A 57,671-nucleotide genomic window follows, 5' to 3' on the forward strand; every position below is an offset into this window, starting at 1 on the left:
CGGCATCCAGCAAGGCAAGGGCGGAGATCAGGTCGTTTTTCTGGATGGCAACGATCGCGAGCGTGTAATTGATGCGTGCGTTTGCCGGATCCAGATTGCGGAGCTGCACCAGAATCGCTTCCGCCTGATTGAAATCTTTTTGTTCAATAAATGAAATGGCTTCTTCGAGGGTCGGAGCGCTCATCTGTGACCTTTTCCTTCAAAAGACGAGCGCCTCTCCTAACAGCTTTCTAGCTTTCATGGAAATGATTGTAGACAATTTTGGCCACTGCTTCGGAAATTCCGGGAACAGCTGTCAAATCCTCCAGACCCGCCTTGGAAACCGCCTTCGCGGTCCCGAAGTGCCGCAGCAGAGCGCGTTTTCGGGTCGGGCCAATTCCGGCGATTTCATCCAGCGGATTCTTCGTGATGTCCTTCTTCCGCCTCGCCCGGTGGGAGCCGATGGCGAAGCGGTGAGCTTCGTCCCGCAAGCGCTGAACGAAATAGAGCACGGGATCGCGCTCGGGCAGCATGAAGGACGGGCGTCCGGCGATGAAGAACTTTTCTCGGCCTGCATCACGGTCCGGTCCCTTGGCAATGCCGACCAGCGGTACATCGGTCAATCCGAGGCCTTCCAGTGTTTCGCGAGCTGCGGTCAACTGCCCCTGACCGCCATCGATGAGAACAAGGTCCGGCCATGCTGGCACGTCGGTCTGGGTCGTTTCTGTGGTGTCGGCGTCATCAGTTACGCTTGCGTCTTCATCTGTGCGCGCATGCTCCTTCATCAAGCGTGCAAAGCGACGCGTCAGAACTTCACGCATCATGCCGTAATCGTCGCCGGGTGTCAGATCTTCCGACTTGATGTTGAACTTGCGGTAATGCGCCTTGGCGAGCCCTTCCGGGCCGGCAACGATCATGCCGCCAACGGCGTTCGTTCCCATGATGTGGGAGTTGTCATAGACCTCGATCCGGCGTGGCGGAGCGGGCAGATCAAAGGCTTCGGCAACACCGGCCAGAAGACGGGCCTGACTTGATGTTTCTGCAAGTCTACGACCCAGCGCTTCCTTTGCATTGCGGATGGCGTGATCTACCAGATCCTTCTTCTCGCCGCGCTTTGGCACGGAGATTTCAACCTTGCGCCCCATGCGTTCGCTCAGGGCTTGCGCAAGCAGGTCCTGTTCCTCTGCCGGGTGAGACAACAGGATCAGGCGCGGCGCTGGCTTGTCGTCATAGAACTGCGCGAGAAAACTCTCCAGAATATCGGGCTCTTCAAAGCTCTTGTCGGCCTTTGGGAAATAGGCACGATTGCCCCAGTTCTGTCCGGTGCGGAAGAAAAACACCTGAACGCAGCTTTGCCCGCCCTCCTGATGAATGGCGAAAACGTCGGCTTCCTCGACTGTCTGCGGATTGATGCCCTGATGGGCCTGCACATGGGAGAGGGCAGCCAGACGATCGCGGCAGATCGCGGCGCGTTCGAAATCCAGAACTTCCGAGGCCGCTTCCATCTGGCTGGCAAGCTCCTTCTTCACTGCCGGACTGCGGCCAGAGAGGAACGCTTTTGCTTCGTCCACGAGCTCGGCATAGCCTTCGGTGCTGATTTGTCCGGTGCAAGGGCCGGCGCAGCGCTTGATCTGGTACTGAAGGCAGGGGCGGGATCGGTTCTCGTAATAGCTGTCGGAACAGTTGCGGATCAGGAACGCCTTTTGCAGCGCGTTGATGGTTCGGTCGACCGCACCGGCAGACGCAAAGGGACCGAAATAATCCCCCTTGCGCTTGCGGGCGCCGCGATGCTTGACGATGGCGGCGGACTCGTGGTCGCCGGTGATCAGGATGTAGGGAAACGACTTGTCGTCGCGCAGCAGAACATTGAAGCGAGGGCGCAGCCGTTTGATCAGGTTGGCTTCCAGCAGCAGCGCTTCGGGTTCGGTTTGGGTGACCACGAATTCCATGGCAGCAGTCGACATGATCATCCGCATGATCCGGTTCGACTGCCCTTGAAGGCGGGTATAGCTGGTGACCCGCTTTTTCAGGTTCCGGGCCTTGCCCACGTAAAGGACGTCGCCCTTTTCGTCGAACATCCGATAGACGCCGGGGCTGTTCGGCAGGCGCTTCACCTGATCGATGATGACATCGACCCCCTTGCGGACCGGCTCCCCCTGTTCGGCATCCGACAGGTCAAGCGTCCTGGATGGATCTGCTTCGGTCTCGTTCATGTCATCGGAAATTGTCATGCCATCAATTTAGGGAGCGACCGGCGAGAGGGGAAGCCGTCATTCCGGCAGGCATGGTTCCGTCGACAGATATTATTCGCCTACATTGAGAACGTCCGGGGTTTCCCAGCCAAGATGCTGCCCGCCGTCGAGTGCTATCATCTGACCGGTTACGGACCGGGCTTCCCACAGATACTGTACCGTCCGGGGGAACTCCTCTGGAACAGGACCATGCTGCAAGAGAACGGCGCCCGCCTGCCTGTCGAACTCTTCCTGAGACTGGCGCGGGCTCTTGAAGCTTGGCCCCGGACCTATGCCATTGACGCGGATGCGCGGTGCAAGTGCCTGAGCAAGAGTTTGCGTTGCTGTCCAAAGGGCCGATTTGGAAAGCGTGTAGGACAGGGAGTGCGGTGTCAGCTTCCAGACCCGCTGATCGATCAGGTTCACGATCAATCCGTCCTGACCGGCAGGCAAACTTGTCGCCATGGCATCGGCAAGGAAAACCGGGGCGCGGGTGTGGATCTGGAAATGGGTCTCGTAGCGATCCAGGGACAGATTGCCGATGCCGTCGTCTTCGAAGATCGAGGCGTTATTGATCAGAACTTGTGGAGCGCCGAATGGTTCGCTGGCTCTGGCATAGAGTGACTGCAGCGCGTGCGGATCTGTGAGGTCCGCCTGCAGGATGGCAATCTTACCGCCATCTTTCTCGATGTCGGCCTCAAGCTGCGTCGCACGTTCGCCGCCACTGACCGTATGTCCGACGATCCGCCAGCCTGCCCTGGCGAGCCCTGTCGACAAGGCTCGTCCAATGCGACTTGTTGCACCGGTGATCAGAACAGTGGGCTGCGAGACGGTCATCAATAGTCCTGCCAGATTTGGATCTTGGGGTCAGTACGCCCCAAAACCCTCTTCGGATCAAGGCGATCGGGCAGAAGTCAGGCAGAAGTGATGCTGAGTGAATAAACCGCGTAGATATAGGCGCAATAGGCGACGGTGAGGGCAAAGCCGGTGGCTTTTCCAAGGGTGATGCGGAACCCGGCAAGGCCGAGCAACAGAACCGCACAACCCAGCATGACCCAGATATCGAGTTTCAGGATTTCAGCCGGAACTTCCAGTGGAACAATGGCGGTCGTGATGCCGATGATGGCAAGCAGGTTGAAGATGTTGGACCCGATCACGTTGCCGATCGCTACGGCGCCTTGCTGGCGAATGGCCGCCATAACGGTGGTGGCAAGTTCCGGAAGGGAGGTGCCAAGCGCGATGACGGTCAGGGCGATAACAGCGTCGCTGACGCCCCAACTTTCGGCAACGGCGGTTGCCCCTTCGATGGTGAAATGCGCGCCGAGCGGCAGGCCAACAAGGCCCAGCGCAATATAGACAAGCGCGATCCCCATTGCGTCCGGAACGCCTTCCACTTCCTCAAGCGGGTCGTCTTCGCACTCGGTGGTTCCAGCTTCCCGATCAGCGGCTTTCTGCTTCAATTCCTTGCGGTGCTTCATTGCTTCAAAAGCCTGAGCGCCGAGGAAGGCGGCGAGCAGCGCCAGAAGAACAACGGCGGCTGCCATGCCCAACGGGGTCATGTAGAAGCAAAGGGCGATGAATACGGCAGAAACGGCCACCATGAAAACGGCCGTGCGGGTTGCGCCATCTTCCCCGCAAGGCGTGGCGGCAATAAGGGCAGGAAGGCCCAGAACCAGCAGGACATTGGCGATGTTGGATCCTACCACGTTGCCAATCGCGATGCCGCCAGATCCTTCAAGACCTGCTTGCAGCGAAATGACAAGCTCGGGTGCAGATGTTCCAAAGGCGACAATTGTCAGGCCAATGACCAGACTTGGTATTCCAAGTTTCTGGGCGACACCCACAGACCCTCTAACGAGAATATCACCAGCAACAATAAGGACAACGAGACCTCCTAGGAGGCTGAGATATTCAAAAAGCATTCTTGTGTCCGGTTGGGGTCGGTATGATTGGCCGTGCAGAGTGTTATGCAGTGTCAGGCTGTGTGGACGAATTGGAGATGCATTTCGCCGGGAAATGCATCTTTCAAGACAGGATAAAGTTGGCGCAGGCGATGCGGTGCATCGTCGAGCCGGATTTGCCTTGTCTTGGGCGAAGCAGGCCCGGCCCTATCGGGTGGGTCAAACGGCTGCAATCTGAAGGAAATGTCCCTTTGAACGTATGCCCAATACGTTCTGCAGGTCCTTTTCCATCATCTATTGCCGTTTGATCCACGAAATACGTCTCCAATTCGTCCACACAGCCTAAATGGGATCGCGGGCCTTATACGCAATAGTCTGGCGCGGGAAAAGGTTCGCCAATCGCTTCTGCAAGGTTCTTAAGCCATACAGCGTTAACGGTCCATTTATCATGTCACCAAAACGCCCAGATGTGCCTTGGAAATTCCCAATTGTCCCGATCAATCCGCCACAAACTGATCCCATATCAGTCAGCGGGGGAGGGTGGGAATGCGCCAAGACGGCTGTTCCCATCAGTTTCAGACGCTGTTTTGGAGTACTATTCATGAAACGTCTTGTCTGTGCAGGTCTTGCCCTTGCTACAGTAGCTGGGGTCGTGACGCCGACCTTTGCGGCAGACTTGCCGCAATCCCAGCCGGTCTATGATACGCCGCAGGATTATGCCCCGGCTGGTCGCTTTGACTGGAACGGTGCCTATGTCGGTGGCAACATTGGCTGGGCCTGGGGTGGATTTGATACATCCTCGCCGTTGACCGGTTCATTCGACAATGATGCGAATGGGGTGTCTGGCGGTATCCACGGTGGCTACAATTTTGCCATCACGCCAAATATCATTGCCGGTGTCGAGCTCGATTACCAGCTGACTGATCTTTACGAAAACTCCGTACGCAACGGCGTGAACGTAAAGACCAGCTCCGCCTGGAACTCGTCCGCGCGTGCGCGCCTTGGTTACGCGATGGACCGTTTCCTGGTCTATGGTACAGGCGGTCTTGCAATTGCCGATCTGAAGATCAACGCAAATGGTGCGTCGGATGACAGCACGGTCTTCGGTTGGACCGCCGGTGCTGGTGTCGAGGGTGCAATCACCCAGAACATTACGGCTCGCGTCGAATACATCTATCAGGATTTCGGCAGCGAGACCTTCTCGCTCGGTGGGTCCCAGTACAAGACCGACCTCGACACTTCGACGGTCCGGCTGGGTCTCAGCTACAAGTTCTGATCCTGTCGTAGAGCGATAACACAGAAGAACCCGGCCTCACCGCCGGGTTTTTTGTTTTGAGCGGAACAAAATGACCACAATTTGCGTGGTAAACTTCGGGAAGTGTTCTATTTCTTCCGATGTTATTCGACGTGGCAGCGGGAATTGCCGATCGGGCGGAAAATGGCCTTTGGAGGACGCACTACATGAAGTTCCTGATGCGCGGCATTCTGGGACTGGTCATCATCGCAGCAACGGTAGCTGCGGTGGGGTTCGGTCTCTACCGCCTGCAAGGGGCAATGACCCAGGAAGAAGCCTCCGCGCGCCCTCAGGGCCGTGAGCGGAGCTACTCGGTCAATGTGTCCGTCTTTCAGCCGCAAACCGTATGGCCCACCACGACAGCTTATGGCGAGATCGAAAGCTGGCGCACCTTGCAGCTGAGAGCCAGTTCGGACGGTCGGATCGTCGACATTGCGAAGAAGTTCCGTGATGGCGCGGCTGTTGTTCAAGGGGAGCTTCTGGTTCGCATCGACCCCGCAGATGCGGAATTCGCATTGCTCGACGCCGAGGCCGGTCTTGCCGATGCGCAGGCCCAGAAGGCCGAGGCGGAAGAGGCGGTCGTTGTTGCCGAACAGGAACTCGGGGCGGCCCGTCGGCAAATGGATCTGCGCAGGCAGGCCCTGGAGCGTCAGCGCCAGCTGAAGGAGAGGGGCTATTCAACGGCAGTTCAGGTGGAGGCCGAGGAGCTGTCCTTCGCCGCGCTCGAGCAGTCCTTGAACAACCGGCTACAGTCAGTGATCACCGCCCGCAAGCGGATCGAGCGGATGAACCTGACGGTGGAGCGGGCCGAGATCGTGGTCAAGAATGCAGAACGGGTGCTGGCCGAAACCTCCATTGTTGCTCCGTTCAACGGATATCTGGATCAGGTGGATGCGTCTCTTGGGCGCAGGGTCAGCCCGAGTGAGGCGCTGGGCCTGTTGATCGATCCTGACGCACTCGAAGCCCGGTTTTCTCTCTCCACCAGTCAGTTTTCCCGATTTCTGGACGCCAGGGGTGACCTGATCCCGGCATCCGTCACGGCTGAGTTGAAACTCGGGGACCGAACTGTTGCGGTCAATGGTGTTCTGGACCGCGTGGCTGCGGTTGTCGGGGAAGGTGAGGCGGGACGATCCGTCTTTGCAGCGCTTGTTGTCGACAATGACACGATCCTTCGTCCCGGCGATTTTGTAACGGTGCGTTTGCAGGAGCCGGAGCTGCAAAACGTTGCCGAGGTGCCGGCGACGGCGGCCACGGAAGACGGCAGGATGCTTGTTGTCGGCGAGGACAACCGACTGAGCGAAGTCAGAACCACTATCCTCCGGCGCATGGAAAACACCCTGATTGTTTCCAATGTTCCTTTTGGAACAAGTTATGTGCGTGAACGCCTGCCACATCTGGGGCCTGGGCTGAAGGTTTCTCCGCGCGGTGGGGAGACAGGAACCAGCCCGGCTCAACCAGACGCAGACCCGAGCGAGGAAATGGTATCGCTTGCCCCTGAAAAAAGGGCGGAGCTGCAGAAATTCGTCGAAAACAGCCGCATGCCGGAGGACCGCAAGGCCCGTCTTCTTGCCGTGCTGAAGAAGCCGCTCGTGCCGCAGACCGTAATTGACCGGATCGAGCAACGGCGTGGCAGGAGCGGATGATGAGGTCGCCTGGCGGTCCGAAATTTGCGTCATTTCTCGACTATATGGTTCGCCATCGCACGGCGGCGAACCTTTTGCTCGCCGTCATGCTGCTCAGTGGCATTGCGGCGGGCCTGAAAATCAGGACGCAGTTCTTTCCAGACTTCGTCATCGAGCGGGTCAGTGTCGATGTGTCCTGGCCCGGTGCTGGCCCGGAGGACATGGACCGGGCTGTTGTCGAGGTACTTGGGGCGCGTCTTCTGGCCATCAACGGAGTTGATGAAGCCAGTGCTGTTGCGAGAGAAGGCCGGGCATCGATTGATCTGGAATTCGAAGATGGCTGGGACATGGGTCAGGCCACTGATGAGGTAAAGGCGGCGGTGGATCAGGTCCGATCCGCACTGCCTGACGGCATCGATGAACCTTCGGTCAGCCGATCCGTCTATCGGGACAGGGTCACCAATATTGTGCTTTTTGGACCGGTTTCGATAGACCAGCTCTCCCAGTTTGCCGAGGATCTGCAAAGCAAGCTGTTCCAAAGCGGTATCACCCGGGTGACCATTCAAGGCACCGCTGATCCTGTTATCCGCGTGAATGTGGGCGAGGCGGAGCTGATCCGCCATGACCTGACGCTTGAGGAAATCGCCAAGGCGCTTGAGGCGAGTATCGAGTCTGTTCCCGCTGGTGAAGTGACCGGCGGCGGTGCGCGCCTGCGAACCGGGATCACCAGACGCAGTGAAGCTGATCTTGGCGAGGTGGTTGTCAAGGCTCCGGGACAGGGCGAAAAACTGTATCTGCGGGATGTCAGCACCATAGACACGGAAGGTGTCGAAAGCGGACGGGCCTATTATCACAAGGGGCAACCCGCCATTCTGGTGCGTGTTGACCGGGGATCGGACGGAGACACGATCCGTATTCAGCGGTCTGTAGAGCGGCTTGTGGCGGAGTTTCAGGAAACGATGCCCCAAGGGGTCGTCGTCCAGCTGACGCAGACACGCTCGCAAAGCATCATTGATCGCCTTGATATCCTGATCGAGAACGGCCTTTGGGGCCTGGTTCTGGTGCTCGGGTTCCTGTTTCTGTTTCTTTCGGCCCGGACTGCGTTTTGGGTGGCTGCCGGCATTCCCGTTGCCATGGCTGCTACCATTGCGATGATGTACGCCTTCGGCGTGACCTTGAACATGATCTCGCTGTTTGCGCTGATCATCTGCCTTGGCATTGTCGTCGACGATGCCATCGTGGTTGGCGAACATGCAGACTCTCTGTCGCGCAAGGGCTATTCGCCAGCGGAAGCTGCAAGCCTTGCGGCCAGACGCATGACAGCGCCGGTTTTCAGTGCCTCAATTACGACGCTCATTGCCTTTGCCGGTCTGGTGTTCATCGGCGGAAGATTTGGCACACTGGTAGGTGACATTCCTTTCACTGTCGGCGTTGTGCTGGTTGCCAGTTTGATCGAGTCCTTTCTCATCCTGCCAGCCCATATGCGCCATGCGCTTGCAGCGAGCCAGAAGGAGCGCTGGTTCGATTGGCCGAACCGGCAGTTCAATCGTGGGTTCAGATGGTTCCGCGAGACCCTGTTTCGGCCCTTCGTGGAGTTCGTGATAGCAGCGCGCCTCGCGGTGCTTGGCGGCGCTGTCATGTGCCTGCTTCTGTCTCTCAGTCTGTTTTTTGACGGATCTGTTCGCTGGCGGTTCTTCAATGCTCCGGAACAGAGCGTCATATCAGCCAATATCGCCATGATGCCCGGTGCAACGCGCACTGACACGAAAGCGATGATCGCCGAGATGGAGCGGGCCTTGGATGTGGTCGATGCCCGCTATGCCGAGACATATGGGCGCGCGCCGGTGGACTTTGCTCTGGCAACGGTTGGAGATACCGCCGGGCGCGGACTGCGCAGCGCGGACAGCAAGGATCCCGACCAGCTCGGGGGCTTGTCGATCGAGCTGATTGACCCGGATCTGAGACCCTATTCGGCCTTTCAGTTCATCGGCGAATGGCGGGACGAGATCCGCAAGTCGCCTCTTCTGGAAACACTGGCCCTTCGGGGCGAGCGGTCCGGTCCGGGCGGTGATGCGATTGATGTCGCTCTGTATGGCCCGACCACAGAGCAGTTGAAGGCGGCCGCGGAAAGCCTGAAGCAGTCACTTGCCGCCCTTCCGGGTGTCAGCGCGCTTGAAGACACGATGGCTTTCGACAAGCCGGAGCTGACCTTGTCCCTGACACCGAAGGGCGAAGCGCTGGGCTTTTCGACCGATACGGTTGCCCGTGCGCTTCGAAACCGGCTTGAGGGCATTGAGGTTGCCGAATTCCCGGTCGGGCGCCGGACGGCAAGCGTAAAGGTCAGCCTGCCGGAGGAGGAGACCCACGCCTCCTTCATTCATGAAACCCGGCTGCGCAGCCCGTCCGGAACCTATGTGTCCTTGAGCGAGATTGTCTCGATCAACAGCAGCAACGGCTTTGCCTCCATCGTGCGAGACAACGGCCTGCGAACCTTGCGGGTGACCGGCGACATTTCGGAAGATGATCCGGTTGCTGCCGACCGGGTGATGACGCTCTTGCAGGATGAACTCCTGCCTCAGCTGGCAGCGGAATTCGACGTGAAGAGCGAACTCGGGGGACTGGCCGAGCAGGAACAGTCCTTCCTTTCGGAAGCCTCTATCGGGTTTGCCCTCTGCCTTGCCGGCATCTATCTCACGCTGTGCTGGATCTTTGCGTCATGGACGAGACCGCTGGTCATCATGATCATCATTCCCTTCGGGGCGATCGGGATGATCTGGGGGCACCATCTGCACAATATTCCGCTCTCGATGTTCTCGGTCGTCGGCTTTATCGGCATGGCCGGGATCATCATCAACGATTCCATCGTTCTGGTGACGTCCATCGACGAGTATTCGGAGACGAAGCCGGTGCGACAGGCGATTGTGGATGGGGTGTGTGACCGTTTGAGAGCGGTTGTTCTGACCAGTGCGACCACTGTCTGCGGACTTACGCCGCTCTTGTTCGAGACCAGCCGACAGGCTCAGTTCCTGTTGCCGACAGTCGTGACACTTGCCTATGGGCTGGGTGTCGGCCTTTTCATCGTGTTGCTGGTAACTCCGGCGCTGTTGGCCGTGCAACAGGATTTCGGGCGGTTTATCAGTTCAGGTCTGCGGCTTGGCCGTCACGGACTTCGCCGGAGAAAGCCGCTTGGCGGCGGGGAACGTCCCGCCGCCTGATGGGTTCTGGTCTTATGAAGTTGGTATGACTTATCGCAGCGGGGCAGGATCGTTGGGGATCGGCGCCGGTGGCTGCTTGGTCTTGGCGAAGGCGGGAACGGCTGCTTCATACGCATCCACCCAGCTTGCCAGTTTGGGATAACTGGTACGCCATTCGCCGCCAAACCGCAGATCGAGATACCCGAGCGCGCAGGCCAGTGCGATGTTGCCCGCATCCACATCTGCGTCGCCGGAGACGGTCTTGGGCGGGTTGGCCTCAAGATGGCTCAATGCGCGGTCTACCTTGGCAGCCTGATAGGACAGCCAGTCATCAAACCGCTTTTCCTCCGGCCGGAACCGCTTTTCGTAAACCTGAAGAATGCCGGCATCCATGATGCCATTGGCCAAAGCCTGAAGGCGAAGCACCGGGAAGCGGTCTTCTCCGGTCGGAATGATCTTTCCGCCGCCAGCCAGAAAATCGAGATATTCGACGATAACGCGGCTGTCATAGAGGACGTCGCCGTTTTCCAGAATCAATGCGGGGATCTTGCCGAGCGGGTTCTGGCTGCGCAGGCTGTCGGCAGGATCTGCCGTTTGCGCGTCCTGAACCTCAATACGGTCCTTCAGCCCAAGGACGGCTGCGGCGATCTTGACTTTCCGTCCAAACGGGGACGGCGGAGACGAACGGAGGACAAGCATTGCTGGCTCCCAATCATGTGTGGTGAGACGATGCGGCAGGACGCCGGGGTCAGGAAATGCCCATCTTGATCAAAAGAAGATTGCGCGCAAGGTCATTTGAAGAAGCGCCGTCTTGTTTGCTGCATCAGCGCGGACGGGTCGTGCTGCAGGCATTGCCGTAGACGTGCCACTTGTCGGCAGAGGGAATACAGGCTCGAACAGCCCAGCCGATACCGACGAAGCCGTTGTCTTCCTCAAGCACGTAATAGACGGTTCGCACAGAGCCGTTTGAAAGGTCTGCCCTTGCCCTGCAATACCGCCGCGCAATCACGCTGGTCCCCCCGGCATCAAGGCGGGATTGGCTGATCCGGTTAAGGCCCGTGATCCGCAAACCGTCGTTATAGTCCTTGCGGGCACGGGACATGGTGCGGGCGACCGCTGATTGAACGCTGCCCGCATCACATGAAGGCAGTCGTGCACCTCCAGAGGGATGAGCAAGGGACGGGCCTGCAGTCGGCATACACACCATGGCGGCCAACAGGCCAACCTTAAAACCGCGCATCATGTTTCGCCCGCCTCATCCCTGTCAGAAGTATCGAGTGAAACCTTGCGCCATGGTCAGGGAGAGGTCAAGCAATCGGTCCCTGCGGAACTTACTCGGCGATGATCCGCTCGACTTTCCACCCGGCGCCCGGCCCTTGCCGAAGACAATCGGACAGCCAGGGAAGGAGGGTTTTCATCTCGTCTTCAAGCACGAAGGGGGAATTGATGATGGTCATGCCGGAGCCTAGCATGACGGTGTCCGGGCCGGATTGCCCGACATTGAGTTCAAGGGCAAGCATATCGCGGATGCCTGCCTCCTCGAAAGAACGGTGCATTCTGGCCGCAGCTCTCCTGTCCTTCAACGGATACCAGAGCGCATAGATCCCGGTCGACCATTTGCGATATCCGGTGATCACGGCCTTGCCCATGCGCTCGAATTCGTCAGTGACTTCGAAGGCCGGATCGATGATGGCAAGGCCCCGTTTTTCCTTCGGGGGCAGGAAACTGCCCAGCGCCAGCCAGCCGTCGAGATGAATGGTCTTGACCTGATGGTCGCCTTCAAACCGGTCAGACAGCGTCTTGAAGTCCGCAGGATGAAGCTCGGTCAATGTCAGACGGTCGATCTTGCGCAGGAGTTTGCGCGCAAGCATCGGTGAGCCGGGGTAGTATCTCAGGTCCGCATCAGGGTTCATGTCCGAAAGCACATTGAGCCAAGGGGCCAAAAGCGCCGCCACCGGCTCGGGGGCCTTGTTGGCAAGAACCTTTGCAATGCCTTGCTGCCATTCGCCCGTCTTTTGGGTTTCTTCGGAGGTCAGGTCGTAAAGGCCGATCCCGGCATGTGTGTCGAATATGCGGAAGGGCTTGTCCTTGCGCTGCAGGTAGACGATCAGCCTGGCCAGAACAGCATGTTTGAGAACATCGCCAATATTTCCGGCGTGGTAGGCATGGCGATAGTTCATCGTGCGTCCTCTAAAGCCCTTTCCATGAAGATGACGGCTTTTTCACCGTGATCTTCTTCACCGATTTGGGCAAAGCCAAGTCTTTCATGAAACCGGAGCGAGCCCGGATTTGGCGGACGCTTGTTCACTTCGCAGACAAACGGGCGTTTTGTTCCGGCGAGAGACTGGAACAAGCCGAAATAGAGCTTTTCGCCGATACGGTTCCCGCGGGCGGCCTCGTCCACACAGATCCGGTCGATGTAGGCGAACCGGTTGCGCTGCCGGCTTAGCCAACGATAGTTCGCGCTCTCGTATGCCAGTCCTTCGCCAAGACAGAGGAGGAAACCCATTGGTTCTCCGTTCCTCTCCGCAACAAGACAGACAAGGGCAGAGGCGACCAGCTCTTCAAGTTCCGCTCGGGTGATCAGGTTCGTCGCGGGGACTGCCGCAGCATTGATTGCCACAAGGCGATCAGCGTCGGTTGAAGTGTAGGGTCGAATAGTGATGGTGTCGGTCAAGGTCATACTCGTTGGGAAGGAAGAGTTGCTTCCTCTATCGTCGGGCGGTCTCAAACGCAATGGAAACCGCAGCCGCCGCGGTGAAGGGGACGTGCTGTAAGCGGGACCAAAAGCATGAAGGCACACGGTTTCCCGTGTGCCTTCCTAAACTGTCCCAAGTCAAAAGACTCTAGGGCTTATTCCGCGTCGGCGTCTGCCTGCATGTCTGCATCAACGTCCGCAGCGTCATCGCCCGCAATTTCCTGCAGGTTGACTGCTTTCGGGCCCTTGCCGCGACGATCCGGTTCGGTTTCAAAGGAAACCCGCTGGCCGCTGTCTAGAGCGGTCATGCCGGAACGCTCAACTGCAGAAATGTGCACGAAAACATCGGCATCGCCTGCATCCGGCGTGATGAACCCAAAGCCCTTGTCGGACTTGAAGAACTTCACGGTACCGTTCTGGCGCGGGCCGCGTTCGATCGGGGGACGGCTGTCCTGGCCGAACCGACGAGGAGGACGCTGCGCGCCGTCACCTTGTCCGCCACCATAGCCACCCTCACGGTTGCCGCCGCCACCATAGCCGCCTTCACGACCACCGCCGCCACCGTAACCGCCGCCTTCGCGTCCGCCACCGCCGTAGCCACCACGTCCGCCGCCTTCACGACCGCCGCCGTAACCACCGCCTTCACGGCCGCCACCGTAGCCGCCGCCTTCGCGTCCGCCGCCATAGCCACCGTCACGGCCTCCACCGTAACCGCCGCCCTCGCGACCACCGCCGTAGCCGCCTTCGCGGCCTCCGCCGTAGCCGCCTTCACGACCGCCGCCATAGCCACCACGGCCACCACCTTGATCGCCGTAATTGTTGTCTCGTCCGCCGCCGTATCGCTTCCCGCCGCGATCGCCGTAGCCACCGCTGTAGTCACCGCCGCCAAAGTCGTTGCCGAAGTCTTGCGGACCGTCGAAGTCGCGCTTGCCTCCGCGCCGACCACGCGAACGCCGGTCCGAATCACCATCGTGCATTAGTAAATCACCTTAAGTTTGTGCCGCCCTGAAGGCACTCTACCCATTGATAATGCTCATAGTTTAATACGAGCCACTCCCGCAGAACGAGCATAATTGCCGTTCGTCAACACCACAGGATTGGGTTGTAACAAGGATGCCGCATCCCTATCCAGTCCGCTGCGTAACCATCATATGTCTGAGAACGGCCAATTCGCAAGAAAATCCTTCGAAAAACAACTATTCGTCGTATTTACGAGGCGGCCAGGTCGTTTCCCATTCATCCGGCGAAGAAGGTTTGCCGTTACACGTAGAGCGTGTAGCTTCCTCTGTCAGGGCAAATGTCAACCCGGTCCATTTCCAGCGATTCCAAATGCCGCACTCGGCCAGACCGGAGGCAGCAAAAAGGCCGTCCAGCTGAAGTTCCTTGGGATTCCACTTCGCGTTGTAGACAAGGTCCGTGGCTGTCGGGCCAGCATCTGACATGCGCGCAAAGCTCAGCTGACGCACTTTTCCGTCGGGACTGGCGAGAATCGCCACATAGGCGATGTTGAACGCGGCAGGTGCCCCGCAAGGCAGCAGGTAAAGTGTCGAGTTGTCCGGAAAGGCTGCTGCCACGGACCCAAGACCTGCAAACATGGCTGGTTCGATATCAGAGCAAAAACGCCCGAAGTTCCAGTTCTCCGCGACGAGTGGCGGCAGCAGGTCTGGGTCGGTAATGGCGATTGCGTGGGGCGCGTCTTTCGTTTCGCCATCGCCGGTCAGGAGCAGTGCTGTGCGCGTGCCATCGCGCGCCTGTTTGCGATCGAGCCATGCCATCGCCGGGTCAAGCCCGGATAGGGGTACCTTCACCGTAAGGGCGTTTGGCTCGACCGGAAGTTCGACCACAAGCTCCTTTCCGGCATGCATTGCAGTCAGAAGGGCCTTTGTCGCTGCGCCAGTCGGATACCAGAAGCCCTCGCCGCCAATGGGGACGAAGCCGCGAGGTGTCGTGATCGAAGGCTGGATCTCCCGAAGTTGCGCCACCGGGAGTTCTTCCAGAAGTTGGCCGTCGACAGAAAAGCGGATGCTGCCATCGGCTTTCAGGCCCTGGTTTGTCGTCAGGCGGATCAATGCACCGGACTGGGCAGGCCAGTCGCGCACCAGTCGGAAATCCAGCCAGGCTGCCTGCTCGCGGACATAGGTAGATGTCAGGCACAAGCCGGTGTTTGAGCAATCAACTGACCATGTCTCGAAAACGGGATTGGATCGGGCGCCTTCCGCAGAAGCCAGATGGGCGGAAACCAGCCAGAGGGAGAAAGCCAGAAAAATGCGCGATAGGCCGTAAATCATCCGGTCCGGTGTCCGTGTTCGTTCAATGGGTGTTCAATCTGGTCAACTTCTTGTACGAAATGCCCAGTCGAAGGTGAAGCGCTCAGGCTGCAATAAGCAGTTCATATTTGTTCATTTGTTTCAACTTCCAACCTCAAAGGATGCGATCTTGACGAATTCCGGTGACCAAACGAACTCAAACACCAATCCTGCCCAGGAGCCTCCGGTCAAGATCGTGGTAATACCGGTCACTCCCTTCCAGCAGAATTGTTCGCTGATCTGGTCGCCCGAGACCATGGCGGGTGCGGTCGTTGATCCAGGTGGTGATGTTGAAATCATCCTGAAGGTCGTCGAAGAGCACGGGGTCAAGGTTGAAAAGATTGTCCTCACTCATGGTCACATCGACCACATTGGCGGAGCAGCAGATCTGGCCGCTGCTCTGGGGGTAAAGGTCATCGGGCCGCATGAGGCGGATTTGCCGCTGATCGAACGCGTGGCCGATCAGGCGCGTCAGTTCGGGCTTCCGGATGTAAAGCCGGTCAGCCCCGACCAGTGGCTGAGTGAAGGCGACACGGTCGAGTTTGCCGGGCGCAGCTTCGAGGTGCTCCATTGCCCGGGTCATGCACCTGGACATGTTGTCTTTTTCGATCGCGAGCTTCGCTTTGCCCTGTCAGGTGATGTGCTTTTTGCCGGGTCGATCGGCAGAACCGATCTGCCGCTCGGGGATCACGACACCCTGATCAGGTCCATCAAGGACAAGCTCCTGCCGCTGGGTGACGATGTGTCATTTCTCCCCGGACATGGAGAGGCATCGACGATTGGCCATGAGCGGCAGACAAATCCGTTTTTGAGGTAATCGGCAACTGACGCTGGCGATCTGGAAGGGCGTGGAGGGCAGGAGCCTAAGGCGTTTCCAGGCGAAGCGGATACCGGTTCGCCGTCCGGAGGCGCAAAAAGTCAACTATTTAGGGTGCGTCGAGCGGTTTCGTGAATGCGGGGCGTGCCCTAGAGAATGCCTTCCAGATCCTTGATCCGATCATTGACCAGCCAGCCATAATAGTTCTCGCGCGGCCATGCCGTCCCGCTTCTGCGGAACTTGGCTGCGCGTGACCAAGGATCTCCAAGATTGTAGAGCGTGGCTGTCAGCCCGGGATTGGTCGAGATATCGACCTTCGCCACTTTCTTGTAGGCTTCTATGGAATCCTGAATGACGGCGGCCATGTAATGCAGGGAAATGTTCGGGTCCATGGTTGCCCGGTACACATCGGCTGCATCAGACGCATCAAGCTTCCGGTTCCGGCTTTGACGCGCAACACGGTCCGTCATTTTTAGGACCGTCAGCGGGCTCAGCTGCCCGAGCCCAAAGCTCTGACCGGCAAAAAGCGGCTGGAAGAAAGTTTCATTGAAATTCGTTTTCGGATAGCGGGTGCCATCCACGGTGCGGCCCTTGAAGGTGCTGTTCCATACGCGTTCATAGCAGGACCACAGCGAATTGCTGTCGGGTGTCTTTCCCTTTTTCCTGCAGCGGTCAAACTGCGCGTGCTCGACGAATTTCTCCACATGCACGCCATCATGCTCGAAGCTCATGTCGATGCCGGCATAGGTCAGCGCCTTCACATAATAGGACTGGGCGCTATCCAGACTGTCGTAATTGTAGGTGTGTTCACCGACGATGGCGCCGATCATGTGGATCGGATCGATACCGTAGGATTTCGAGATCCGTTTGATGGATCCGATGAGCTGGCTGTCTCTCTTGAGGACAGCGACAACCTTGTCGAATTTCGCATCGTAGGATGACTTTCCAGCGGCTGTCCGGCGTGCGGAAGCATAAGGAATGCTCGGCTGGGACTTGAAGCGATTGCCTTCGGGAACCTTGCGGACATTGACGACCTGGGCCGTACTCTCGCTGGTCCCCAACGAAAATGTGGCTGCGGAAAACAAGGTGGCCACGACGATCAACGGAAGGGAGAGACCTTTACGGATTTTCCGGAACGCAATGCTTTGCTTGAAATTGGCTGTTGGCAATTGAACTTCGCTCATACCTGGTACCCGACGGTCCTGCTTCTGGAGGTTCCCGGCCTGAAAACGCCTCGATCCTCTGGCAATAATTGTTGCTCAGCAAGGCGATTCCAACCGCCCTTAGTCACCATGAAGGTCACGCCAATGCAACTATGTTGCTTCCGTTTGGTCAATGGATGCACACACATTTCGCATTGATGATGCTGACATGAAGTCCAAACCCGCCATCTGTCCCTCACACCCCTTGAAATGCCGCAATCGGAGAGGCGATGCAAGGTGGAAACCACAAGACAGGCGCGGAAAACGGCGGCTGTTATGCATTTTGACCGGCTGCCGGAGCAAGACACCTTGGACCGGCGTGAAGCCGCACGCGCTTGGGAACATTCATTTCGTTGAGGAATTCGGTATGGCGATTGAAGCCGCACAGTTCTCGCTGGATGAGGACGTGCCACAGAGCTTCGCAGGCGAGCGAAAACGCAATGTCAGCATCTTCCCGATTTGGACCCTGCCCATCTGTCGCAATCGCGAGCTCCTCAAGCGCTCTTTCCAGCTTTTTGTTTGCATGTGACAGGGCGGATATCTTCTCCGACAAAATGTCCTGCCCAAGGATTGCCTCAAGTGGATCACTCATCTTTGCGGACAGGGATTTTGGCGGGCGAACCGTCATGGCAGGAACCTTCGTCTCCAGAAAATGGATGCAGTTGAGCGTACCCTGTCACAGGCGCTCAATGCGATGCAAGCATAGGGCCGTTCTTGTTCAGCCAAAGCAAAATGCTGGTTTTCATGAGGCAGGGTAGACCGGCATAGGCAAGGTTCAGGGCAAGCGCGGCATGACCGGTGGCCGTCTGGCCGGGTTCATAGCCCAGCAGGCCAAGGAGCGGCAGTGTGATGCCGGTGGCCAAAGCAAGAGCCGCCTTTGTCGTAAAGGCAAGGACCGCGTAAAGCCTCGTGGAGTCAGCCTCCTGTCCTGTATGCGCAACGTGATCCGCCAGAATGGCCGGGGGGAGGGCCAAATCTGCACCGAGGGCCAGACCTGAAAGAATGCAGATTGCGGCAAAGGCCGGTATGTCGCCTTGTCCGAGAAAGACAGCCCAGACGAAGGTGATGCAGGCCAGTCCCATGGAGGTGCGCCACGCGCGGACCTTGCCCATGCGCCTTGCAAGTGCAGCCCAGAACATCATCGAGATCGCGCCTGACAGGAAATACAAAACAAGAAAAAGCCCCGTCAGGCTTTCGGCATCAAGGCGGTCGCGTATGAAGAACAACACCAACACGGCGGGGATGGAGCTTGCCAGCGAGTTCAGCAGGCAGACGGCAAAGAACCGTCGTTGCCAGGGAGAACGCAGAACCTCTCTCCAGCTTGCGCGAGGGGCGGACGCATCCGCCAAAGACAAGGGGGCTGCCTTCAGCCAACCAAGAAACAGCAGTCCGCCGACAGTCAGGAGCGGCAGGAACAGGAGAGACAGAAGGTGATAGGCTTGCTGCGGGCCATGCAGTCTGCTGAGAATGACCGGGACGACTGCTGCGCAAAGAAGACCCAAAAGACCGAAGGCTTCGCGGACGCCCGAGACAATTGTCCGGTTGCCTTCATTGGTCTTCCATAGCCCGCCGACCGACTGCAGATTGATCGACACGATGGAAAAACCCGTCGTGCAAAGCAGGACGGAAACGGCAAACCAGATGAGTGGTACTTGCGTTGCCGGATGGAAGATCATCCAGAACCCTGCGCCAAGCAGGACAAGTCCGAAGACAATGATCAATGGGCGCCGGTCGGCAAACCGGTCGCTCAGACTGCCGATCCATGGGTCCTGAACCGCGTCCACCAACCGCAGGCCGAGCAGCATAAAGCCGAGCAGCGACAGGGAAACACCGAGAGACGTTGCGTAAAAGTCCGGGGCATGCAGGTAGATGGGTAGCCCGGCAAAGGCGAGCGGAAATGCCATGAAGCCATAGGTGCCAAGAAGTCGGAGCGAAAGGACATTGGATCGATCCGGGAGGGGGCTCACTTGCCGAGCTCCGGTGTCATTCATGTTTGTTGGCCTACCAGGCGCGCGCGCAAAGACGGGTTCTTGGTTCTGGTTCCAAGCCAGATGTCAAAGAAGACGCGGGTGAAGTCCCGATCCGAAATGGTGCCGATCTTGCGGCCCTGGAAATGGAACTCGGTCTGCCCGCCCTTGGTCCGTACACCGGTGATGGTCTGTCCGGACTTCACATTCGGGAAAATCGTATCCATCTGGTTCTTCCAGTCGGTGAGGCGGGCCTTGTCCGTCACGCCAAGCCGTTGCAGCTCCTCTATGGTCTGGCTGGAAATGGCCGTGCCCTTGAAGTCGCGCAGATAGGTGAGGCGCAGGGCGAACGGTTGCCGGGGATCGTAGGTCCCTTCAGGAGCAAACAATTGCGCATTGAAGATGCGAAACCCGAGAAACCGCATCTGACCTTCGCCAACCAGTCGGGCATTGGGAACGGTTTGCAGCGCGGCATCGGCTGCCGCAAACCCGGGAAGACAGGCTGCAAACACCATCACCGCAAGCGCGAAAGGGCCGGCTTTCCAGACACGTTTCATTCTGCTCTCCATTGCTGCGTGTGATGTCTTTACGCAGCGCTCTGGCCACTGGATCTGAGGCGCGGGAGAGCGGTGGCATGGGTGCCATGCAGCAAAAGAAGTTGCCGAAAAGGGAATTCAGAGGTAAAAGGACGCCGAAACGTGGCGGAAGTTCGCCGGTTTTCCATTCCCGACCTTTCAGAATTGATTGACCGGCACGCCCGGCAAACCAAGTGTGCGAGACGCCATGAGTGATACGGAACTCAAGACACGCCCGTCCGTGCGTGAAAAGCTGGAACGCCCCAAGCGGTTTCAGGTCATCCTTCTGAACGACGACTACACCCCGGCGGAGTTTGTTGTTCTGGTCCTGAAAGGCGAGTTTCGTCTGGATGACAGCCGCGCCGAGCGGGTGATGCAGGCCGCCCATCAAAAGGGCGCAAGCCTCGTGTCTGTCTATCCGCGTGACATTGCCGAAACAAAGGTCTCCCGCGCCACGGAAACCGCCCAGCGCATGGGCTATCCGCTGAAGTTCCTCGTTGAACCGGAAGAGTGATCAGACCTTTCGTGACCCGGCCTTTCGTGACCTGCGATACCAAAAAAGGCCCGCCAATCCGGCGGGCCTTTTTGTTATTAGGTTTGACGTGCGGTCAGATCGACGTTCTCGTCAGTCCTTGCTGTCATCGCGCAGCTTGACGATCTTGTTGTCGTCCTCATCATCCTCGTCCGCATGGCCGGTTTCGGTCAGGCCGAGTTCTTCCGCCGGGCCGTAATTGTCGGTCAGGCCAAGCATTTCCGCCGGGCCACGGCCTTCCATGGCGCGCTGGTAATTGGAGATGACGCCCTTGAGCTGGATGATCTGCTCGTTGGCCGTGTCGACTTGAATCTTGAAGCGCTGCAGCGTCTTGTTCTCGTCCACCAGCTCTTCCAGCTGCTCCGTGTAGCGCTTGTTCTGGTTGCGCTCGTGGTTGAGATCGGTCAAGGCAGAATTGTAACGCAGGTTCAGCTCGCGCAGCTTCGCATTGGTGGACAGAAGTTCGTCGCGGTCCTTTTCGTGGTTTTTCTGCGCGCTGTCCAGAAGATGCTCGATCTCCTGCATGCGCTTGATCAGGTCGCGGTTACGCTCCTTGATCTGCGAATTCTCGCGGGTCAGTTCCTGCATGGACTGCGCGCCGATGCGGCGCTGCGAGGACAGGTTCTCGATTTCCGCGTTCAGCGCGTAGACTTCGTTGTCATGCTTGCGCTGCTCGTCTTCCAGACGGGTCTTGGAATAGGCCAGTTCCTGATTGGCGACATCCAGATGGGACTTCAGGTCGATATTGTCGTTCCGGAAATCCACTACCTGCCGCTTCACGGCTTCCAGCTCGCTGGTCGCGGCGTTGTTCTTCTTGACTTCTTCTTCAAGAAGGGCAGCGCTCTCGGACAGGTTCTGCTGCAGTTCCTTTTCGCGCTTGGTGATGTCGTCCAGATTGGACTGCAGGCTTTCGGCCAGATTTTCCAGCGTCTTGTACTTGGCCTTGAAATCCACCAGCGAGCCGGACAGCTCGGAAATCTGCGAATTGGCTTCCACGAGTTCCGCGCTCTGGGCCCGGTACTCCTCGTTGACCTTCTTGTTGTTGTCGCGGATGGAGATCAGCTCGTTGCGCGCGGTTTCCAGCGCCGTGCGGGTTTCGGTCAGGCGCTTGCGCAGCGAATGCACTTCCGCCTGGGCCTCTTCCAGCTGGGTCGACAGGGAGCCGACCTTGTGGTTGGCGTCCAGAAGATCGGTCGAGATCTTTGCGTTTTCGGACTTCAACCGGATTTCGGTTTCCACGTGAACGCGGGATGCCTCGACGAATTCCGACATCAGCATGATGCTGTTGCGGTTTTCGGAGGCCAGCGCGCTCATCTGGTCAAACGCCTGCGACAGCCCGCCAAGGCGCGTCTTCAGGCCATCCAGCGCGTGCATCTTCTCCTGCATCTTGATGGCGAAGGGCGACAGGTGCTGGACGTTGGACCGAGTTTCCTCGGCCTTTGTTTCTTCCGGTGCGGTGGTGGATTTCTGCGTTTCCGACATCGCGGTCTGTCCCGTTTCTGGTGATCGCGGTGTTTTGGAGAAAATTCCCATACGCTGCTCCTGATGCCTCCGATGCATATGCGCCCAGTGCCTGCGCGTTTCTCGGCAGGGGAGATTATCTGTGTATTGCTTGGTGACGCAACGACTCACGCCGAAGTCCACATTTACAGACAGTTTATATCATCTTTTCCCCAGAGTCTTGGGGGTTGGATAATCCTATTGTCGAAAGCGGGTCTCTCGCGGGTTTCCGCGGTTCCTCGCGCGAATGCACGGCATCGCCAAACCCCAGTTCCCCTCTGCCTTCCAGCCCGCCGCGACCATCGGTCCCTGCGCATTAACCATATATTAACAAGGGTGTGGAGAGGCAATCCGGTCAGCAAGTTGAATAAGCGCCCAAAGCTGATCGATCCAGAAGTGAACGGGCATCTTCGGGCGTTTTATACAAAACGCCCGAAGCTCTAAGCCGGGACCTCTTGCGCAACGAGAAGGCCCCGGATCAGGTCCGGGGCGGCGCAAGTGGGGGGGCGTGCAGGGCGATTGGTTCATCTTCTCCGCCGCGCATACACCCTCAGCGCGTCATCCCCGACTTGATCGGGGATCTATTGAAACCGGAGGAGGCAGGGGGAAGCGGATGGCTTGCAGCACGACCGATTTCCTATCCGCCGCGCGTGCAGTCCGGAGGTGCTTATTGGATCCCGGCTCGGAGGCCGGGATGACGATCAGAGCAAGAGGCTTGTAATGGCGGTCGTCTATAAGTTGGAAACGGAAACAGGTGTTCGACCGCGCTCAGGCTGGCACACTGGTTTCCGGATCAGAGCGCAGCCTTGCTGCCCTTGTCAGGACTGATGCACCAACCTCGCCTCACTCTCCTTCGTCATCACCGGACTTGATCCGGTGATCCATCCCGAGATTCTGCAACTGCTGAAAGCGAGCGGAGTGGATGCCATGATCAAGTCATGGCATGACCAGCGAAGAAGGCCGAAAGGGTGCCAACCAAGCCCCACCCTCCATGCGTCATCCCCGACTTGATCGGGGATCTATTGAAACCGGAGGAGACACGGGGAAGCGGAGGGCTTCCAGCACGACCGATTTCCTATCCGCCGCGCGTGCAGGCCGGAGGGGCATAATGGATCCCGGCTCGGAGGCCGGGATGACGATCGGAGCAAGAGGCTTGTATTGGCGGTCGTCTATAAATTGGAAACGGAAACCGGTGTTCGCCTGCGCTCACGCTGGCACACCGGTTTCTAGATCAGTGCGCAGTCTTGCTGTCCTTGTCTGGATTGACGCACCAACCTTGCCTCACTCTCCGCCGCCGTCCCGGCCTAGCGCCGGGACCTCGAGCGCACCGAGAAGGCCCCGGATCAGGTCCGGGGCGGCGCAAGTGGATGGGAAAGGTCGACCGGTTCGCCTTCTCCGCCGCGCATACACCCTCAGCGCGTCATCCCCGACTTGATCGGGGACCCATTGAAACCGGAGGAGACAGGGGGGAAGCGGAGGGCTTCCAGCACGACCGATTTCCTAACCGCCGCGCGTGCATTCCCGAGGTGCATAATGGATCCCGGCTCGGAGGCCGGGATGACGATCAGAGCAAGAGGCTTGTTATGGCGGTCGTCTATAAGTTGGAAACGGAAACAGGTGTTTGACTGTGCTCACGCTGGTTTCCAAATCAGTGCGCAGCCTTGCTGCCCTTGTCAGGACTGCTGCTCCAACCTCGCCTCACTCTCCTTCGTCATCACCGGACTTGATCCGGTGATCCACCCCGAGATACCGCAACTGCCGCAAGCGAGCGGAGTGGATGCCATGATCAAGTCATGGCATGACCAGCGAAGAAGGCCGAAAGGGTGCCAACCAAGCCCCACCCTCCATGCGTCATCCCCGACTTGATCGGGGATCTATTGAAACCGGAGGAGACTGAGTGGAGCATGGTGCTTGCAGAACGACCGGTTTCCTATCCGCCGCGCGTGCAGGCCGGAGGTGCATAATGGATCCCGGCTCGGAGGCCGGGATGACGATCGGAGCAAGCGGCTTGTCATGGAGGTCGTCCATAAATTGGAAATGGAAACCGGTGTTCTCCTGCGTTCACGCTGGCACACTGGTCTCCGGATCGGTGCATAACCTTGCTGCCCTTGTCCGGACTGATGCGCCTACTTTACGCCAATCTCTGCCGCCGTCCCGGCCTAGCGCCACGCGATGTAGGATCGGAGAGCCAAGATGTTTTTGAAGGCTATGTCACCACATGTGGGCACCCGTCTTATAATCATACCTGTCGTGCGGATGTGCATAATATGTCGGGATATACGGCAGCTGTTCCCCACCACCCTTGTTCAGAGCTGCGAACGAAGTTCCTAGAATACTGTAGTCAAAAAACACAAAGGCATTTTTGGAGTAAGGGTGCGCACATTCAATGATATGCTCACCGAATTTCTCATGCCGTGAATGGAACAGGCAGTAAGCTTCATCTTTCCACATCAAATAAGTTTTGTCCGCGAGAGCAATCGGAGCAGGAAGTCGGCCTTCCCAGTCACCCAAGCGATACTTGCGATATAATTCGGCGATGAACCCGAAATGCAGATTCGGGCTTTGCCCATCAAGCACAGCTTCCAATATAGGAAACGAGATCCTGGTGACTGGGTATTCCCGCCAATCATCTTCAGTTACTTCTATCATTTTCTCGCCTACTCAAACACGGGATAGAAACTTTTGAATTTTCAGCTGCTGCATGAGAACGCTCTGTAATCACCGCTTAGCGAAACTACACACAGGTCAACGTTCAGCAGATGGTTGGGTCAGTCCCGACCAACACGAAATGAAATTCTATTGAATCAAGCAGATCCGTTGCACTTGCTCGGACTGCTGCACCAACCTTGCCTCAATCTCCTTCGTCATCACCGGTCTTGATCCGGTGATCCATCCCGTGATCCCGCAGCCTTCCGCAAGAGCGGAAAGCAATCGGAATGGATGCCATGATCAAGTCATGGCATGACTTGCAGCGCTGCACTGTGGTCTCACCGCCCTGGGCGCCCACTCTTCTTCGGGCGTCCCCGCCGTCTCTTTTCCTCAGCCGGGTCTTCGTAGGAGCCTGCGCCGATCCTGCCTCTGATCACCGGTTTGGCGTCGTCGGCGGGGTCGAGTGGTTTTTTGGGCAAGGGGCCCGTGCTGAGAGGAACTTCGGTCCGGCCCACTGTCATCTCATCGAGAGAGTTTTTGCGGACTTTAGAGCTGGGGCTCAAAGTTTCTTCGCTCACGGCTGAGCGCTCGCTGTGCTCGCTAGCCTGCGCGGGCGCGGCCTGACCGGCCGACGCATGGTCGTGCTTGCCTTCGCTGCGCTCGGGGTTCTTTTCCCCTGATAGAGCGGAAGAGGCGGCGTTTCGAGATTGTGCCGCTTTTGCCCGGTCCTTCGCGGTTTCGCGTTTCTTGCCGGAGGCGCCGGCCTTGGTGCCGCCGGCGCCGAATTTCTTGTCGCCCTGATAGCCGCCGGTCCTGTCGTCGACAGCGGCCTGCCGGGCCAGCGGATCGTCGGCAACGGCGAGTTCGGTTTCGCGCAGGCGTTTGATCTCGTCGCGCAGGCGCGCGGCGGTCTCGAAGTCGAGATCGGCAGCGGCATCGCGCATCTGCTTTTCCAGATCCTCGATATGGCCCTTGAGATTGTGCCCGACCAGCGTGCCTTCTTCCGCGAATCCGGCGTCGACCGTGACGTGGTCCTGCTCGTAGACGCTGTCCAGAATGTCGCCGATGTTGCGCTTCACCGTTTCCGGGGTGATGCCGTGTTCGGCATTGTAGGCCAGCTGCTTTTCGCGGCGGCGGTTGGTTTCCGCAATTGCCCGCTCCATGGAGCCGGTCATACGGTCGGCATAGAGAATGACCTTGCCGTCGACGTTACGCGCCGCGCGGCCGATGGTCTGGATCAGCGAGGTTTCAGAGCGCAGGAAACCTTCCTTGTCCGCGTCGAGAATGGCGACCAGCGCACATTCGGGAATGTCCAGCCCCTCGCGCAGCAAGTTGATGCCGACCAGAACGTCGAACGCGCCGAGGCGCAGGTCGCGGAGGATCTCGATACGCTCCAGCGTGTCGATGTCGGAATGCATGTAGCGCACGCGCACGCCGTTTTCATGCAGGTATTCGGTCAGGTCCTCGGCCATGCGCTTGGTGAGCGTGGTGACCAGCGTGCGGTAACCCTTGGCGGCAACAGCGCGCACCTCGCCCAGAAGATCGTCGACCTGCGATCCGGCGGGACGGATTTCCACTGGCGGATCGATCAGGCCCGTGGGGCGAATGACCTGCTCGGCAAAGACGCCGCCAGACTGCTCCATCTCCCAGCTGCCGGGTGTCGCTGACACGGCAATGGATTGCGGGCGCATGGCGTTCCATTCTTCAAACCGCAGCGGACGGTTGTCCATGCAGGAGGGCAGGCGGAAGCCGTATTCGGCCAGCGTCGCCTTGCGGCGGAAGTCGCCGCGATACATGGCGCCGATCTGCGGAATGGTGACGTGGCTTTCGTCGGCAAAGACGAGGGCGTTGTCGGGCAGATATTCGAACAGGGTGGGGGGCGGCTCGCCGGGATTGCGGCCCGTCAGGTAGCGCGAATAGTTTTCGATCCCGGCGCAGGAACCGGTCGCTTCCAGCATTTCCAGATCGAACATGGTGCGCTGTTCCAGCCGCTGCGCTTCCAGCAGGCGGCCATGGGCGGTCAGTTCCTCAAGGCGGTGCTTCAGTTCTTCCTTGATGGACTTGGTGGCCTGATTCAGCGTCGGCTTGGGCGTGACATAGTGCGAGTTGGCGTAGATCTTGACGGATTTCAACTCGCCCGACTTCTGACCTGTCAGCGGGTCAAACTCGGTGATGGATTCGATCTCGTCGCCGAACAGGGACACGCGCCAGGCACGATCCTCATAGTGGGCGGGGAACAGCTCGATCGTATCGCCGCGCACCCGGAAGGTGCCGCGCTGGAAAGCCGCGTCGTTGCGCTTGTATTGCAGGGCCACCAGATCGGCGATCAGCTGACGCTGATCGATGCGTTCGCCCACCTCGATGGCAAAGGTCATCGCGGTATAGGTTTCGACCGAGCCGATACCGTAGATACAGGAAACAGAGGCGACGATGATGACGTCGTCCCGCTCCAGCAGGGCACGGGTTGCCGAGTGGCGCATCCGGTCGATCTGTTCGTTGACCGAGGATTCCTTCTCGATATAGGTGTCCGTGCGCGGAACATAGGCTTCCGGCTGGTAGTAGTCGTAGTAGGATACGAAATACTCGACCGCGTTGTCCGGGAAGAAGTTCTTGAACTCGCCGTAAAGCTGGGCGGCCAGTGTCTTGTTCGGTGCGAGGATCAGGGCGGGGCGCTGGGTGCGCGCGATCACCTGCGCCATCGTGTAGGTCTTGCCGGAGCCGGTGACGCCCAGCAGCACCTGCGTCTGTTCGCCCGTCTCGATACCCTCCACCAGCTCTGCTATCGCAGTCGGCTGGTCGCCCTTGGGCTCGTATTCGGATTTCAGGACAATCGGCACGCCGCCTTCCGACTTCGCCGGTCGCTCGGGCCGGTGCGGCACCCAAAGTTCGCCGTTCTTGTGCAGCGGATTGCCGCTCTCGATCAGCGCCGAAAGCGCCTCCACGGTCGCCGTTGCGCCCTGATTGCCGCCCAGATCGCCAAAGCGGCCATCGGCGGCGGATTTCTTCTTGTTGTCTTTCTTGTGCTGCTTGAGCCTGGCTTCCAGCTGCTCGGCTTCTTCCAGCGAGATGTCCAGCCCGGCAACCGGGTTCAACCCGCCCGCCGCCCGCTCGCGCGCGCTGTCTGCCTTGCCCATGGAGGTGCCACGGGCGGACTTGGTCGGCCTTTCCTTCTTTGCGCTCTTGGCTTTTCCGCTCACGGACGTTCGCGCTTTCGCGCTGTCCTGCGCAGGGGCGGCCTGACCGGCCGACGGCCGTTTGGCCTCGCCTTCGCTTCGCTTCGGAGACGCATTTCTTGCTTTGGAGGTGTTTCCTTCACCGGGAGCGGGCTTTTCCGCCTCATCCGCAATCTCCGCCGCCCAGTCGGCAATCGAGCCGCCAAGCGGCACGCCGGACAACGGTTTCTGCGGCGCTTCGCCAAAACCATCGGGGCCAAAACTATCGGTCGCGGTTTCAGTATCGGGATTCTTCGATGTGCGGGACGTCTTGCTCATACCCCGCAATATGGTCTCCCAGCCCGCCAAAGGAAAGAGGGCGAAGGGCGCACAAGGACCGGTTCCTGACAGGAGATGTCAGGAGGCGGCAAATCTTGCCGACGCTCTGTTGCATCTCCGTGGTCTCCAATTGCTTCCGTAATCTGAACGGGATTTGCCTGTTGTGCTGGGGAAATTAATATGTTCTTATTTTGTTCTGATTAATATGCTGTATTGTGAGGCAAACGGATACCTAGGACGTTAGATGAAAAGTCAACTGACTTCACTAGAGCTTTGCGCAGGAGCCGGCGGGCAGGCTCTTGGTCTTGAAATGGCAGGGTTCGATCATGTCGGCTTGTTCGAGAATGATCCACATGCGTGCGAAACACTAAGAATAAATCGCCCAAATTGGGCGGTGTTTGAACACGATCTATTTCAAAACTTTGATTTTTCCATATTTCGCGGCGTCGATCTTTTGGCCGGTGGTTTACCGTGCCCTCCGTTCTCTGTGGCAGGTAAGCAGTTGGGTGAAAAGGATGAGAGAAATCTTTTTACCAGAGGCGTCGAAATTGCTGAAGTTGTTCAGCCCAGAGCAATTATGTTTGAAAATGTTCGGGGCATGTTGGACGCTTCGTTCGAGGGATACCGCGACTACATTGAAGTGCGCCTTAGAAAACAAGGGTATAAAGTTTATTGGAAACTGCTCCATGCAGCGGACTTTGGCGTGCCTCAGCTAAGGCCACGAGTGGTGATGGTGGCATTGAAGCGGGCTTATGCCGAGATGTTTTCTTGGCCTGATGACCATGATTTCAAAGATGCAGCATCAGTCGGAGAGGTTCTCTTCGATTTGATGGCGGCGAATGGTTGGCAAGGGGTGGAAGAATGGGCGCAGCAAGCAAATCGGATAGCTCCAACCATCGTTGGAGGCTCCAAAAAACATGGTGGGCCAGATCTTGGACCTACTCGAGCTAGGAAGGCTTGGGCCGAATTGGGCGTCGAAGGCCGAACCATTGCAGAAACCGCGCCTGCAGCTGATCATGATGGAATGCCGCGACTCACAGTGCAAATGGTCGCGCGACTACAGGGGTTTCCAGATAATTGGAAATTCTCTGGGCGTAAGACAAATTCTTACCGACAAGTTGGAAATGCGTTTCCGCCTCCGGTTGCTGCTGCCGTTGGTCAGAAGATTTTCATGGCCTTAGCCGCGCACAATGTACTGCAAGAAGCGGCAGAATGATAAGCAAAGAATTTGATCGCGATTCCGAACAATTGGAATTCCTCGCCGAAGAGCTATACAGGCTTGTCGGGGGTCAAAAAATATTTGTTGAACGGTTCCCGGAGATAATATCTGACGCCGTAGAATACGTTATTGATCCTGTTCGCACAGCGCGGACCAAAGTTTCTGAACTGGACAATGTTGAGAAGACATTCATCGGCTTGAAAGTGGAGCATTTCCTCAGAGATTTTATAGGGGTTCCTAAAGGGCTAAGAGATCTAAGGTTGGCGGGCCAAGATGTAGATGTGAAAAACACAGTGCGGAATAATTGGATGATCCCTCCTGAGACATTCAGGAACTCTGAGCCGTGCATTTTGGTGATGGTTGCAACTGAGCAGCGAAATTGTTCCCTCGGCATCATTGTGGCTCGTGAAGAGTATTTGAACAAGCCAAATCGAGATGGGAAACGAAGTATTCGAAGCTCGTCGTTTGAGAATATCTATTGGATATTTAAGGATCGGCCACTTCCAGAAAGCCGATATGAGGGCATTGATATGCTTCGCTTTCGCCAGCTTAGAACTGACATACAAGGTGGTAGTAGGCGTGCCGCTCAGTTTTTTCGAGAAAACCTAGGTAAGGTAATTCACCGGAGTGTATTACAAGGGCTTTTATACGATCAAAAAGATTATATGAAACGGATCCGTGGAAACGGCGGTGCGCGCGACATCCTGCTTGAAGAAAGAACTGTGATATTATCAGGCTATTTCCATAGCAGTTTAATTGATCAATTCAAACTCGAATTTTGCAGCCGAGATGAGTTTATTTCTCACAATTGCGATAGTGAGGAATGGAACCATATCATGCTTAGTGACTACTGAGGGTTTTCTGCAGATGCTCAGTGAAGGCTGGCTATTCTCTTATTTGAAGATCACCCCGCCTGTGCCCTGACCAAGACCTGTTCCTCGGTGATTTCTGAAATCGGTGGCAGGTCGTCGGTGTGGATGGCGCAGTTGCCGCCGTCGGTGCGGGCTTTGATGAGGGCGCGCTCGCACAGCAGCATCAGGTCGTGGGCGGATTTCGCGTCATAGGGCGCGGTGGCCCAGCCGATGCTGGTGCTGATGCCGACGAGTGCATCGGTTTCCGTGGTTGGTGAATAGGTGTTGCGCAGAACAGACGCGCACAGGCGGTTCACGGCAGAATGGTTGTCTATATCCCTGATCATGGCGGCAAATTCATGCATGCCCGTTCGGCCGATGATCGATCCGCGCGGCAAGGTCTGCATCAGTTTCTCGGCGACCACGTTGACATATTGTGTCGCCGGGTTCGGGATCATCGGATCGTAGAGGTGATGGATGAAATTCATCTCGATCACCATGACGGCGCAGGGGGACTGATGGCATCGCTGAACCAGCGGCGCAATGAGGTTGACAAAGTCGCCTCTCGAGGTGGGTCTCGACAGGGTTTCGCGAAGCGTCACAATGGCCCCGAGATCTTCCATCGGGTTCTGCAACACGCCTCCGGCGGCAACGCCATGGTTGCCATGCACGAAGCCTGAAGCATAGGACGATGCGAAAGCCGCAGTGGATCGCGAGGGTTTCGCTCCGCCCTGGGTCGAGCCGGAGTTCGAGGCGCTTTGGGAACCATTCGACTGTATCATGACAAGATGCCCCTGGAAAACTGAATGCCAGTCATTCTCTACTGTTCTTGGTTTAGTATATGCTCGTATAGATTGATTATTTGCTGATTTTTCTACTTTTGGTATTGTGTCTTTAGCTATAGTTACCGCTGCGTAAATTCGGGCGAATGAGCCTATGGAGACGCTCGGCCCGGCGTTTCAATTCAAAAAAAAGAGCCCCAATGCAGTGCATCGGGGCCAGGCAGGGAAGCTGAGGTCAAGTCGGAAGTGGTATGTACGTTTTTCGGTCGGTCAGGCGGCGCGCACCTTGGAGACGAATTGGGAAACCTGCTCGCGCAGTTCGCTTGCCTTCTGGTTCAGGCCTTCGGCGGCTTCATTCAATTCACCACTTGAAATCCCGGTTTGCTCCACGGCCTCGCTGATATCGGCAAGGCCTTGGGCAATTTCCGCGCCGAGTCCGGAGGAAGACGAGCTGCTGTCTGCGATGGCCTGAGTGGCCAGATCCTGCTGGGCTGCGGCTTCTGCAATCTTGGAGGCGCTGTTGCGGATTTCCTGGATCATGCCGGAAATCTTTTGCACCGCCTCGACGGAGGAGCTGGACGCCGACTGGATTTCCTCGATCTGGGTCTTGATCTCGTCGGTCGCTCGCGAGGTTTGTTCGGCAAGCTGCTTCACTTCCGCGGCGACGACTGCGAAACCCTTGCCTGCTTCACCGGCCCGCGCCGCCTCGATGGTGGCATTGAGTGCCAGCAGGTTGGTCTGTTCGGCAATGTCCTGAATGAGGCTGGTGACGTCGGCCACCTTTGCCACCATGTCGCCGAGTTCGCGGACCGAATTCGATGTGGCTTCGGCTTCCTTTGCGGTCTTGTCGGTCATGGAGGAGGTGGTTTCGATCTGTGCCGCCATTTCGCGGGCACCTGCCGACAGTTGTTCGACGGCGGTGGTAACCGTCTGGGACTGGCCACTGGAGTTCTGGAAAGAAGACGTGATCTTCTTCATTTCCATGTCGGTCGTCTCGGCAACCTGGTGCATGCCGTCAGCGTTGCGCGCCATGTGGCTGGCGGCTGAGAAAACATTGTCCACGATTGCGCCGACGGTAAGTTCGAATTCGCCGGCCAGTCGGTCGAGCTCGGCCTTGCGCTGTTCGGCCTGGCGGGCCTCCAGCTCACGTTGCTGCTCCTCCAACTCATGGGTGCGCTGCAGGTTCGTCTTGAACACATCGAGGGCGCTGGCCATCTTGCCGATTTCATCGGATCGCTCGGAGAATGGTGTTTTGGAGGTGAGGTCCCCGGCGGAAACGTTTTCCATGACATTCGCCAAGGTGTTGATGGGGTTCAGCACGCGGGAGAACAGGACATAGCCAACCACCACGCAGCAAACCACGATCGATAGCAGAACGAAGCCGAACATGGTGGTCATGAGGGTTCGCATACCCAAAAGAGTGTTGAGAAGCGTGTCCTTGGCGGCGTTCTTGTCCACCACCAACTGGGTCATGATTGTTTTCAACCCTGCCAGAGCCGGTTGGTCATCAACCCGAAGGGCCTGATCAATTTCAGGAATGCTCGCCCCGGCCTTTGCCATCGCTTCAATCTTGGGAAAGTTGGCTTCGTAAGCTGTGATCATGCTGTCGATGGCACTAACAGCCTCCGCTTCTGCATCAGAGCTGGCGAGGGACCTGTAGTCATTCAGGTGCTTGCGGGCTTCCACAACGCTGTTGCGAAAGGCGGTCGCGTTGTCTTCGGTCTGAAGGATCAGAAATTCCTTGAAATTGTGGATCATTCCCCCGTAGCCAAGTGCGTGACGCAGGTCGATTATTTCCTCGTTCTTGGCATGGGAGTCCTTTACCAGATACTGGGACAGCGTGGCTTCACGCAATGTCTTGATGGCTTCGATTGCATTCGTGTCATCGACATAGAAAAAGCGCGACACAACGTCGGCAGAAGCCCCGGTTCCGAGCATCTTTATGGATTGGGTGAGAGACTCATCATATTCGTCAAGGGTGGCTCGCAGGTCAGCAAGCGCCTTGAGTTCGACCTCGCTTGGATCGACATGGGAATAGACCTCCAACGCCATTCTGGAGGCGCCAAGAGCATTGCGGACCCGGCTTACAAGTTTTGGATCCTTGCGCAGCATGTAGTTCTTGTAGTTGTGAATCATGCCGCCATAGCCGAGTTCGGCAGTCAGGAACTCGAGAGCCTGTGCACGGGGGCTGCTCTTGTCGGCAAAGACGCGCCATTGCACGTCAACTTCGGCTCTTTTCACCACTCCAACAACCAGTGATCCCATGATGATGATGCCAAACAGCACCATGCAACTGATCAATGCTATTCCAATTGTTCGTAGCGACATAAGCGAGTGCCCTGCATCAAAAATCACGAAGTAAATTCTTTGTATTGGAAACGTATTAATGCAGATTTAAGCAAAGTAATAATTATAAATTACTGACAATATACTTATTGTAAAAAATGCTATTTATGTATAATATTTATCTAGGTATCCTGCTGACGGTTCAGTTGGTCACGCGAGCGAGGCGGAATGACCACAACAATAGGCCCTAATGGGCAGGGAGAAACGGGAAGTCTGCGTGACTGGGTCTAGGCAAGTAAAGGATGCACAAGATTTTGCGGCTCTTGTCGAAAACTGGTGCCGTTTGGATGGTGGTCTTCGGGAGTGCCTTGGTCTTGTTGATCGGGTCTCAGCGCTGGGAGGACTCAGCAACATTGTTCTGGAAGTCGAAGCATCCAGGGGGCGATTCGTTTTAAGGCTTCCGCGACCCGATGCTCCCCAGTTGGTCGACCGACATGTGGAGCTTTGTAACATCTTGTCTGCTGCCAGTGCCGGTCTTGCGGTTGCCCCGGTTCATTATGATGCTGCGAATGGCCTGCTGCTGTTCCCCTATCTGTCGTCATCGGATGGTCCGCCCGACACCGAAAAGCTTGGCCAGCTTCTCCGGAGACTTCATGACACACAGGTTCTGTTTCAGAACGAGAGACGGCTCGGCATGTGGCTGGACGGCCTCTTTGAACAGGCTCGGCTGTCGCCCTCGGTTCAAGACGACATCCTGCAAGCGGAAACGCTTTACAGTGAGCTTCTGTCCTTTCAGTTTTGGCAAGATAGTCCAGTCGTTTCATCCCATTGGGATGTTACGGCGGCAAATTGCCTTTCGACCGACGCAGGCCTTCTTCTGATCGATTGGGAGTTCTCCGCGCGAGGACCAAGGGCCTGGGATCTGGCCTACGCTATGCTTGAGATCGGCTTTGATGCGGACGAAGAGGAAAAGCTTCTCGCCGGATATGGGCTGGATGGTGAAGACCTGATTTTGATCCGGACAGAAGTGGCGGAAATGAAGGTCGCCTGTGACCTGGTGTCGGCGCTTTGGGCGCTCGGACAGGACGCTTCCGGATCAGGGGCGACGGATTTTCGGCTATTCGCACGAACGCGGATTGCCCGTGCGCAGCGTCAATTGGCGGCGCTCATCTTGCCGAAAATGTAAGGGTCTGCGTGTCGCGCAAGCAGATGGCATAGGCGTCGTTCATGCCCTTTCTCAGCTCCGGGTCGTCCGGGCTTTGCACAAGAGGCTCCCAAAGATTGCCCGACACAAGCTTGTCGAGGGTGCAGCTGCAGGTGGCTTGGCATGCGTCCGTATTGCCTTCGGTCAAAGCGCAGAGTTCGCTGCAGCTTTCAACAAAGCGCGCCTTGGACGGGTCCGGCAGCACGCCTGCCTCCGACATCAACAAAAGTGCACCGAACAGGGCGGGTTGATGCAAGAGGTAGATCAACAGCGAATGGCGCCCGAGAAAGCTTAAAGACCGCGAGATTGCGTTTCCTGAGCCCTCCGATGAGCCGCGTGCCGCCAGACGCGCCCAGACAGGGCTCTGCACCAGTGCGGTGCCAAGAAGGGCTATCCCGGCCCAGGGGGCAAGGGGAACATAGTCCACGCTTCCGAAATCCGGTGTTCCAAGTCCGGTCCAGAGCCAGAATTGACCGTCAAAGAAGGGTGTTTTTGCCCAAAACGGAAGACTGACGACAACAAGGCCCGCCGTCAGGGTCACAAACCAGCGCGCGTCCAGAAAGGGGAGGGACAGCAGGCCTGCAAGGAACAGGCAGTGCAGGATGCCAAAGCGAACGAAATTGTCGGAAAAGATCATGTAGGTAATCAGGCTGATCATGCATGCCGACACCAGAAGAAGGAGCTTTGACCGGATCAGCTTCTTCCAGCGGATGCTTTGTCCGTGCGCGAAGGCAAGGGTCATGCCGGACAGAAACAGGAAGCTTCCAGCGATAGCTGCAGCAAAGGCGCGCCATTCGCTTCCGTCAGTGACCGGCCAGTCGACCAGCTGGAACCAGGAGAGATCCCAGGAAAAATGATAAAATATCATGGCCAGAACAGCGATGCCGCGCAGCATATCCAATGCGGCCAGTCTGGCGTTTGTCATATGATGTCCGTTTAAATGGGTTCGGCGAGCCTATTGCTCAGCCGGTATTCGGGCTTACCCGGTAAATGCAATCACCAACATGGAGAGAAAGCCGGCAACGGCCATTGCCCCGATCACCATGGGCCACGGGGAAGGACGTGAGGCGGTCAGGCTGTCGTGGTTGGAATCGTGATGTACCATTCTCGCAGGGCCCCCTGGCTGATGACAGTACAGGGAGCCTGTCGGAAATCCCGACCGGAGAAAAGACAGTAAATGACCAGTTAACAGCCTTATCCAGAGGAACTTGGGCGGGAAAGTGGAAAACCCGGGTTTTTCACAGATCAAGCGAATCCAGCCCGCTTTCCAGATAATCAGCCAGCAACGACATGCCAAGAAGGTAGGAGGCGGTCGATCCAAGGGCGCGTTCCCTAGCCTGTTCGAGGGCAGCTTCAAAGTCGTCTGCGTCAAAATCCCCGCGGCCTATCCAGGCAATTGCAACCACTTCAGCCGCTTCGTCGACGTTCAGATCCTCGATCAGTTCGCGAAGCTCTTCTTTTGACAGATCCTCGCTTTCTTCTTCTGCAAGGCCATCATGATGATGGGAGTCCGTGAGGGTTTCCTCGTCAAACTCGACTTCATGGTCGCTTCCGTCCTGAAACGCGTCGTCGAGTGATTCCGATACTGCGCGGGCCTTTTGAATGAACAGTCGGATCGTGTCAGCGGAAATTGTCAGGTCTACGGCCATTTTTGCCTCCATCTGCTTGCGTTCATTATGTTCCCGACTGAGGGATATGCAAGTGGCTGTCGTCATAAAATGGCGGGTTTGGGGAAGGTGGTAATTGTTTGAAATTATAAGGTTTTATACGGACGTAAGCGCCCCGGGCGCGCGCTATGTCATGAAGCTTGGTCTGTTTGTATAACCAGCCCCCTTCCGCCACGACGAAAGGGGGCTGGGTCACGCCGGACTGCGACAGCCTCCGGTGCTAACCCCGATCTGTCTGTGGTGGGCCGAAGACAGAGGGCAGCTCCCCGTGCTGAACAGCACTGGCCGGAGCAACCACGGCAGCCAGCATGAGTGCGAATGCAAGTCCCAATCCGAGCGCAATCGACAAGAGGAGTGCTCGTGCGCCGTTTACTTCCTGGTTCTTCCGCATCTTGAATTCCTGATGTCGTTGGACGTGATGGTGCCAAGGACAGGTGTTGGGGTGTCAGGCCCGGGCATTTGCCGGAGCGCTGGTGTTGCGAGCATAGGGGGAGGCGAGTTTGCCGAGATCATCCGACAACTGCCGTGCCAGACCGAATGTGTAGAAGAGCATGCCTGCAAAGAAGGTGCACAGGGCAGCAAGCAGAATGCGCTGAGGGACGGAAAGGTCGAGTGCTGCCGTCATCAGGGCGATGATGAGGGCCGCGCTGGCAATTCTCAGCATTGTTCCGGTTCTGAAGGTGGCTGCCTTTTCGACATCTGTACTGCGCATCGTTCCACTCCTGACTCTGATGAAGCGATACTGGAGGTACATTCAGTCGGCTTGCTGACCGCATTTGGGCTCTTCGCGTGTCATTTGGTGGCGAAATTTGGGCATGCCGTTTCGGGTGCTGGTTAAGTAAATGTTACAACTTTAAGGAAAATTATTCATGATAACTTTGCTGCCTGAAATATAAACAATGAAGGGCAATTTTTCTGGTGGTTCATAATATGTTTTCGATTTGAGGTGAGACTCCGAACTTGGGTGTTCCTTGGGTGTCTTCTTAGAGTCGCAAATGAAATCGAGTGCAGCGAATATTCGTACACGGCCAAAACTGGACTTGAAACGTTTGGTGCAACCTGAAGAAGCGGAGATGTCTGCTGAGGTTGCCGACGAAGAGAAACCCGCCTTGTCCCTTTCGGGATTGCAGTTTTTTGTCTTCGACAACTCCCGAAAACATCTGCTCTGGTTCGAAAGCGGCAGCCAGAGCTTCAGCAGCAAGCCAAGCGGGATGCAGCAGGCGCCGGCGGCCTCGGCCCTGCGGTTGCTGCCTGCCGAAGACCGAAAGACCATATTGCGGCTGGTGCGGGGAGCTATCGAAGACGGGAAGGCGGGACCATTCGACGTTGGGGCTGGGGTTGACCACAGGCTTCCGGGCGTCCCGCTGATTACCCATCGCTACGAACTGGCGGATGGACGGACAATTGTCATCGGCTTTCCATTCATCGGTGACGATGGTGACAACGCGGGCAAAATCGTTCTTGGTCTCGCGCCGATCCTCCAACACTTCGTTCAGAACTCGAACCGGATTGTTCTGCTCGTCGACAATTTCGGCTATGTGCGATTTGCAAGCGAGGGCTTCCTGACGGGGTTCCAGATCTCCGATCCCAAGATGGTCATCGGTCGCAATATCGCCCATGTGCAAAGCCGGGTCGGACGAACTATCGTTTCTCTTTCGCTGGCGGCGCTCACGCGCCGGGCCAATGCATCAGGCAAGGGCAAGTTTCTTCTGGCGAATGGCGACAGTATCGAATTGTCCTTCGACACGATGTATTTCCGACTTGGCGGCAGCGTCGGCGGAATCCTGTTCTCCGCAGGTCGGGCCGCCGGAGAGGTTGATTATTCCAGTATCTTCAATCACTTCAGTTCCGCAATGATGGTCGTGAATGTGAAGACCCGCAAGATCATGGCGGCCAATACAGCGGCGATCCGTGCCTACCATTTGACGGCCGAGATCATGGACGAGCAGCCGGTCACCGAACGCCTTCTCCATGCCAGCAGCTTTTCTGCGCTCATTGAGGCAGCGAAGAGCAGGAGCGACATTCCGCAGTCCGTCGTCGTCAACAGTTTTGATGGAAAGTCAAAGAAGAAACGTCTGAAAGCGGTGCTTATCGATCTGGATAGTGATCCCAAGCTGCTTATCGAGGCGAGGAGCTGAGCCCGTTTTACGGATGTACCCGAACAAAGGAATACCCGCCGCATTTGGAATGCAGCGGGTCCTTTCAGTTGTTTTGTTCGATCAGAGGTTCCGCAGGAAATCCTCAATCATAGCGTTCTTGTGCTTGATCTCTTCCACCTGAGCGACAATGTTTTCGACCTGCTTTGCGGACTCGGTTGTGTTGTCGCTGGCTTGGGATACGCCGACAATCGCGCTGGCAACTTCCTCTGCCGCAGCTCTTTGTTCCACCATTGTGGATGCAACGGCGGATGCCTGCTCGTTCAGGGACGTGATCACGCCCATGATGGACTGGATCGCGGTCTGTGCTTCGTTGGTCTCGTCCTGCATTGCCTCGATCTGGGTGCGGATCTGGTCCGTCCCGCGGGCGGTCTGTTCTGACAGCCCTTTCACTTCGGCTGCCACCACGGCAAAGCCCTTGCCAGCCTCACCGGCGCGCGCTGCCTCGATGGTTGCGTTGAGGGCTAGCAGTTTGGTCTGATCGGCAATCGCCTGAATGGTGCCCATCACCGAGCCGATCTGCTCGGAGGCGCTTTTCAGCGTTCCGATCTGGTCGGATGCCGCCTGCGCCCGTTGCAGGGCATCGCGGGACATCTCCGCAGCCTGCTGCATTCTTTCCGAGATTTCCGATATGGAAGCCGTCATTTCCTCGGCGGCAGACGTCACCGATGTGGCCTGAGACTTCGCGCTTTCGGCCGAGGTCATCATGTTCTCGGAATTCGTCGACAGGCTGTCGCCGATGGCGTTCATGTTTACAATAACGTCTGTCACCATCTCGGTGACCTTTACCTGATCGGATACTACGGACCAGGTCAGCATTGGTCCCAGATAACTGCCGTCGTCATCCATGATCGGGGACACCAGCAGATTGAGGGTCTCCGGCCCCACCGCAATATTGGCCTTCCATGGAAGGCGAGACGGGTCAGCCAGAATTTGGCGCTGATGTGCCGGGTTCTTGTGGAACACATCAACGCACTGGCCAAGAAGTTCGTCAACGTTCACCGGCAGGTACTGCTGCAATGGCTTGAGGGTGTTGACGCTTGTCTGGTTGACATAGTTGATTTCGAATGTCTTCGGATCGCAGGTCATCACGTTGACCGGGATCTTGTCGATCATCTGCAGAAGGCGTTTCGTATCGCGTTCCGCTTTGACCTTCTCCGTTGCGACGGCCCATTGGAGGCCAGCCTTCACATAGCGGCCCTTGCCGTCGCGAAGCGCGAACACATGAAGGTCCAGATACTCGTCACCCAGCGTGATCGTCGTTTCGTAGGGTAGGTTGGCCTCGTTGCGCAGAAGATCGCGCTGATGGCTGGGGACCTTGTGAAACACGTCGATCGAGGTGCCAACAATCTCGTCCACCTTTATCGGCAGCAAGTGTTCGAGCTTCTTCAGCATCTCGCGAGACGCCTTGTTCACATAGTCGATCCGAAACTCTTCAAGGTCACAGGTCATCACTGCTGTCGGGAGCGACTCCAGCAGCGCCGAGGACTGGTTGTCCAGGTTCTTGATCACTCCACGGCTGGAAAACATTCTGCTCATACTGACGATACCTTCCCGTCCGGTTTTGGTGCGTGTTTGGGCCCCTTCCCCAGCACCCAAAAAATCAATGCATACATAAGCTTGCTGTGAACAAGTATTACGATGCGGCATCCGTAGAGTTACGTAACGGAATTAAGAAAGGGTGAAATCAAATGCAATTAGTGGTTGCCTTGTCTCACTTTGCGCCTTCTGTCCGGATCGTTCTGGCTGAGCCGGTTGTCGTTGCTTTGTCCCAAAAACGGGAAGGTGGTGAAGCGTTCCTGATGACTATGATTGATCATGAGAGCATTTCGCCGAACCGCTAAAACGATTTGATCTCCCGACAGAAGCCTTGGCGCGATAATTCTTCGCTCTTTCGGCGTTTTGGGCCGGACATCCTCTTGTCATTACTGGCGGTTGGTTCTACGGTCCGCCCGCCTTTTTACCCCGTTTCCCATGGAGGACACTATGGGCTTTCTCGCCGACGCATTGGACCGTGTAAAACCCTCTGCGACGATCGCCGTCACCAACAAGGCGCGCGAGTTGAAAGCCGCTGGCCGAGACGTCATTGGTCTTGGAGCCGGTGAGCCGGATTTCGATACCCCGGAAAACATCAAACAGGCCGCGATCGCTGCGATCAATTCCGGCAAGACCAAGTACACGGCTGTTGACGGCATTCCGGAGCTGAAAGAAGCAATCGTTGCCAAGTTCAAGCGGGAAAACGGGCTCACATACGAAACAAACCAGATCACCGTCGGGACCGGCGGCAAGCAGGTGCTCTACAACGCACTGGTTGCTACCTTGAACCCTGGCGATGAGGTCATCATTCCGACCCCTTACTGGGTCAGCTATCCGGATATGGTTTTGATGGCGGGCGGCGTGCCGGTGATCGTTGAAGCTGACAAGTCGACCTTCAAGATCACTGCAGAGAACCTCGAAGCTGCCATTACCTCGCGCACCAAATGGGTGATCTTCAATTCTCCGTCCAACCCGTCGGGTGCTGCCTATACCGAGGCTGAACTCAAGGACCTTACCGATGTCCTGAAGAAGTACGAGCATGTCTGGGTCATGACCGACGACATGTACGAGCATCTGGTCTATGACGGCTTCAAGTTCACCACCCCGGCTCAGGTCGAGCCGGAACTCTATGACCGCACACTGACGGTCAATGGTGTTTCCAAGGCCTATTCCATGACCGGCTGGCGGATCGGCTATGCGGGTGGTCCTGCCAGCCTGATCAAGGCGATGGCCAAGGTGCAGTCCCAGTCGACATCGAACCCGTGCTCCATCGCCCAGTGGGCAGCTGTTGAGGCTCTCAACGGACCGCAGGATTTCATTCCGTCCAACAATGAAGTCTTCAAGTCCCGCCGCGACCTGGTGGTGTCCATGCTCAATCAGGCGTCTGGCCTGTCCTGCCCGGTTCCGGAAGGCGCGTTCTATGTGTTTCCGTCCTGTGCAGGCACGATCGGCAAGACCGCGCCGTCCGGGAACGTCATTCGCAATGACGAGGATTTCGTGACCGAGCTGCTCGAGACCGAAGGCGTTGCTGTTGTGCAGGGCTCTGCGTTTGGCCTTGGTCCGAACTTCCGCATTTCTTATGCGACGTCGACCGAAGCGCTCGAAGAAGCTTGTACCCGCATACAGCGCTTCTGCGGAAACCTGAAATAAGGGTTTTGGGATCGTTCGAATTGGAAAGGGCGGCCTTTTGGTCGCCCTTTGTCTTTTTGCGTTCGTCTATTCGGCTGCCTTAGCGGTGAGCTTTGCAAGCGCGCCCGACATTTTGGCGATACTTGTATGATCCGGCGAGAGCCCGTGGGCTGCCGCGAGGCTTGTCGGGTTGTGATAGATCATCACGGTCCCATCTGGAGACTGAAACGCCGAAACGCGCATGGGCAGGTCCAGACCAGCAGAAGGAGCGTCAATGATGACCGGTGTTCCCAGAGCGGGGTTGCCGAAGATCAGGACTTCATTGTCCGGAATTTCCATACCAACGCTTTTCGCACCTGCCGCATGATTGACACGGGCAAAGACCTTGGCCCCTGCAGCTTCAATTGTGGCGCTCAGATTATCGAGCGTCTGGCTTACCGAATGGGGGCTGTTTACGCGGATGAGGCCGTCTTCCATTGCCATGCTCCAATTGGGGGTAATTGCGGCCAAGAAAACCATCAGGGACAAAAAGATACGGGATTTGGACATGGAATTTCCTGACATGTGTTGAGAGGTGGAACCTGTCAGTCTCATGCCGCAGCGGCAAATCAAGAAATTGTTCGTTTTCGTGTCTTGTGGTGAAGGAGGGGCGCTGTTTTGGCATCGAAGCGAAAGGAGCATTCGTTCTGCAAATTCCCTGTCTTTCGGCAGCTCTCCAGGGCGCGTCATGCTGCGCCGCCGCGCAAGTTTCCCTTGCATTCACGCCCGTTCAGGCGCGACGATGAGCGATCCGCCCCAACGGCGGGCGGGGCGCGGGTGAGGCTGCGTCATCCCGATCCGGCCTTTGCCGCGCTGGTTTTATCAAACCAACGGGAGGCAGAGCATGGCGGACAGACGACAAGGCGGCGCGAATGGCGCCGCAGATACCAAACATGTCGACGGAACGCGAAACACCCGATGCATTGCGCTGGTCGGGCCTTTCGGAAGTGGCAAGACATCTCTTTTGGAAGCTATTTTGGCACGCACGGGAGCGATCCCGCGGCAGGGCAAGATTTCAGACGGAAATACGGTAGGTGATGCGGCGCCCGAGGCGCGTGCCCACGGAATGAGCGTAGAGGCAAATTTCGCCGAGACGGATTATCTCGGTGACCGCTATGCCTTTATTGATTGCCCCGGCTCGGTGGAGTTTCTTGCTGAGATGAACGGGGTTCTGGACGGCGTCGATCTGGCAGTGGTGGTGGCCGAGGATGACGAACGCAAGGTGCCCGCCTTGCAGGTGATCCTGAAAGCGCTGGAAGCCCGCGGAGTTCCGCGGGTTTTGTTTGTGAACAAGATCGACAAGTCGACGCGGGGTCTCAGGGACCTGCTACCGACCTTGCAGCCTGCGTCCAGTGTGCCTCTGGTGCTCCGGCAGATACCCATCTGGGAGGATGGACAAGCGACCGGTTTCATCGATCTTGCCATGGAGCGCGCGCATGTGTTCCACGAGAAGGAGCCAAGCACGCAGATCGACATGTGCGACGCGGACCGCAAGCGGGAACACGAAGCCCGTTTCACGATGCTGGAAACGCTGGCGGATCATGATGATGAACTGATGGAAGCCCTTCTGGAGGATATTGCTCCAGACCCGGAGCTGATCTTTGCCGATCTGGTGCGTGAGCTGCAGGAAGGGTTGATCTGCCCGGTCTTTTTCGGCTCTGCCGAGCATGGCAATGGCATTGGACGCCTCCTGAAAGCGCTGCGTCATGAGACACCGTGGCTTTCAGCGCTGCGGAACCGGCGGCTTGCAGGGGATGAAGAACCGGCCCTTCAGGTGGTGAAGACACTTCACACGCTTCACGGCGGCAAACTGTCCATTGCGCGTGTCCTTGGCGGAACCATTCACGAAGGGGACTGCGTCTACCGAGCAAACGGGGATGAGGCAAAGGCGTCAGGGCTGTTTACCGTCTTTGGGCAGCAAGCCAGCAAGCGGTCAGAGGGCGTTGCCGGGGATCTGGTTGGCATCGGCAAGCTGGACGATGTGCAGACCGGAGAAGTCCTTCGCCTGTCATCATCGGCGACATCGATCAGGGCGGATCTGGAGCCCATATCTCCTGTGTTGTCCATCGCCATAGCTGCAGCCAAGCGTCAGGACGAAGTTCGTCTTTCAACTGCGCTTGCGAAGCTGGTTGAGGAGGACCCGTCCCTTGTCATTCGGCAAAGTCAGGAGACAGCTGAAACCTTGCTGCAAGGGCAGGGGGAAATGCATCTGCGGGTGGCACAGGAACGGCTGTCGGGAAAATATGGCCTGACCTTGAACGTTGCGGATCCGCAGGTTCCTTATCAGGAGACCATCCGGGCCGGGACCACGGTTCGCGGTCGGCACAAGAAGCAGTCGGGTGGACACGGCCAGTTCGGGGATGCGGTGCTCGACATCCAACCCTTGCCGCGCGGCGAGGGCGTCCAGTTCACCGACACGATCACCGGCGGCGTGGTGCCCAAGCAGTATATTCCATCTGTGCGGGACGGCGTGCTGGAGGCGATGAAGACCGGCCCGCTCGGGTTCCCGGTGGTCGACGTATCCGTGACGCTGACGGATGGGTCCTATCACTCCGTCGACAGTTCCGATCAGGCTTTCAAGATGGCGGGCATACTTGCCATCCGTGAGGGGTTGCCGGAGTGCAAGCCGGTCCTGCTGGAACCGGTGCTCAATGTCACGATCAACTGTCCGAGCGATGCGACAGCCAAGGTGAATGCCATCGTGTCGGCGCGGCGAGGGCAGATCCTCGGGTTCGACACGCGTGATGGCTGGGAAGGCTGGGACGAAGTACAGGCGTTGATCCCGGAAGCAGAAATCAGCGATCTCATCGTCGAATTGAGGTCGGCGACGGCTGGCGTTGCCAGCTACACTTCCCGCTTCGACCATATGGCCGAGCTGAGCGGCAAGGTTGCGGAAACGGCCTTGAAGCGGGCGGGTAAACAGGCAGCCTGATACATTTGGGCCGTGAGAAGGGCGGGCTCCGGGAAAATCGGATGCCCGCCTTTTCTGTCATCACCCCGGCGTTACTTGCTTTTGAAGTCCGATTTGCGGTTCCCTTGTGCAACGTAGCTGGAGCTTGAAGATGAACATCTTGAACAGACGTCCCTGGGAACTGAATGAGCGCGATGTGACGCCGGAAGGCGTCTTCTTGAACCGCCGCAAGTTCATGACCGGTCTGGTGGCTGCCGGAACTGCGCTGGGCGCGGGTCTTCACATGTGTCCGGCCTTTGCCGAGGAAGATCCGAGCGCAGGTCTCTATCCGGTGCGAAACAATCCGGCTTTCACTGTTGATGATCGTCCGATGACCGACAAGGACGAGGCCTACACCTACAACAACTTCTATGAATTCGGCTCTCACAAGGAAATCTCGGAGGCGGCTCAGGCCCTGCCAATCCGTCCGTGGACCATTGCCATTGATGGGATGGTTGAACAGCCGCAGACCATCGACATAGATGAGCTTTTGAAGAAGATGCCACTTGAAGAGCGCATCTACCGTCATCGCTGTGTAGAGGCCTGGGCGATGGTCGTGCCGTGGTCTGGTTTCCCACTTGCCGAGTTGGTCAAACTCGCCAAGCCGACATCAGGCGCCAAGTATCTGCGCTTTGAGACGTTCCACAATCCGAGCGTTGCAACCGGTCAGAAGCAGAGCTGGTATCCGTGGCCCTATATCGAGGGGCTCACCATCGAGGAAGCGACCAACGATCTCGCGTTCATGGCAACGGGTGTCTACGGCAAGCCGCTGGCCAAACAATTCGGCGCGCCGCTGCGTCTCGCCGTGCCGTGGAAATACGGCTTCAAGTCCATCAAGTCGATCGTGCGGATTTCCTTCACATCCGAGCGCCCGGTGAGCTTCTGGGAGCAGATCCAGGGCAAGGAATACGGCTTTTGGGCCAATGTGAACCCGTCAGTGCCGCATCCGCGCTGGAGTCAGGCAAGTGAGCGGCTGCTGGGGACCAATCTTCGCCGTAACACCGTGATCTACAACGGGTACGAAGAGCAGGTCGCGCATCTCTACAAGGACATGAAGGGCGAATTGCTGTTCATGTAAAGTCCGGTCGTCCAGATCAGTATAAAATGACGAACAAGAAACCCCGGCTTTTGGCCGGGGTTTTCCGTTTCAGCCCAGTTTCGCATCGCCCCAATCAGGCGTTTGGATGGTAGTAGCGCTCGTCGAGGATCAAGCCATCCTTCCAGGTGGTCACGACAGCCTGGGCTTGCTTCACGTGCTGACCGTCCTTGGTCTTGAATTCCATGGTGGCTTCGTAAAACGTGGTGTCGTCGTTGTTGGAGCCGATCGTATGGGCGGTGTATTGGATGAATTCGGCAACGCCGGATAAAATGTCCTCTTCAACCTTCATGCAATGGGCCTTGCCCTTCTTGGGTTCCTGTCCGATTTCCCGAATCTGAACGTCAGCATGCAAAAAGCGTTCCATGCCTTCAAGGAACTCTCCCTTTTTGAGCATCGCCAGCAGTTCGTTGAGGTTTTTGAGGTTGATGTCTTGCATCCAGCTTCTCCGCAAATTGACGTAAGGTTGCTGGTTGGTAGCCCTTTGGGCGCACCAGCTCCAATTGGTTATGCCTATGGACGGGAAGGGAAGTGTTCCCAAGCCCCGGATCAGGAGCAGCGAGGGAGCTTTCGGATCAGATGATAATGATTTTCCGGTCCGAGGCGGTCCAGCACAGCCTGTAAAAGAACAAAAAAAAGCCGGGTCCAAAGGGACCCGGCAGTCTAAAATCGAAATCACCAAAAATGTGGTGAAATCACCTTCCAGAGGGGAACAGCTGGCAGTCAGGACGTCACTGGGAGGAAGGTGCGACGCCGACTGAACCAACAATAATGCTTATATGCGGTGCACAAGCTGCTGAAACAAGAGGCAATGCTGCAATGCAGCTATGCAATATTAACGGGTCTTAACAAATCTTGCCCCCAAAACGCGGGCCTGCCGCATTTTAGGTCAATAAGCCGCTGATTCCATTGGCAGTTTGCCTATTGGTCAGGCTGCTGCAGTTCATTTTTAAGGCGAGTCTTTGCAGCACGCAATCTGAAATTGCTGAATATGTGGGCAGTCTTGTTGCAGCCATACGTCATGGCAGATTGCTTCCAGTCCTGCTAAAGACCGGAAAAGCCCTAGAACTCCCAGTCCTCGGCGTTGGACAGGAGAAATTCGCGGAAGGCGGTGATGCGAGCCGTGTTTTTCAGTTCCGACGGATAGACAAAATACGTGTCGAAGGAGGGAACCTTTTCCTCCAGATCTGCAAGGATGCGTTCCATATCAGGAGATTGCTCGACGATGTAATCCGGCAGCATGGCGATGCCAACGCCATGTTTCACGGCCCGTTTGATGGCCACGAGATTGTTGATGCGCAGGATCGGGGAGCGAGGGTCTCCCGGATCTCTCCCGGCCGTCTGCAGCCAATTCATGCCGCGCAGGAAAGCGGGGGCCTGTTCGCCAAAAGTGATGATACGGTGGTTGTCCAGATCCTCGATGCTCCTTGGTGTGCCGAACCGCTTGAGGTAATCGGCAGATGCGAAGACATGGAAATGAACCGTGAAGAGCTTTCTCTGGATAAGGTCAGGTTGCGTGGGCTGACGCAGCCTGATGGCCACATCCGCCTCGCGCATGCCGAGGTCCAGCTCGTCATCGTCAAATATCAGCTGCAGTTCGACCTCGGGGTAGAGGTTGATGAAGTCGTTGATGCGGGAGGTCAGCCACGTTGAGCCGAGACCGACTGTGGTCGTGACACGCAGGATGCCGGATGGCTTTTCTTTGCTGTCGGTCAGGCGACCTTGAACGGCCTCCAGCTTCATCAATACATCGCGGGCTGTGCGATACAGCAGTTCTCCCTGCTCGGTCAGCAGCAAGCCGCGCGCATGGCGGTGAAACAGGGGGACGCCGAGATCCTGCTCAAGGGCGCTCACCTGCCGACTGACGGCAGACTGGCTCATGTGCAGGGTGTCGCCGGCATGGGTGAAACTGCCTGCCTGGGCAGCAGCATGAAAGATGCGCAGTTTGTCCCAGTCCATTTCGTCCCCTCGGTCTCTGCCTGTGTGTCAGCTATGCTGGTTATTCAGCTGCTTCAGCCGCTGAATTGCTTTCCAGCTCGGCCAGATATTTCTCGGCTTCCAGAGCTGCCATGCAGCCCATGCCCGCAGCTGTGACCGCCTGACGGTAAATGTCGTCTGTGACATCGCCCGCAGCAAAGACGCCCGGAATGGAGGTCTTCGTAGAGTCAGGAGCCGTTTCGATATAGCCGCCTGCCTTGAGGGGCAGCTGATCGCGGAACAGGTCGACTGCCGGTGCGTGGCCGATGGCGATGAACACGCCGTCGGTTGCGATTTCCTGCGTTTGCCCGGTCTTGGAGTGCTTCAGACGAACGCCGGTGACGGCCTTGGGCATGCCGCCGCCGAGAATTTCATCGACCTGATGGTCCCAGATGATCTCGATCTTCGGATTCTTCTTGAGGCGCTCTTCGAGGATACGCTCGCAGCGCAGCTCGTCGCGGCGGTGAACGAGGGTAACTTTTGAGGCAAGGTTGGCCAGATAAAGTGCCTCTTCAACAGCGGTGTTGCCGCCACCGACCACGACCACTTCCTTGTTGCGATAGAAGAAGCCGTCGCAGGTTGCGCAAGCCGACACACCGGCGCCCATGAAGGCGGTTTCAGACTCAAGGCCAAGCCAGCGGGCCTGTGCGCCGGTTGCAATCACCACAGCGTCAGCAGTGAATACGGTGCCGCTGTCGGATTCAAAACGGAACGGGCGAACGGACAGGTCGGCTTTGGTAATGGTGTCGTAGACCATCTTGGTGCCGACGTTTTCGGCTTGCTTCTGCATCTGCTCCATGAGCCAGGGGCCCATGATCGGATCGGCAAAGCCGGGATAGTTTTCAACGTCCGTGGTGATGGTCAACTGGCCACCGGGCTGGATACCCTGCACAAGGGTTGGCTCAACCATGGCACGGGCCGCATAAATGGCAGCCGTGTAGCCAGCCGGTCCAGAGCCGATAATCAGTAGCTTGGTGTGCTCAGTCGTCATCTTTCTTGCCTTGATCCTGGTCGTTCGGGTTCTGCCCACGACATCTTAGCTGCGTTTGTGCCCGTGTCATGTGACATCACCGATCCCGGTGGTGTGCATATCGTTGTTCGATTTCTGCGGCGATCACCGGTGTTGCATCAATCGGGGTGTACCTATCGGTTATAAGCTGTCCGGGAAATGGGTGCAGGATACCGAGTTTTTCAAGTGTTGCCAGAAAGCGATCAATTTTCCGGTGACCGCCGTTTGGATGGAAAACATGTATCGGCGCGCCGCTGACGGCAGCTTCACCGATCATGTTTGTTGAATCTGCAGTCACGATAACCGCATCGGCCTTTGCCAGAAACTGCCCCAATGGGTTCTCACCTGTTCCATCCCACAAAAAATGACCACCCTTGCCTGCGGTTTTTTGAAGCGCTGTCTCCAGCGGACGCGGGGTTCGTCTTGAGGTGGTAATCATGAAGGATGCACCACCGTTTTCGGCCATTGAACTCAAGCCCTTGTCGAATCGCTTGAAGTCGTCGGTCGTGTATTGGTGGTGGCGACTGTTGCCGCCAACCAGAACCGCAACTCGCGGAGCTGTCAGGGTGTCAATTCTTGGGTCTGGTATGCCGCGTAACTCCTCCAGCCGTTCAACGCTGAAACGGTGAGGCGAGGTCGGAGTGACAAGAACATTGTTGCCGCGCAGCGGGTCGTGATCCTGCACCCATATGAAGTCGGCGATCCCGGTGCCCGCGCGTGGGTCTTTCAGGCAGACTGTGAAGACCGATCCGTTTGAGGCGCGTTTCAAGTGGCGCAAGTATCCGACTGCCCGGCGACCCGATGCTATGGCGATATCGGGAAAGGGCGGTGCCAGAGGGCTGTCGGGAGTGCGGGATGATTCGCGTGGGTCCACAGGTCCATGTGGAAGAAACCAGGAAAAGGGCGCACGCGGAGCGACAATCTTGCTCTCGATTGTTCCGCCAAGAGCGCGGGCTACACCTTCGCACTGCGCCAGATCACCGGCCTTTCCATCGGTAATCAGCCAGATTTTGCGGTCTTTCATGTGAGGAGTCCGGTCTGTGCGAAAATGGGATGACCTATCGTAATGTTTCCGAAATGCGCCGGAAATTGTTATAGTCTTGCACGATCGCGCAAAAAATCATAATCCGACACCTAATGAGAGCCTGCGAGACGGGAATGCCGGACATTCCTGCCTTTGGTGGTGGTGCCAGAGCAAGACTGCCAAGGCAAAAGAACCTAATTCACTGTGACGCGGCCCAAAGGAGACGAATTTGAAAGCGCGGCTAGACGCCATTGATTGGCACATTCTGAAAGAATTGCAACAGGACGGCCGGATGACCAATGTAGAATTGGCCCGGCGTGTTGGAATTTCTGCGCCGCCGTGTCTGCGTCGTGTCCGCGCGCTGGAAGAGGCCGGTCTGGTCAAGGGGTACCGGACAATCCTCGACGAAAAGCAGCTCGGTTATGACGTAACCGCATTTGCGATGGTTGGTCTGCACAGCCAGACCGAAGCTGACCTGCTGGGATTCGAGAAGCAGGTGGCAGGCTGGAAGCTGGTTCGTGAAAGCTACATGTTGTCAGGCGAAGTGGATTTCCTGCTGAAGTGCGTGGCTCCCGACCTGCAAACACTGCAGAATTTCATCATCAGCGAACTGACCGCAGCTCCGAATGTCGACAGTGTCCGAACCGCTCTGACCATTCGCAAGACCAAGGACCTTCCGATCGTTCCGATCGACGAATAGGCTTTGCTCATCCGGCTTTGATGTAAACCTGATGATTGCGCCCGCGGCCAGAAAATGCTGCGGGACGGGCGATCATTACAGGCACCGGCCTTTTCTCAGGATATCGGCTTCAGGCGACGCTTTAAACGGCGGATCAGTCGAATGTCGTTGAGGGCCTTGGCGACCAGTGTGAAGCCAACTGCCAGAAACAGGCACTTGAAGATCGCAACTGCAGGAAGGGGCAAGTCATACACATAGGTGTTGAGGACCGGGTCAATGCCTTCTGCCCCTGTATAGAGACGGTTCTTGACCACGTCCTTGTAACTTGACCCGCTGTCGATCACGCCACTCTTCAGATAGGACAGCCCGTAGACAAGCCCCATCACCACAGCGCTCACGGCGCTGAGGGCGAAGAACATTCGTATGGCGAAGGTGACGGCTCGTTCGTGGCGCAGGACAAGGCGCTTGAAAATGCCCCGTGCTCTGGGAGGGAGGCCAAAAAACTCCCAACCCCTGTAAATCCAGAGAGGGACAGCCAGCACGAAAAACAACAAAATCAGAACACTGAAAACCATCTTCGACCCAAACGCTTGCTCAATTTCCGGTAATCTAACCGGTTTTGAACAAGCGTTAAAGGCGAACTATTACGAACTACACCAGCCGATTAAACGTATTCGACATTGGTAATTTCGTAAGCGCGGGCACCGCCCGGTGCGGCAACTTCCACGCTGTCTCCGATTGTCTTGCCGATAAGGGCACGAGCGATCGGGGAGGAAATGGAGATCTTGTTCTTCTTCACGTCGGCTTCAACTTCGCCGACGATCATGTATTTCTTGTCTTCTTCGGTATCCTCATCAACCAGAGATACCGTCGCACCAAATTTGACCACTTCGCCGGACATCTTGGAAACGTCTATCACCTCGGCCCGGGACAGTTTGTCTTCGAGTTCGGCAATTCGGCCCTCGTTGTGGCTCTGCGCTTCCTTGGCCGCGTGATATTCGGCATTTTCCGACAAGTCACCATGAGCACGTGCTTCGGCAATCGCCTCCACGATGCGCGGGCGCTCGACGGACGTGCGTTGCTTCAATTCATCCTGAAGCATCACATAGCCGGTTGTCGTCATCGGCACTTTTTCCATGGGTCTCAGACCTTCAGGTTATTGGGCCCTCCTTCTCAGGGGCCGCGGAATAAAAAAATAGACCAGCCGGGAAAGGAGCTACCTTTCCCGGCCGGACTTTGCACATTCTAACCCTAGCCGAAGTAAGATTGCAAAGGCTTCACTTCAAGACGCCCGGCCTTGTGCGCAACAATTCCCTTCGCTGCGGCAATGGAACCGGCAAGGGTGGTGTAATATGGCACCTTGTTGACAAGCGCGGCGCGGCGCATGGAACGGCTGTCGGCGATGGCCTGAGCGCCTTCTGTGGTGTTGAGCACCAACTGCACTTCGCCGTTCTTGACCGCATCCACGATGTGCGGACGACCTTCCATGACCTTGTTGATCTTCGAGCAGGCGACACCGTTTTCCTGCAGGAAGGACTGGGTGCCGGAGGTTGCGATGATCTTGAAGCCAGCCTGTTCAAGGCTGCGGACAGCTTCCAGAACAGCCTGCTTGTCGCCGTCGCGCATGGAGACGAAAACGGTGCCGCTTTCCGGAACGCGTGTGCCGCTTGCGATCTGCGACTTTGCAAAGGCGATGCCGAACTTGTTGTCGAGGCCCATGACCTCGCCTGTCGAGCGCATTTCCGGTCCAAGGATCGTATCGACACCCTGGAAGCGGGCAAACGGGAACACGGCTTCCTTGACGGCGATATGGTCGAAGGTCTTTTCGCTCAAGCCAAACGAGGCGAGGCTCTCGCCCGCCATCACGCGGCTCGCGATCTTGGCAATCGGGTCACCGATGGTTTTCGCCACAAACGGGACCGTACGGGAGGCGCGCGGGTTCACTTCCAGAACGTAGATCTCGCCGCCCTTGATGGCATACTGGACGTTCATCAGGCCACCGACCTGCAAGGCGAGGGCAAGGGCCGTCGTCTGGCGCTTGAGTTCCTCGATCATGTCCGGTTGCAGGGAGAAGGGAGGCAGGGAGCAGGCGCTGTCACCGGAGTGAATGCCGGCTTCCTCGATATGTTCCATGATACCGCAGACAAAGACATCCTTGCCGTCGCACAGGGCGTCGACATCAACCTCGATTGCGCCTTCCAGATAGCGGTCGAACAGCAGCGGGTTGGTGCCCAGAACCGTATTGATCTGGCCGGTCTTGTCATTCGGATACTTGGCGCGGACGTCGGCGGGAACGAGCTCGGGCAGCGTGCCGAGCAGATAGGAGTTCAGCTGCTCCTCGTCACGGATGATCTGCATGGCTCGGCCACCCAGAACATACGACGGGCGCACAACGAGCGGCAGGCCAAGCTGGCTGGCAATCAGGCGACCCTGTTCGACGGAATAGGCAATGCCGTTTTCCGGCTGCTTCATGTCGAGCTTGATCAGGAGTTTCTGGAACCGGTCACGGTCTTCGGCAAGGTCGATCATGTCCGGGGATGTTCCAAGGATCGGAACATTGGCCTTGACCAGCGCCTGAGCCAGTTTGAGCGGCGTTTGGCCACCAAATTGGACGATCACGCCGTGCAGGGTGCCATTTTGCTGCTCGACCCGGATGATCTCCAGAACGTCTTCGTCGGTCAGCGGTTCGAAATAGAGACGGTCGGACGTGTCATAATCAGTTGAAACCGTTTCCGGGTTACAGTTGATCATGATGGTCTCGTAGCCGGCATCTTCCAGCGCGAAGGCCGCATGACAGCAGCAATAGTCGAACTCGATGCCCTGGCCGATACGGTTCGGTCCGCCGCCGAGGATGACAACCTTCTTGCGATCAGACGGGTCCGCCTCACATGCAGGGACGCCCATGAACGGTTTTTCATAGGTCGAGTACATGTAGGCTGTCGGAGAGGCGAACTCTGCCGCGCAAGTGTCGATGCGCTTGTAGACCGGATGAACGTCAAGCTGCTTGCGCAGTTTGGCGACATCGGACGCATTTTTTCCGCAAAGCGAGGCAAGGCGCGAGTCGGAGAAGCCCATGCTCTTGAGCATGCGCAGGTTCTGGGTGTCCGTCGGCAGGCCGTTCGCGCGGATCTTTGCTTCCATTGCAACGATCTCGGCAATTTCCTCGAGGAACCACGGGTTGATGCCCGAGGCTTCGTAGATGTCCTTGTTGCTCATGCCCATGCGCATGGCCTGCGCCACATGCAGAATGCGTTCAGGTGTAGGCGTTGCAACAGCGGAGCGAATTGCGTTTTCGTCGTTACCCTGTCCAAGGCCGGCGATTTCGGTTTCATCCAGGCCGGACAACCCGGTTTCCAGACCGCGTAGTGCCTTCTGGAAGCTCTCTGCGAATGTCCGGCCAATGGCCATGACTTCGCCGACCGATTTCATAGCCGTGGTGAGAACCGGATCAGCGCCCGGGAACTTCTCGAATGCGAAGCGGGGGATCTTGGTGACGACATAGTCGATGGACGGCTCGAACGAGGCCGGGGTCGCGCCGCCGGTAATGTCGTTTTCCAGTTCGTCCAGCGTGTAACCAATCGCCAGCTTTGCCGCGATCTTGGCGATCGGGAATCCGGTCGCCTTGGATGCAAGGGCTGACGAGCGCGACACGCGCGGGTTCATTTCGATGACAACAAGGCGACCGCTGTCCGGGTCAACGGCGAACTGGACGTTCGATCCGCCGGTTTCAACGCCAATCTCGCGCAGGACCGCAATCGAGGCGTCCCGCATGATCTGGTATTCCTTGTCAGTCAGGGTCAGAGCCGGTGCAACGGTGATGGAGTCGCCGGTGTGTACGCCCATCGGATCGACGTTCTCGATGGAACAGATGATGATGCAGTTGTCCGCCTTGTCGCGAACGACCTCCATCTCATACTCCTTCCAGCCGAGCAGGCTTTCGTCGATCAGAACCTGACCGACCGGAGAGGCATCGATACCGGAGCGGGCAATGGCCTCGAACTCTTCCCGGTTGTAGGCAACACCGCCGCCTGTGCCGCCAAGGGTGAAGGCAGGGCGGATAATCGCCGGGAGCCCGATCTCGTCCAGGGCGCGCATGGCTTCCAGAAGACCCGCGTTGCGGTCGTAGCCGACGATCTTGCCCTTCTCGTTTCGAATTTCCGGCGAAGAGGCGATGGCCGCGCGTGGATTTTCAAGGCCGATCACGTCCATGGCCGCGCGGAATTTTTCGCGGTCCTCGGCCTTCTCGATCACATCCGCCTTGGCACCGATCATCTGGACGCCGAATTCTTCCAGAACTCCCATGCGCTCCAAATCAAGGGCGCAGTTCAGCGCTGTCTGTCCACCCATCGTCGGCAGCAGCGCGTCAGGGCGCTCCTTTTCGATAATGCGGGCAACGATTTCCGGTGTGATCGGCTCGATATAGGTCGCGTCTGCCAGATCCGGGTCGGTCATGATTGTCGCCGGATTGGAGTTCACGAGAATGATGCGATAGCCCTCTTCTCGCAGCGCCTTGCATGCCTGTGTTCCTGAGTAATCGAACTCACAGGCCTGGCCGATGACGATCGGACCAGCGCCGATGATCAAAATGGAAGAGATATCAGTGCGTTTTGGCATCAGGGCTCGCAGCGGCCGTTTCGGAGTTCAGGCGTGACAGGGCCTGCCGGTCCGGCTCGTTCCAGTTGGGTGACAATGTTGGCTGAGCGCGTCTTATAGGCAAAAGGGACTGGTGTGGGAACCCCGCTATGTCACCAAACTTGGATTTGTTTCAGTTTTTGCGGAAAGCGGGCCGTGAAGGGCGTTATCCGGCGCCCGTTTCCTCTGTGGAATGGGTGGGCGAGCGCCCGTCAAAGTCGCGGATGCCGTTGGAGAGGGCGTAACAGGCCAGGCGGATGGATTTCGGGATTTCCACAGGCCGCCCGTCGCGATTCCCCTTCTCGTAGTACTGGATCATCCGCTTCTTCAGCCCCAGTTGTTCGGCTGCTTCCTTTTGCTTGAGCCCAAGCGCGCGCCGCCATTCTCGGAATTGCTCGGCACTCATGACCGGTTCTTTCTTGGACTTTTTGGTTTCTGCCATGCCACGCAGCTGCCTTGGTTCCGTGTTCTCGGGGTCTTCTTCGTCACTTCCAGTTATGCACAGTAGAAATCCAAACAGGGGAGGTCTGTCAATTCGGGGATGCACTGAGTGCAGTCCAAGTGTTCGTTCGTCGAAGACGCTGAGGAATTCTACCTATTCAAGTTCGGTGTCTCAGGGGGAGGAGAGCAGGAAAATTGATCCGAAGAGAAAATTTTTTGATCGATGTGAATTTTTGCGCTCAGTTCGCAAGGCACATGGAAATCGCCAATGCGAATTGTCTCTGTAGGTGATTCGTTCTGTCGAAAATTTCACTGTTGATTTACGAATGTTAACGGAATACCTGTGCGTCAGTCGAACTAAATTAAAAATTGTATTTTTTGCTTATATACATCCGTATTTTTTACATTGCGAATCTAAGCTTTGGGCTCCGTTGCGTTAGATTTCTCCTATTAGTAAGTATCATTTTTTTCAACTACCAGAGAATGACTATGCCGTATTCCTGATGTATAAATTATCGATAATAAATATATGTAGTACAACTTTAGTTCTTCTGGTTCTTTGCGGTGGTTTTATTGGGTGCTTGTTTTAGATTTTTTAAGGAGACGAACTTAGAAGTGCTCTAGGGAATGCGGGAAATTTTCCGCAGTTTCGCAAAAAAAGCAAAAAAATCTAAAAGAAAGTGCGATTATTAACGCTGGAATAGTAGCAAAGTGACATCTATGTGATGTAAATAGCTTGTGGTGCTTCGCTCCCATCGCGGGAGGGAAGGGCCAAAAGGCAGCGATTTCGGCATGTGGGGCCGGAGGGCAAGGTATTAGGTGGGTTTACCTTCCCGAAGGCGTCGAGGTCGTTGTGAATAACCAAAACGAAAACGATCGGGCAAGAAAATGAATAGTATTGCAACAAAGATGGTGGTGGTTCCGGATATCGCGGGCCCTGTTACCAACGTTACCGAAGACGAGCAGATTCTGGCGATTTCCGAAATGTCGGAACTCTTTGACGTCACTCTGCGCACTCTTCGCTTTTATGAGGAAAAGGGTCTGCTGAACCCGGTGCGCCGTGGAGCTCGCCGCTTCTATGCTCCGAAGGACGTGGCTCGCATGCGGGTGATCCTTCAGGCGAAGAAGATCGGTCTGACCCTTGCCGAGATCCGTCACGTGATCAAGCTGGTTGAGAGCAATGCTCCGAAAGATGCACAGTACACCGAGCTGCGGAATATCTGTGCCAGCCAGCAGGAACTCCTGATGGAACAGAAGGCCGCACTCGACGAGCAGGTCGAAGAGGTCAACGGTATCCTCAGTGCTTTTGAAGAATTGATCGCCAAGCACTGATTTCAGTTCTTGTACCTGCCTTGAAAACCGGCGCCCAGCCATCTGGGCGCCGGTTTTTCATTGTTGGGTGTCCGGTAGATGAAAAAAGGCCGCCCGATGGGCGGCCCTGATGTCAGAGTGATAGATAGACTTTATCAGGATCAGGCTGCAGCGGCCTTTGTGTCCCTCATGAGGTCCGTAAAGCGACGGAACAGGTAATGGCTGTCACGCGGGCCTGGAGACGCTTCCGGGTGGTACTGAACGGAGAAGGCCGGCTTGCTCTTGTGGCGCAGGCCGCAGTTCGATCCGTCAAACAGCGACACGTGCGTTTGTTCCACATCAGAGGGAAGGCTGTCCGCATCCACGGCAAAGCCATGGTTCATGGATGTGATTTCCACCTTGCCCGTCGTGTGATCAAACACGGGATGGTTTGCACCATGGTGGCCCTGATGCATCTTGACGGTCGTTCCGCCAAGGGCAAGCGCCAGCATCTGATGGCCGAGGCAAATGCCGAAGGTCGGGATGCCCTTTTCTACGACGGCCTTGATGGTGCTGAGTGCATATTCGCCGGTTGCTGCCGGATCGCCCGGTCCGTTGGACAGGAATACGCCATCCGGGTTGTGCTTGAGAACATCTTCGGCAGTTGCCGTTGCCGGCAGAACGGTTACATCACATCCAGCGTCCGTCAGAAGGCGGAGAATGTTGCGTTTTACGCCAAAATCCAGCGCGACAACCTTGAAGTCCCGTGGTTCGCCGGTTGAGTAACCTGTGCCCCACTCCCAGGTCTTTTCGTGCCAGGGATGGGCCTGCGTTGTGGAAACGCCCTTGGCAAGGTCCATGCCTTCAAGGCCCGGCCATTCAGCGGCCTTCTTCTTGAGGGCGTCGAGATCGAACTTGCCTTCCGGGTTGTGCACGATCACCGCATTCGGAACGCCCTGTTCGCGAATGAGGGAGGTCAGGGCACGTGTGTCCACGCCGCAGATGGCAACGAGGTTTCTAGCCTTCAGCCATTCGTCCAGATGACGGCTGGCGCGGTAGTTTGCCGGATTGGTGATGTCGGTCGCCAGAACAGCGCCACGGATACCGCTCTCGGCCGCCATGTTGACGGTCTCGATATCTTCGTCGTTCGTTCCTACATTGCCGATATGTGGAAAAGTGAAGGTTATGATTTGTCCGGCATAGGATGGGTCTGTCAGGATTTCCTGGTAGCCGGTCATGGCAGTGT

The 57,671-nt window shown here is 57.1% G+C and carries 50 protein-coding genes (2 of these 50 cut by a window edge); 15 read left to right on the forward strand and 35 right to left on the reverse strand.

Annotated features, from left to right (window positions below):
• The 4 genes from F0155_RS07775 to F0155_RS07790 all read right to left on the reverse strand — a co-directional run.
• Positions 1-184 carry the beginning of a tetratricopeptide repeat-containing sulfotransferase family protein gene (locus tag F0155_RS07775; RefSeq protein WP_150523933.1) on the reverse strand. The gene continues 1,367 nt to the left of window position 1, outside the view, so only the first 184 of its 1,551 coding nucleotides appear in the window; the start codon lies at positions 182-184; the stop codon falls past the left edge of the window.
• 46 nt (positions 185-230) lie between these two features.
• Complete coding sequence (uvrC, locus tag F0155_RS07780) at positions 231-2,210, reverse strand: excinuclease ABC subunit UvrC (RefSeq protein ID WP_208999174.1); 1,980 nt, start codon at positions 2,208-2,210, stop codon at positions 231-233.
• A gap of 72 nt (positions 2,211-2,282) precedes the next feature.
• Positions 2,283-3,047 carry an SDR family oxidoreductase gene (locus F0155_RS07785; protein ID WP_150523934.1) on the reverse strand — a complete coding sequence of 255 codons (765 nt, stop codon included), beginning with the start codon at positions 3,045-3,047 and terminating at the stop codon, positions 2,283-2,285.
• A 77-nt stretch (positions 3,048-3,124) separates the two neighbouring features.
• The gene (locus F0155_RS07790) at positions 3,125-4,132 is read right to left on the reverse strand and encodes a calcium/sodium antiporter (RefSeq protein WP_150523935.1); all 1,008 of its coding nucleotides are present in this window, start codon (positions 4,130-4,132) and stop codon (positions 3,125-3,127) included.
• 580 nt (positions 4,133-4,712) lie between these two features.
• Between F0155_RS07790 and F0155_RS07795 the strand changes: the two genes are divergently transcribed.
• The 3 genes from F0155_RS07795 (at position 4,713) to F0155_RS07805 (ending at position 10,242) form a co-directional block, all read left to right on the forward strand.
• On the forward strand, positions 4,713-5,387 hold the full coding sequence (locus tag F0155_RS07795; RefSeq protein ID WP_150523936.1) for an outer membrane protein: 675 nt from the start codon (positions 4,713-4,715) through the stop codon (positions 5,385-5,387).
• Positions 5,388-5,572: 185 nt separating this feature from the next.
• Positions 5,573-7,048: an efflux RND transporter periplasmic adaptor subunit gene (locus tag F0155_RS07800; RefSeq protein ID WP_150523937.1), complete on the forward strand. Its 1,476-nt coding sequence runs from the start codon at positions 5,573-5,575 to the stop codon at positions 7,046-7,048.
• On the forward strand, positions 7,048-10,242 hold the full coding sequence (locus F0155_RS07805) for an efflux RND transporter permease subunit (protein ID WP_150523938.1): 3,195 nt from the start codon (positions 7,048-7,050) through the stop codon (positions 10,240-10,242). Before F0155_RS07800 ends, F0155_RS07805 begins: the two co-directional genes overlap by 1 nt.
• A 30-nt stretch (positions 10,243-10,272) precedes the next feature.
• Here F0155_RS07805 and F0155_RS07810 read toward each other — a convergent pair whose 3' ends face one another.
• The 6 genes from F0155_RS07810 to F0155_RS07835 form a co-directional block, all read right to left on the reverse strand.
• Positions 10,273-10,920, reverse strand: coding sequence for a glutathione S-transferase family protein (locus F0155_RS07810; RefSeq protein ID WP_150523939.1), 648 nt, complete (start codon positions 10,918-10,920; stop codon positions 10,273-10,275).
• 124 nt (positions 10,921-11,044) lie between these two features.
• Positions 11,045-11,464 (reverse strand): hypothetical protein, encoded by a 420-nt coding sequence (locus F0155_RS07815; protein WP_208999175.1) that lies wholly within the window; start codon positions 11,462-11,464, stop codon positions 11,045-11,047.
• A gap of 88 nt (positions 11,465-11,552) precedes the next feature.
• Positions 11,553-12,401 (reverse strand): 23S rRNA (adenine(2030)-N(6))-methyltransferase RlmJ, encoded by an 849-nt coding sequence (locus F0155_RS07820; RefSeq protein ID WP_150523940.1) that lies wholly within the window; start codon positions 12,399-12,401, stop codon positions 11,553-11,555.
• On the reverse strand, positions 12,398-12,904 hold the full coding sequence (locus tag F0155_RS07825) for a GNAT family N-acetyltransferase (RefSeq protein WP_150523941.1): 507 nt from the start codon (positions 12,902-12,904) through the stop codon (positions 12,398-12,400). The genes F0155_RS07820 and F0155_RS07825 overlap by 4 nt, the downstream gene beginning before the upstream one ends.
• A 170-nt stretch (positions 12,905-13,074) precedes the next feature.
• Complete coding sequence (locus tag F0155_RS24025) at positions 13,075-13,896, reverse strand: cold-shock protein (RefSeq protein ID WP_208999177.1); 822 nt, start codon at positions 13,894-13,896, stop codon at positions 13,075-13,077.
• Between the two features lie 219 nt (positions 13,897-14,115).
• Entirely contained in the window at positions 14,116-15,207 is a 1,092-nt protein-coding gene (locus F0155_RS07835; protein ID WP_150523942.1) for a DUF1176 domain-containing protein, read from the reverse strand.
• Positions 15,208-15,355: 148 nt separating this feature from the next.
• Between F0155_RS07835 and F0155_RS07840 the strand changes: the two genes are divergently transcribed.
• The gene (locus F0155_RS07840) at positions 15,356-16,042 is read left to right on the forward strand and encodes an MBL fold metallo-hydrolase (protein ID WP_244303482.1); all 687 of its coding nucleotides are present in this window, start codon (positions 15,356-15,358) and stop codon (positions 16,040-16,042) included.
• 149 nt (positions 16,043-16,191) lie between these two features.
• Here F0155_RS07840 and F0155_RS07845 read toward each other — a convergent pair whose 3' ends face one another.
• From F0155_RS07845 to F0155_RS07860, 4 genes are all read right to left on the reverse strand, one after another.
• Complete coding sequence (locus F0155_RS07845; RefSeq protein WP_192913779.1) at positions 16,192-17,169, reverse strand: DUF1402 family protein; 978 nt, start codon at positions 17,167-17,169, stop codon at positions 16,192-16,194.
• 349 nt (positions 17,170-17,518) lie between these two features.
• Positions 17,519-17,872: a DUF6665 family protein gene (locus tag F0155_RS07850; RefSeq protein WP_150523945.1), complete on the reverse strand. Its 354-nt coding sequence runs from the start codon at positions 17,870-17,872 to the stop codon at positions 17,519-17,521.
• 58 nt (positions 17,873-17,930) lie between these two features.
• A complete protein-coding gene (locus F0155_RS07855) occupies positions 17,931-19,211 on the reverse strand; it encodes an MFS transporter (RefSeq protein WP_208999178.1) in 1,281 nt (426 codons plus the stop codon).
• A 20-nt stretch (positions 19,212-19,231) separates the two neighbouring features.
• On the reverse strand, positions 19,232-19,768 hold the full coding sequence (locus tag F0155_RS07860; protein ID WP_208999179.1) for a chalcone isomerase family protein: 537 nt from the start codon (positions 19,766-19,768) through the stop codon (positions 19,232-19,234).
• Positions 19,769-19,994: 226 nt separating this feature from the next.
• Here F0155_RS07860 and F0155_RS07865 point away from each other — a divergent pair, with 226 nt between their 5' ends.
• Positions 19,995-20,300 carry an ATP-dependent Clp protease adaptor ClpS gene (locus F0155_RS07865; protein WP_150523948.1) on the forward strand — a complete coding sequence of 102 codons (306 nt, stop codon included), beginning with the start codon at positions 19,995-19,997 and terminating at the stop codon, positions 20,298-20,300.
• A gap of 111 nt (positions 20,301-20,411) precedes the next feature.
• Here F0155_RS07865 and F0155_RS07870 read toward each other — a convergent pair whose 3' ends face one another.
• From F0155_RS07870 to uvrB, 3 genes are all read right to left on the reverse strand, one after another.
• Positions 20,412-21,800: a coiled-coil domain-containing protein gene (locus F0155_RS07870; protein WP_150523949.1), complete on the reverse strand. Its 1,389-nt coding sequence runs from the start codon at positions 21,798-21,800 to the stop codon at positions 20,412-20,414.
• Positions 21,801-24,029: 2,229 nt separating this feature from the next.
• Positions 24,030-24,467 carry a hypothetical protein gene (locus F0155_RS07875; RefSeq protein ID WP_150523950.1) on the reverse strand — a complete coding sequence of 146 codons (438 nt, stop codon included), beginning with the start codon at positions 24,465-24,467 and terminating at the stop codon, positions 24,030-24,032.
• Positions 24,468-24,805: 338 nt separating this feature from the next.
• Positions 24,806-27,958, reverse strand: coding sequence for an excinuclease ABC subunit UvrB (gene uvrB / locus F0155_RS07880; RefSeq protein WP_150523951.1), 3,153 nt, complete (start codon positions 27,956-27,958; stop codon positions 24,806-24,808).
• A gap of 244 nt (positions 27,959-28,202) precedes the next feature.
• Between uvrB and F0155_RS07885 the strand changes: the two genes are divergently transcribed.
• The gene (locus F0155_RS07885) at positions 28,203-29,174 is read left to right on the forward strand and encodes a DNA cytosine methyltransferase (protein WP_150523952.1); all 972 of its coding nucleotides are present in this window, start codon (positions 28,203-28,205) and stop codon (positions 29,172-29,174) included.
• On the forward strand, positions 29,171-30,031 hold the full coding sequence (locus F0155_RS07890; protein WP_150523953.1) for a NaeI family type II restriction endonuclease: 861 nt from the start codon (positions 29,171-29,173) through the stop codon (positions 30,029-30,031). Before F0155_RS07885 ends, F0155_RS07890 begins: the two co-directional genes overlap by 4 nt.
• A 50-nt stretch (positions 30,032-30,081) precedes the next feature.
• Here F0155_RS07890 and F0155_RS07895 read toward each other — a convergent pair whose 3' ends face one another.
• Positions 30,082-30,810 (reverse strand): diguanylate cyclase domain-containing protein, encoded by a 729-nt coding sequence (locus F0155_RS07895; RefSeq protein WP_150523954.1) that lies wholly within the window; start codon positions 30,808-30,810, stop codon positions 30,082-30,084.
• 270 nt (positions 30,811-31,080) lie between these two features.
• Entirely contained in the window at positions 31,081-33,111 is a 2,031-nt protein-coding gene (locus tag F0155_RS07900; protein ID WP_161599771.1) for a methyl-accepting chemotaxis protein, read from the reverse strand.
• A gap of 262 nt (positions 33,112-33,373) precedes the next feature.
• Between F0155_RS07900 and F0155_RS07905 the strand changes: the two genes are divergently transcribed.
• Positions 33,374-34,282, forward strand: coding sequence for a phosphotransferase (locus F0155_RS07905; protein WP_161599772.1), 909 nt, complete (start codon positions 33,374-33,376; stop codon positions 34,280-34,282).
• Here F0155_RS07905 and F0155_RS07910 read toward each other — a convergent pair.
• The 5 genes from F0155_RS07910 to F0155_RS07920 all read right to left on the reverse strand — a co-directional run bounded on the left by F0155_RS07910 (position 34,263) and on the right by F0155_RS07920 (position 36,679).
• A complete protein-coding gene (locus F0155_RS07910; protein ID WP_150523957.1) occupies positions 34,263-35,225 on the reverse strand; it encodes a heparan-alpha-glucosaminide N-acetyltransferase in 963 nt (320 codons plus the stop codon). The genes F0155_RS07905 and F0155_RS07910 overlap by 20 nt on opposite strands.
• A gap of 54 nt (positions 35,226-35,279) precedes the next feature.
• Positions 35,280-35,405 carry a hypothetical protein gene (locus F0155_RS24030; RefSeq protein WP_280176996.1) on the reverse strand — a complete coding sequence of 42 codons (126 nt, stop codon included), beginning with the start codon at positions 35,403-35,405 and terminating at the stop codon, positions 35,280-35,282.
• A gap of 133 nt (positions 35,406-35,538) precedes the next feature.
• Positions 35,539-35,949: a DUF3775 domain-containing protein gene (locus F0155_RS07915; protein WP_150523958.1), complete on the reverse strand. Its 411-nt coding sequence runs from the start codon at positions 35,947-35,949 to the stop codon at positions 35,539-35,541.
• A gap of 238 nt (positions 35,950-36,187) precedes the next feature.
• Positions 36,188-36,358, reverse strand: coding sequence for a hypothetical protein (locus tag F0155_RS23375; protein ID WP_161599773.1), 171 nt, complete (start codon positions 36,356-36,358; stop codon positions 36,188-36,190).
• A 54-nt stretch (positions 36,359-36,412) separates the two neighbouring features.
• Positions 36,413-36,679 carry a hypothetical protein gene (locus F0155_RS07920; protein ID WP_150523959.1) on the reverse strand — a complete coding sequence of 89 codons (267 nt, stop codon included), beginning with the start codon at positions 36,677-36,679 and terminating at the stop codon, positions 36,413-36,415.
• 361 nt (positions 36,680-37,040) lie between these two features.
• On the opposite strand from F0155_RS07920, the gene F0155_RS07925 reads away from it, so the two are divergent.
• Positions 37,041-38,105, forward strand: a complete 1,065-nt coding sequence (locus tag F0155_RS07925; protein WP_208999181.1) for a hypothetical protein — start codon at positions 37,041-37,043, stop codon at positions 38,103-38,105.
• Between the two features lie 81 nt (positions 38,106-38,186).
• Here F0155_RS07925 and F0155_RS07930 read toward each other — a convergent pair whose 3' ends face one another.
• On the reverse strand, positions 38,187-39,662 hold the full coding sequence (locus F0155_RS07930; protein WP_150523961.1) for a methyl-accepting chemotaxis protein: 1,476 nt from the start codon (positions 39,660-39,662) through the stop codon (positions 38,187-38,189).
• A gap of 152 nt (positions 39,663-39,814) precedes the next feature.
• Here F0155_RS07930 and F0155_RS23380 point away from each other — a divergent pair, with 152 nt between their 5' ends.
• Positions 39,815-39,967 carry a hypothetical protein gene (locus tag F0155_RS23380; protein ID WP_161599774.1) on the forward strand — a complete coding sequence of 51 codons (153 nt, stop codon included), beginning with the start codon at positions 39,815-39,817 and terminating at the stop codon, positions 39,965-39,967.
• 142 nt (positions 39,968-40,109) lie between these two features.
• A complete protein-coding gene (locus tag F0155_RS07935; protein ID WP_150523962.1) occupies positions 40,110-41,309 on the forward strand; it encodes a pyridoxal phosphate-dependent aminotransferase in 1,200 nt (399 codons plus the stop codon).
• Between the two features lie 66 nt (positions 41,310-41,375).
• On the opposite strand, the gene F0155_RS07940 is transcribed toward F0155_RS07935, so the two are convergent.
• On the reverse strand, positions 41,376-41,765 hold the full coding sequence (locus F0155_RS07940) for a DUF302 domain-containing protein (protein WP_150523963.1): 390 nt from the start codon (positions 41,763-41,765) through the stop codon (positions 41,376-41,378).
• A gap of 406 nt (positions 41,766-42,171) precedes the next feature.
• On the opposite strand from F0155_RS07940, the gene F0155_RS07945 reads away from it, so the two are divergent.
• Together F0155_RS07945 and msrP are read left to right on the forward strand one after the other, a co-directional pair.
• A complete protein-coding gene (locus tag F0155_RS07945; protein WP_150523964.1) occupies positions 42,172-44,259 on the forward strand; it encodes an elongation factor G in 2,088 nt (695 codons plus the stop codon).
• A gap of 130 nt (positions 44,260-44,389) precedes the next feature.
• Complete coding sequence (gene msrP, locus F0155_RS07950) at positions 44,390-45,355, forward strand: protein-methionine-sulfoxide reductase catalytic subunit MsrP (protein WP_150523965.1); 966 nt, start codon at positions 44,390-44,392, stop codon at positions 45,353-45,355.
• 94 nt (positions 45,356-45,449) lie between these two features.
• Here msrP and F0155_RS07955 read toward each other — a convergent pair whose 3' ends face one another.
• The 4 genes from F0155_RS07955 to F0155_RS07970 form a co-directional block, all read right to left on the reverse strand.
• A complete protein-coding gene (locus F0155_RS07955; protein ID WP_150523966.1) occupies positions 45,450-45,812 on the reverse strand; it encodes a hypothetical protein in 363 nt (120 codons plus the stop codon).
• Positions 45,813-46,435: 623 nt separating this feature from the next.
• On the reverse strand, positions 46,436-47,332 hold the full coding sequence (locus F0155_RS07960; RefSeq protein WP_150523967.1) for a LysR family transcriptional regulator: 897 nt from the start codon (positions 47,330-47,332) through the stop codon (positions 46,436-46,438).
• 40 nt (positions 47,333-47,372) lie between these two features.
• Positions 47,373-48,341 carry a thioredoxin-disulfide reductase gene (gene trxB, locus F0155_RS07965; protein WP_150523968.1) on the reverse strand — a complete coding sequence of 323 codons (969 nt, stop codon included), beginning with the start codon at positions 48,339-48,341 and terminating at the stop codon, positions 47,373-47,375.
• A gap of 76 nt (positions 48,342-48,417) precedes the next feature.
• Positions 48,418-49,383, reverse strand: coding sequence for a mitochondrial fission ELM1 family protein (locus tag F0155_RS07970; RefSeq protein ID WP_150523969.1), 966 nt, complete (start codon positions 49,381-49,383; stop codon positions 48,418-48,420).
• 229 nt (positions 49,384-49,612) lie between these two features.
• On the opposite strand from F0155_RS07970, the gene F0155_RS07975 reads away from it, so the two are divergent.
• Positions 49,613-50,083, forward strand: coding sequence for an Lrp/AsnC family transcriptional regulator (locus tag F0155_RS07975; RefSeq protein ID WP_150523970.1), 471 nt, complete (start codon positions 49,613-49,615; stop codon positions 50,081-50,083).
• Between the two features lie 95 nt (positions 50,084-50,178).
• Here F0155_RS07975 and F0155_RS07980 read toward each other — a convergent pair whose 3' ends face one another.
• The 4 genes from F0155_RS07980 to F0155_RS07995 form a co-directional block, all read right to left on the reverse strand.
• On the reverse strand, positions 50,179-50,637 hold the full coding sequence (locus F0155_RS07980) for a hypothetical protein (RefSeq protein WP_150523971.1): 459 nt from the start codon (positions 50,635-50,637) through the stop codon (positions 50,179-50,181).
• An 89-nt stretch (positions 50,638-50,726) separates the two neighbouring features.
• Positions 50,727-51,200, reverse strand: coding sequence for a transcription elongation factor GreA (gene greA, locus F0155_RS07985; RefSeq protein WP_150523972.1), 474 nt, complete (start codon positions 51,198-51,200; stop codon positions 50,727-50,729).
• 113 nt (positions 51,201-51,313) lie between these two features.
• On the reverse strand, positions 51,314-54,676 hold the full coding sequence (gene carB, locus F0155_RS07990) for a carbamoyl-phosphate synthase large subunit (RefSeq protein WP_150523973.1): 3,363 nt from the start codon (positions 54,674-54,676) through the stop codon (positions 51,314-51,316).
• Positions 54,677-54,860: 184 nt separating this feature from the next.
• Positions 54,861-55,136 (reverse strand): helix-turn-helix domain-containing protein, encoded by a 276-nt coding sequence (locus F0155_RS07995; protein ID WP_208999182.1) that lies wholly within the window; start codon positions 55,134-55,136, stop codon positions 54,861-54,863.
• 887 nt (positions 55,137-56,023) lie between these two features.
• Here F0155_RS07995 and F0155_RS08000 point away from each other — a divergent pair.
• On the forward strand, positions 56,024-56,467 hold the full coding sequence (locus F0155_RS08000) for a MerR family transcriptional regulator (RefSeq protein ID WP_208999183.1): 444 nt from the start codon (positions 56,024-56,026) through the stop codon (positions 56,465-56,467).
• 140 nt (positions 56,468-56,607) lie between these two features.
• Here F0155_RS08000 and carA read toward each other — a convergent pair whose 3' ends face one another.
• Positions 56,608-57,671: the 3' portion of a glutamine-hydrolyzing carbamoyl-phosphate synthase small subunit gene (gene carA / locus F0155_RS08005; RefSeq protein ID WP_150523974.1), read on the reverse strand. The gene runs 124 nt beyond the window's last position; only the last 1,064 of its 1,188 coding nucleotides appear in the window; its start codon lies beyond the right edge, outside the window — the gene reads right to left on this strand; its stop codon occupies positions 56,608-56,610.

Source organism: Roseibium sediminis (assembly GCF_008711325.1).
Classification (GTDB): domain Bacteria; phylum Pseudomonadota; class Alphaproteobacteria; order Rhizobiales; family Stappiaceae; genus Roseibium; species Roseibium sediminis.

Bases quoted from the DNA above. Each gene is read 5' to 3' on its own strand.
- uvrC (WP_208999174.1), bottom strand. From the start codon at position 2,210: ATGACAATTTCCGATGACATGAACGAGACCGAAGCAGATCCATCCAGG.
- F0155_RS07785 (WP_150523934.1), bottom strand. From the start codon at position 3,047: ATGACCGTCTCGCAGCCCACTGTTCTGATCACCGGTGCAACAAGTCGC.
- F0155_RS07790 (WP_150523935.1), bottom strand. From the start codon at position 4,132: ATGCTTTTTGAATATCTCAGCCTCCTAGGAGGTCTCGTTGTCCTTATT.
- F0155_RS07795 (WP_150523936.1), top strand. From the start codon at position 4,713: ATGAAACGTCTTGTCTGTGCAGGTCTTGCCCTTGCTACAGTAGCTGGG.
- F0155_RS07800 (WP_150523937.1), top strand. From the start codon at position 5,573: ATGAAGTTCCTGATGCGCGGCATTCTGGGACTGGTCATCATCGCAGCA.
- F0155_RS07805 (WP_150523938.1), top strand. From the start codon at position 7,048: ATGAGGTCGCCTGGCGGTCCGAAATTTGCGTCATTTCTCGACTATATG.
- F0155_RS07810 (WP_150523939.1), bottom strand. From the start codon at position 10,920: ATGCTTGTCCTCCGTTCGTCTCCGCCGTCCCCGTTTGGACGGAAAGTC.
- F0155_RS07815 (WP_208999175.1), bottom strand. From the start codon at position 11,464: ATGATGCGCGGTTTTAAGGTTGGCCTGTTGGCCGCCATGGTGTGTATG.
- F0155_RS07820 (WP_150523940.1), bottom strand. From the start codon at position 12,401: ATGAACTATCGCCATGCCTACCACGCCGGAAATATTGGCGATGTTCTC.
- F0155_RS07825 (WP_150523941.1), bottom strand. From the start codon at position 12,904: ATGACCTTGACCGACACCATCACTATTCGACCCTACACTTCAACCGAC.
- F0155_RS24025 (WP_208999177.1), bottom strand. From the start codon at position 13,896: ATGCACGATGGTGATTCGGACCGGCGTTCGCGTGGTCGGCGCGGAGGC.
- F0155_RS07835 (WP_150523942.1), bottom strand. From the start codon at position 15,207: ATGATTTACGGCCTATCGCGCATTTTTCTGGCTTTCTCCCTCTGGCTG.
- F0155_RS07850 (WP_150523945.1), bottom strand. From the start codon at position 17,872: ATGACGGTTCGCCCGCCAAAATCCCTGTCCGCAAAGATGAGTGATCCA.
- F0155_RS07860 (WP_208999179.1), bottom strand. From the start codon at position 19,768: ATGAAACGTGTCTGGAAAGCCGGCCCTTTCGCGCTTGCGGTGATGGTG.
- F0155_RS07865 (WP_150523948.1), top strand. From the start codon at position 19,995: ATGAGTGATACGGAACTCAAGACACGCCCGTCCGTGCGTGAAAAGCTG.
- F0155_RS07870 (WP_150523949.1), bottom strand. From the start codon at position 21,800: ATGTCGGAAACGCAGAAATCCACCACCGCACCGGAAGAAACAAAGGCC.
- F0155_RS07875 (WP_150523950.1), bottom strand. From the start codon at position 24,467: ATGATAGAAGTAACTGAAGATGATTGGCGGGAATACCCAGTCACCAGG.
- uvrB (WP_150523951.1), bottom strand. From the start codon at position 27,958: ATGAGCAAGACGTCCCGCACATCGAAGAATCCCGATACTGAAACCGCG.
- F0155_RS07885 (WP_150523952.1), top strand. From the start codon at position 28,203: ATGAAAAGTCAACTGACTTCACTAGAGCTTTGCGCAGGAGCCGGCGGG.
- F0155_RS07890 (WP_150523953.1), top strand. From the start codon at position 29,171: ATGATAAGCAAAGAATTTGATCGCGATTCCGAACAATTGGAATTCCTC.
- F0155_RS07895 (WP_150523954.1), bottom strand. From the start codon at position 30,810: ATGATACAGTCGAATGGTTCCCAAAGCGCCTCGAACTCCGGCTCGACC.
- F0155_RS07910 (WP_150523957.1), bottom strand. From the start codon at position 35,225: ATGACAAACGCCAGACTGGCCGCATTGGATATGCTGCGCGGCATCGCT.
- F0155_RS24030 (WP_280176996.1), bottom strand. From the start codon at position 35,405: ATGGTACATCACGATTCCAACCACGACAGCCTGACCGCCTCACGTCCT.
- F0155_RS07915 (WP_150523958.1), bottom strand. From the start codon at position 35,949: ATGGCCGTAGACCTGACAATTTCCGCTGACACGATCCGACTGTTCATT.
- F0155_RS23375 (WP_161599773.1), bottom strand. From the start codon at position 36,358: ATGCGGAAGAACCAGGAAGTAAACGGCGCACGAGCACTCCTCTTGTCG.
- F0155_RS07920 (WP_150523959.1), bottom strand. From the start codon at position 36,679: ATGCGCAGTACAGATGTCGAAAAGGCAGCCACCTTCAGAACCGGAACA.
- F0155_RS07925 (WP_208999181.1), top strand. From the start codon at position 37,041: ATGTCTGCTGAGGTTGCCGACGAAGAGAAACCCGCCTTGTCCCTTTCG.
- F0155_RS07930 (WP_150523961.1), bottom strand. From the start codon at position 39,662: ATGAGCAGAATGTTTTCCAGCCGTGGAGTGATCAAGAACCTGGACAAC.
- F0155_RS23380 (WP_161599774.1), top strand. From the start codon at position 39,815: ATGCAATTAGTGGTTGCCTTGTCTCACTTTGCGCCTTCTGTCCGGATC.
- F0155_RS07935 (WP_150523962.1), top strand. From the start codon at position 40,110: ATGGGCTTTCTCGCCGACGCATTGGACCGTGTAAAACCCTCTGCGACG.
- F0155_RS07940 (WP_150523963.1), bottom strand. From the start codon at position 41,765: ATGGAAGACGGCCTCATCCGCGTAAACAGCCCCCATTCGGTAAGCCAG.
- F0155_RS07945 (WP_150523964.1), top strand. From the start codon at position 42,172: ATGGCGGACAGACGACAAGGCGGCGCGAATGGCGCCGCAGATACCAAA.
- msrP (WP_150523965.1), top strand. From the start codon at position 44,390: ATGAACATCTTGAACAGACGTCCCTGGGAACTGAATGAGCGCGATGTG.
- F0155_RS07955 (WP_150523966.1), bottom strand. From the start codon at position 45,812: ATGCAAGACATCAACCTCAAAAACCTCAACGAACTGCTGGCGATGCTC.
- F0155_RS07960 (WP_150523967.1), bottom strand. From the start codon at position 47,332: ATGGACTGGGACAAACTGCGCATCTTTCATGCTGCTGCCCAGGCAGGC.
- trxB (WP_150523968.1), bottom strand. From the start codon at position 48,341: ATGACGACTGAGCACACCAAGCTACTGATTATCGGCTCTGGACCGGCT.
- F0155_RS07970 (WP_150523969.1), bottom strand. From the start codon at position 49,383: ATGAAAGACCGCAAAATCTGGCTGATTACCGATGGAAAGGCCGGTGAT.
- F0155_RS07980 (WP_150523971.1), bottom strand. From the start codon at position 50,637: ATGGTTTTCAGTGTTCTGATTTTGTTGTTTTTCGTGCTGGCTGTCCCT.
- greA (WP_150523972.1), bottom strand. From the start codon at position 51,200: ATGGAAAAAGTGCCGATGACGACAACCGGCTATGTGATGCTTCAGGAT.
- carB (WP_150523973.1), bottom strand. From the start codon at position 54,676: ATGCCAAAACGCACTGATATCTCTTCCATTTTGATCATCGGCGCTGGT.
- F0155_RS07995 (WP_208999182.1), bottom strand. From the start codon at position 55,136: ATGGCAGAAACCAAAAAGTCCAAGAAAGAACCGGTCATGAGTGCCGAG.
- F0155_RS08000 (WP_208999183.1), top strand. From the start codon at position 56,024: ATGAATAGTATTGCAACAAAGATGGTGGTGGTTCCGGATATCGCGGGC.